Origin of the sequence: Pseudarthrobacter sp. PvP004, assembly GCF_017876035.1 — a bacterium.
GTDB lineage: Bacteria > Actinomycetota > Actinomycetes > Actinomycetales > Micrococcaceae > Arthrobacter > Arthrobacter aurescens_A.
Genome location: NZ_JAGINL010000001.1, coordinates 4,572,693 through 4,628,536, shown reverse-complemented (window position 1 = coordinate 4,628,536; position 55,844 = coordinate 4,572,693). Strand labels below are relative to the sequence as shown.

Annotated in this window: 54 protein-coding genes, 1 tRNA gene and 2 riboswitches (2 of these 57 cut by a window edge); of the genes, 31 read left to right on the top strand and 24 right to left on the bottom strand. The window is 63.0% G+C overall.

Annotation, left to right across the window (positions count from 1 at the left end; genetic code table 11):
- Positions 1-520, top strand: partial view of an aldo/keto reductase gene (locus J3A64_RS21140; RefSeq protein WP_014922917.1) — the 3' portion only. 464 nt of this gene lie to the left of the window's left edge; only the last 520 of its 984 coding nucleotides appear in the window; the start codon falls outside the window, past its left edge; the stop codon is at positions 518-520.
- A gap of 28 nt (positions 521-548) precedes the next feature.
- Here the strand turns inward: J3A64_RS21140 and J3A64_RS21135 are convergent, their stop codons facing one another.
- Positions 549-1,622, bottom strand: coding sequence for a DNA polymerase IV (locus J3A64_RS21135; RefSeq protein WP_011776256.1), 1,074 nt, complete (start codon positions 1,620-1,622; stop codon positions 549-551).
- 224 nt (positions 1,623-1,846) lie between these two features.
- Here J3A64_RS21135 and J3A64_RS21130 point away from each other — a divergent pair, with 224 nt between their 5' ends.
- The 4 genes from J3A64_RS21130 (at position 1,847) to J3A64_RS21115 (ending at position 4,530) form a co-directional block, all read left to right on the top strand.
- The gene (locus J3A64_RS21130; RefSeq protein ID WP_210065741.1) at positions 1,847-2,713 is read left to right on the top strand and encodes a hypothetical protein; all 867 of its coding nucleotides are present in this window, start codon (positions 1,847-1,849) and stop codon (positions 2,711-2,713) included.
- Positions 2,714-2,871: 158 nt separating this feature from the next.
- On the top strand, positions 2,872-3,390 hold the full coding sequence (locus tag J3A64_RS21125) for a hypothetical protein (protein ID WP_210065739.1): 519 nt from the start codon (positions 2,872-2,874) through the stop codon (positions 3,388-3,390).
- Between the two features lie 96 nt (positions 3,391-3,486).
- Positions 3,487-4,110 carry a LysE family transporter gene (locus tag J3A64_RS21120; protein WP_043471529.1) on the top strand — a complete coding sequence of 208 codons (624 nt, stop codon included), beginning with the start codon at positions 3,487-3,489 and terminating at the stop codon, positions 4,108-4,110.
- Between the two features lie 63 nt (positions 4,111-4,173).
- The gene (locus J3A64_RS21115) at positions 4,174-4,530 is read left to right on the top strand and encodes a hypothetical protein (RefSeq protein WP_011776258.1); all 357 of its coding nucleotides are present in this window, start codon (positions 4,174-4,176) and stop codon (positions 4,528-4,530) included.
- On the opposite strand, the gene J3A64_RS21110 is transcribed toward J3A64_RS21115, so the two are convergent.
- The gene (locus tag J3A64_RS21110; RefSeq protein ID WP_210065737.1) at positions 4,523-5,566 is read right to left on the bottom strand and encodes a LacI family DNA-binding transcriptional regulator; all 1,044 of its coding nucleotides are present in this window, start codon (positions 5,564-5,566) and stop codon (positions 4,523-4,525) included. The genes J3A64_RS21115 and J3A64_RS21110 overlap by 8 nt on opposite strands.
- A 189-nt stretch (positions 5,567-5,755) precedes the next feature.
- Here J3A64_RS21110 and J3A64_RS21105 point away from each other — a divergent pair, with 189 nt between their 5' ends.
- Genes J3A64_RS21105 through J3A64_RS21095 form a run of 3 tightly spaced genes read left to right on the top strand, consistent with a single transcriptional unit; the run spans position 5,756 to position 9,164 of the window.
- A complete protein-coding gene (locus tag J3A64_RS21105; protein ID WP_011776260.1) occupies positions 5,756-6,769 on the top strand; it encodes a nucleoside hydrolase in 1,014 nt (337 codons plus the stop codon).
- On the top strand, positions 6,769-8,211 hold the full coding sequence (locus tag J3A64_RS21100) for an MFS transporter (RefSeq protein ID WP_014922921.1): 1,443 nt from the start codon (positions 6,769-6,771) through the stop codon (positions 8,209-8,211). Before J3A64_RS21105 ends, J3A64_RS21100 begins: the two co-directional genes overlap by 1 nt.
- Positions 8,208-9,164, top strand: a complete 957-nt coding sequence (locus J3A64_RS21095; protein WP_210065736.1) for a ribokinase — start codon at positions 8,208-8,210, stop codon at positions 9,162-9,164. Before J3A64_RS21100 ends, J3A64_RS21095 begins: the two co-directional genes overlap by 4 nt.
- 78 nt (positions 9,165-9,242) lie before the next feature.
- Here the strand turns inward: J3A64_RS21095 and J3A64_RS21090 are convergent, their stop codons facing one another.
- Positions 9,243-9,560 carry a hypothetical protein gene (locus tag J3A64_RS21090; protein WP_043470738.1) on the bottom strand — a complete coding sequence of 106 codons (318 nt, stop codon included), beginning with the start codon at positions 9,558-9,560 and terminating at the stop codon, positions 9,243-9,245.
- Positions 9,561-9,659: 99 nt separating this feature from the next.
- On the opposite strand from J3A64_RS21090, the gene J3A64_RS21085 reads away from it, so the two are divergent.
- The 3 genes from J3A64_RS21085 to pabB all read left to right on the top strand — a co-directional run bounded on the left by J3A64_RS21085 (position 9,660) and on the right by pabB (position 12,977).
- Positions 9,660-10,265 (top strand): TetR/AcrR family transcriptional regulator, encoded by a 606-nt coding sequence (locus J3A64_RS21085; RefSeq protein ID WP_014922924.1) that lies wholly within the window; start codon positions 9,660-9,662, stop codon positions 10,263-10,265.
- A 109-nt stretch (positions 10,266-10,374) separates the two neighbouring features.
- Positions 10,375-10,935, top strand: a complete 561-nt coding sequence (locus J3A64_RS21080; protein ID WP_210065734.1) for a low molecular weight protein-tyrosine-phosphatase — start codon at positions 10,375-10,377, stop codon at positions 10,933-10,935.
- Entirely contained in the window at positions 10,932-12,977 is a 2,046-nt protein-coding gene (pabB, locus tag J3A64_RS21075; protein WP_210065733.1) for an aminodeoxychorismate synthase component I, read from the top strand. Before J3A64_RS21080 ends, pabB begins: the two co-directional genes overlap by 4 nt.
- Positions 12,978-12,981: 4 nt before the next feature.
- Here the strand turns inward: pabB and cls are convergent, their stop codons facing one another.
- Positions 12,982-14,454: a cardiolipin synthase gene (cls, locus tag J3A64_RS21070; protein WP_014922927.1), complete on the bottom strand. Its 1,473-nt coding sequence runs from the start codon at positions 14,452-14,454 to the stop codon at positions 12,982-12,984.
- Between the two features lie 87 nt (positions 14,455-14,541).
- Between cls and J3A64_RS21065 the strand changes: the two genes are divergently transcribed.
- Together J3A64_RS21065 and J3A64_RS21060 are read left to right on the top strand one after the other, a co-directional pair.
- Complete coding sequence (locus J3A64_RS21065; RefSeq protein WP_011776267.1) at positions 14,542-15,483, top strand: aminodeoxychorismate lyase; 942 nt, start codon at positions 14,542-14,544, stop codon at positions 15,481-15,483.
- A gap of 255 nt (positions 15,484-15,738) precedes the next feature.
- Positions 15,739-17,193: an amino acid permease gene (locus J3A64_RS21060; RefSeq protein ID WP_210065731.1), complete on the top strand. Its 1,455-nt coding sequence runs from the start codon at positions 15,739-15,741 to the stop codon at positions 17,191-17,193.
- Positions 17,194-17,476: 283 nt separating this feature from the next.
- On the opposite strand, the gene J3A64_RS21055 is transcribed toward J3A64_RS21060, so the two are convergent.
- The 5 genes from J3A64_RS21055 to J3A64_RS21035 form a co-directional block, all read right to left on the bottom strand.
- A complete protein-coding gene (locus J3A64_RS21055; protein ID WP_011776269.1) occupies positions 17,477-17,959 on the bottom strand; it encodes a carboxymuconolactone decarboxylase family protein in 483 nt (160 codons plus the stop codon).
- A gap of 9 nt (positions 17,960-17,968) precedes the next feature.
- Positions 17,969-18,112, bottom strand: a complete 144-nt coding sequence (locus J3A64_RS21050) for a hypothetical protein (RefSeq protein ID WP_011776270.1) — start codon at positions 18,110-18,112, stop codon at positions 17,969-17,971.
- 124 nt (positions 18,113-18,236) lie between these two features.
- A complete protein-coding gene (locus J3A64_RS21045; RefSeq protein WP_011776271.1) occupies positions 18,237-19,310 on the bottom strand; it encodes a PLP-dependent cysteine synthase family protein in 1,074 nt (357 codons plus the stop codon).
- Positions 19,304-20,872 carry an aromatic amino acid ammonia-lyase gene (locus tag J3A64_RS21040; RefSeq protein WP_014922929.1) on the bottom strand — a complete coding sequence of 523 codons (1,569 nt, stop codon included), beginning with the start codon at positions 20,870-20,872 and terminating at the stop codon, positions 19,304-19,306. The genes J3A64_RS21045 and J3A64_RS21040 overlap by 7 nt, the downstream gene beginning before the upstream one ends.
- Positions 20,872-22,200, bottom strand: a complete 1,329-nt coding sequence (locus J3A64_RS21035) for an NtaA/DmoA family FMN-dependent monooxygenase (RefSeq protein WP_210065729.1) — start codon at positions 22,198-22,200, stop codon at positions 20,872-20,874. The genes J3A64_RS21040 and J3A64_RS21035 overlap by 1 nt, the downstream gene beginning before the upstream one ends.
- 154 nt (positions 22,201-22,354) lie before the next feature.
- Here J3A64_RS21035 and J3A64_RS21030 point away from each other — a divergent pair, with 154 nt between their 5' ends.
- The 5 genes from J3A64_RS21030 to J3A64_RS21010 all read left to right on the top strand — a co-directional run bounded on the left by J3A64_RS21030 (position 22,355) and on the right by J3A64_RS21010 (position 26,771).
- A complete protein-coding gene (locus J3A64_RS21030; protein ID WP_210065727.1) occupies positions 22,355-24,055 on the top strand; it encodes a SulP family inorganic anion transporter in 1,701 nt (566 codons plus the stop codon).
- 86 nt (positions 24,056-24,141) lie between these two features.
- A riboswitch (SAM riboswitch) is annotated at positions 24,142-24,253 on the top strand.
- Between the two features lie 13 nt (positions 24,254-24,266).
- Positions 24,267-24,533 carry a DUF1737 domain-containing protein gene (locus J3A64_RS21025; RefSeq protein WP_210065725.1) on the top strand — a complete coding sequence of 89 codons (267 nt, stop codon included), beginning with the start codon at positions 24,267-24,269 and terminating at the stop codon, positions 24,531-24,533.
- Positions 24,530-24,940 (top strand): rhodanese-like domain-containing protein, encoded by a 411-nt coding sequence (locus J3A64_RS21020; RefSeq protein ID WP_011776276.1) that lies wholly within the window; start codon positions 24,530-24,532, stop codon positions 24,938-24,940. The genes J3A64_RS21025 and J3A64_RS21020 overlap by 4 nt, the downstream gene beginning before the upstream one ends.
- The gene (locus J3A64_RS21015) at positions 24,941-26,149 is read left to right on the top strand and encodes an O-succinylhomoserine sulfhydrylase (RefSeq protein ID WP_011776277.1); all 1,209 of its coding nucleotides are present in this window, start codon (positions 24,941-24,943) and stop codon (positions 26,147-26,149) included.
- A gap of 10 nt (positions 26,150-26,159) precedes the next feature.
- Positions 26,160-26,771 (top strand): hypothetical protein, encoded by a 612-nt coding sequence (locus J3A64_RS21010; RefSeq protein ID WP_011776278.1) that lies wholly within the window; start codon positions 26,160-26,162, stop codon positions 26,769-26,771.
- Here J3A64_RS21010 and J3A64_RS21005 read toward each other — a convergent pair.
- From J3A64_RS21005 to J3A64_RS20995, 3 genes are all read right to left on the bottom strand, one after another.
- On the bottom strand, positions 26,768-27,958 hold the full coding sequence (locus J3A64_RS21005; RefSeq protein WP_210065723.1) for a glutamate--cysteine ligase: 1,191 nt from the start codon (positions 27,956-27,958) through the stop codon (positions 26,768-26,770). The genes J3A64_RS21010 and J3A64_RS21005 overlap by 4 nt on opposite strands.
- 188 nt (positions 27,959-28,146) lie before the next feature.
- Positions 28,147-29,670 carry a UDP-N-acetylglucosamine 1-carboxyvinyltransferase gene (locus J3A64_RS21000; RefSeq protein ID WP_014922934.1) on the bottom strand — a complete coding sequence of 508 codons (1,524 nt, stop codon included), beginning with the start codon at positions 29,668-29,670 and terminating at the stop codon, positions 28,147-28,149.
- A 204-nt stretch (positions 29,671-29,874) separates the two neighbouring features.
- A complete protein-coding gene (locus J3A64_RS20995; RefSeq protein WP_210065721.1) occupies positions 29,875-30,609 on the bottom strand; it encodes a siderophore-interacting protein in 735 nt (244 codons plus the stop codon).
- 101 nt (positions 30,610-30,710) lie between these two features.
- Between J3A64_RS20995 and J3A64_RS20990 the strand changes: the two genes are divergently transcribed.
- Entirely contained in the window at positions 30,711-32,846 is a 2,136-nt protein-coding gene (locus J3A64_RS20990) for a penicillin acylase family protein (protein WP_210065719.1), read from the top strand.
- A 62-nt stretch (positions 32,847-32,908) separates the two neighbouring features.
- Positions 32,909-33,508, top strand: coding sequence for a GNAT family N-acetyltransferase (locus tag J3A64_RS20985; RefSeq protein WP_210065718.1), 600 nt, complete (start codon positions 32,909-32,911; stop codon positions 33,506-33,508).
- Here J3A64_RS20985 and J3A64_RS20980 read toward each other — a convergent pair.
- From J3A64_RS20980 to J3A64_RS20970, 3 genes are read right to left on the bottom strand one after another with little or no spacing between them, the layout of a single operon-like run.
- Positions 33,505-34,299 carry an energy-coupling factor transporter transmembrane protein EcfT gene (locus J3A64_RS20980; protein WP_210065716.1) on the bottom strand — a complete coding sequence of 265 codons (795 nt, stop codon included), beginning with the start codon at positions 34,297-34,299 and terminating at the stop codon, positions 33,505-33,507. The two genes, J3A64_RS20985 and J3A64_RS20980, sit on opposite strands and share 4 nt — an antisense overlap.
- Positions 34,296-35,888 carry an ABC transporter ATP-binding protein gene (locus J3A64_RS20975; RefSeq protein WP_210065714.1) on the bottom strand — a complete coding sequence of 531 codons (1,593 nt, stop codon included), beginning with the start codon at positions 35,886-35,888 and terminating at the stop codon, positions 34,296-34,298. Before J3A64_RS20975 ends, J3A64_RS20980 begins: the two co-directional genes overlap by 4 nt.
- Positions 35,888-36,508 carry an ECF transporter S component gene (locus tag J3A64_RS20970; RefSeq protein WP_011776286.1) on the bottom strand — a complete coding sequence of 207 codons (621 nt, stop codon included), beginning with the start codon at positions 36,506-36,508 and terminating at the stop codon, positions 35,888-35,890. Before J3A64_RS20970 ends, J3A64_RS20975 begins: the two co-directional genes overlap by 1 nt.
- A 77-nt stretch (positions 36,509-36,585) precedes the next feature.
- Positions 36,586-36,722: riboswitch (TPP riboswitch) on the bottom strand.
- Positions 36,723-37,162: 440 nt separating this feature from the next.
- Between J3A64_RS20970 and J3A64_RS20965 the strand changes: the two genes are divergently transcribed.
- Positions 37,163-37,852, top strand: coding sequence for an NUDIX hydrolase (locus J3A64_RS20965; RefSeq protein ID WP_011776287.1), 690 nt, complete (start codon positions 37,163-37,165; stop codon positions 37,850-37,852).
- Positions 37,853-37,882: 30 nt separating this feature from the next.
- Positions 37,883-38,143 carry a DUF4235 domain-containing protein gene (locus tag J3A64_RS20960; protein ID WP_011776288.1) on the top strand — a complete coding sequence of 87 codons (261 nt, stop codon included), beginning with the start codon at positions 37,883-37,885 and terminating at the stop codon, positions 38,141-38,143.
- A gap of 61 nt (positions 38,144-38,204) precedes the next feature.
- On the opposite strand, the gene mnhG is transcribed toward J3A64_RS20960, so the two are convergent.
- Genes mnhG through J3A64_RS20930 form a run of 6 tightly spaced genes read right to left on the bottom strand, consistent with a single transcriptional unit; the run spans position 38,205 to position 44,534 of the window.
- Positions 38,205-38,597: a monovalent cation/H(+) antiporter subunit G gene (mnhG, locus tag J3A64_RS20955; protein ID WP_011776289.1), complete on the bottom strand. Its 393-nt coding sequence runs from the start codon at positions 38,595-38,597 to the stop codon at positions 38,205-38,207.
- On the bottom strand, positions 38,587-38,865 hold the full coding sequence (locus tag J3A64_RS20950) for a monovalent cation/H+ antiporter complex subunit F (RefSeq protein WP_210065713.1): 279 nt from the start codon (positions 38,863-38,865) through the stop codon (positions 38,587-38,589). Before J3A64_RS20950 ends, mnhG begins: the two co-directional genes overlap by 11 nt.
- On the bottom strand, positions 38,862-39,428 hold the full coding sequence (locus tag J3A64_RS20945) for a Na+/H+ antiporter subunit E (protein ID WP_014922941.1): 567 nt from the start codon (positions 39,426-39,428) through the stop codon (positions 38,862-38,864). Before J3A64_RS20945 ends, J3A64_RS20950 begins: the two co-directional genes overlap by 4 nt.
- On the bottom strand, positions 39,425-41,023 hold the full coding sequence (locus tag J3A64_RS20940) for a Na+/H+ antiporter subunit D (RefSeq protein ID WP_011776292.1): 1,599 nt from the start codon (positions 41,021-41,023) through the stop codon (positions 39,425-39,427). The genes J3A64_RS20945 and J3A64_RS20940 overlap by 4 nt, the downstream gene beginning before the upstream one ends.
- Positions 41,020-41,520, bottom strand: coding sequence for a Na(+)/H(+) antiporter subunit C (locus J3A64_RS20935; protein WP_011776293.1), 501 nt, complete (start codon positions 41,518-41,520; stop codon positions 41,020-41,022). Before J3A64_RS20935 ends, J3A64_RS20940 begins: the two co-directional genes overlap by 4 nt.
- The gene (locus tag J3A64_RS20930) at positions 41,517-44,534 is read right to left on the bottom strand and encodes a Na+/H+ antiporter subunit A (RefSeq protein WP_210065712.1); all 3,018 of its coding nucleotides are present in this window, start codon (positions 44,532-44,534) and stop codon (positions 41,517-41,519) included. Before J3A64_RS20930 ends, J3A64_RS20935 begins: the two co-directional genes overlap by 4 nt.
- 202 nt (positions 44,535-44,736) lie before the next feature.
- Between J3A64_RS20930 and J3A64_RS20925 the strand changes: the two genes are divergently transcribed.
- From J3A64_RS20925 to J3A64_RS20915, 3 genes are all read left to right on the top strand, one after another.
- Positions 44,737-46,140: an MFS transporter gene (locus J3A64_RS20925; protein ID WP_011776295.1), complete on the top strand. Its 1,404-nt coding sequence runs from the start codon at positions 44,737-44,739 to the stop codon at positions 46,138-46,140.
- A 64-nt stretch (positions 46,141-46,204) separates the two neighbouring features.
- Entirely contained in the window at positions 46,205-46,687 is a 483-nt protein-coding gene (locus tag J3A64_RS20920; RefSeq protein ID WP_011776296.1) for a cation:proton antiporter regulatory subunit, read from the top strand.
- A 5-nt stretch (positions 46,688-46,692) separates the two neighbouring features.
- Positions 46,693-47,892: a cation:proton antiporter gene (locus J3A64_RS20915; protein WP_014922944.1), complete on the top strand. Its 1,200-nt coding sequence runs from the start codon at positions 46,693-46,695 to the stop codon at positions 47,890-47,892.
- Positions 47,893-48,004: 112 nt separating this feature from the next.
- Here the strand turns inward: J3A64_RS20915 and J3A64_RS20910 are convergent, their stop codons facing one another.
- Together J3A64_RS20910 and dcd are read right to left on the bottom strand one after the other, a co-directional pair.
- Positions 48,005-48,946 (bottom strand): endonuclease domain-containing protein, encoded by a 942-nt coding sequence (locus J3A64_RS20910; RefSeq protein WP_210065710.1) that lies wholly within the window; start codon positions 48,944-48,946, stop codon positions 48,005-48,007.
- A 207-nt stretch (positions 48,947-49,153) separates the two neighbouring features.
- Positions 49,154-49,729, bottom strand: a complete 576-nt coding sequence (dcd, locus tag J3A64_RS20905; RefSeq protein ID WP_011776299.1) for a dCTP deaminase — start codon at positions 49,727-49,729, stop codon at positions 49,154-49,156.
- Positions 49,730-49,847: 118 nt separating this feature from the next.
- Between dcd and J3A64_RS23840 the strand changes: the two genes are divergently transcribed.
- Complete coding sequence (locus J3A64_RS23840; protein WP_286176426.1) at positions 49,848-51,833, top strand: CAP domain-containing protein; 1,986 nt, start codon at positions 49,848-49,850, stop codon at positions 51,831-51,833.
- Positions 51,834-51,957: 124 nt separating this feature from the next.
- Here the strand turns inward: J3A64_RS23840 and J3A64_RS20895 are convergent, their stop codons facing one another.
- Positions 51,958-52,401 (bottom strand): membrane protein, encoded by a 444-nt coding sequence (locus J3A64_RS20895; protein ID WP_014922947.1) that lies wholly within the window; start codon positions 52,399-52,401, stop codon positions 51,958-51,960.
- A 214-nt stretch (positions 52,402-52,615) separates the two neighbouring features.
- On the opposite strand from J3A64_RS20895, the gene J3A64_RS20890 reads away from it, so the two are divergent.
- From J3A64_RS20890 to J3A64_RS20875, 5 genes are all read left to right on the top strand, one after another.
- On the top strand, positions 52,616-54,130 hold the full coding sequence (locus tag J3A64_RS20890) for a D-alanyl-D-alanine carboxypeptidase family protein (protein WP_210065708.1): 1,515 nt from the start codon (positions 52,616-52,618) through the stop codon (positions 54,128-54,130).
- 88 nt (positions 54,131-54,218) lie between these two features.
- Positions 54,219-54,292: transfer RNA gene (locus J3A64_RS20885), tRNA-Gly, on the top strand.
- Positions 54,293-54,442: 150 nt separating this feature from the next.
- The gene (locus J3A64_RS20880; RefSeq protein ID WP_011776303.1) at positions 54,443-54,904 is read left to right on the top strand and encodes a nuclear transport factor 2 family protein; all 462 of its coding nucleotides are present in this window, start codon (positions 54,443-54,445) and stop codon (positions 54,902-54,904) included.
- A gap of 94 nt (positions 54,905-54,998) precedes the next feature.
- The gene (locus tag J3A64_RS23835; protein WP_011776304.1) at positions 54,999-55,133 is read left to right on the top strand and encodes a hypothetical protein; all 135 of its coding nucleotides are present in this window, start codon (positions 54,999-55,001) and stop codon (positions 55,131-55,133) included.
- Positions 55,130-55,844, top strand: partial view of a N(5)-(carboxyethyl)ornithine synthase gene (locus J3A64_RS20875; protein WP_011776305.1) — the 5' portion only. Its footprint extends 443 nt past the window's final position; 715 of the gene's 1,158 nt are visible here — the first part of the coding sequence; the start codon lies at positions 55,130-55,132; the stop codon falls past the right edge of the window. Before J3A64_RS23835 ends, J3A64_RS20875 begins: the two co-directional genes overlap by 4 nt.

The window sequence follows — 55,844 nt, the reverse complement described above, 5'->3', positions numbered from 1 at the left end:
AACCGATGAGGCCCTCGAAGCCATCAAGCGCGGAAACACCGCGTCCGTGCAGATCATCCTCAACGCCTTCCGCCTGAAGCCCCTCGACGAGGTACTGCCCGCAGCGAAGGAAGCCGGAGTGGGGATCATCGCCAGGGTGCCGCTTGCCTCCGGTTTGCTGTCCGGGAAGTACACGCCGGACACCGAGTTCCCTGAGGACGACCACCGGAACTACAACCGCGACGGCTCCTCCTTCGACGTCGGCGAGACGTTCTCGGGCGTCGACTTCGCGACCGGCGTCAAAGCCGCCCAAGAGTTCAGCGAATTAGTACCCGACGGCGTCAGCACCGCCCAAGCGGCCCTCGCCTGGGTGATCGCCCAGGACGGTGTCACATCGGTCATTCCCGGTGCACGCTCGGCGTCCCAGGCGGCAGCAAACGCCGAGGCGGGTGGAATGCAGTCCGTGGGTTCCGGATTGGCTGAGGGAGTTCGGGACATTTATGACCGCCACTTCCGCGCAGCGATTCACCCGCGCTGGTAGCTGCCGGGCCGCCGTCGTGCGTTAGCTGTTACCAGCCGCCGCGCGTGGGCGTGTGTCCCTTTCGGGCGTCGTCGGGCATGGACATTTCCGCCCGCAAGCCGAGGAGCCGGATGGGACGGTCAGGCTCGATCTTTCCTGTGAGATCCAAGGCTTGCGCCAGGACTTCCCCGCGGTCGAACGACTCGGGGATCTTCCTTGCGTACGTCTTGGTGAAGAACGGCACATAACGGACTTTGAGCGTCAGCCCGATGACCGGCCGCCCCTCCGCTGCGACGTCTTCGAGGACGTGCGCTGTCAGCTCCTTCACGGCGTCCTCGATTTGTGAAGGCTCGGTGAGATCCTGCTGGTAGGTGGTCTCGCGGCTGTGCCCGCGGGCCACCCACGGGGTGTCATCCACCTCGCTGGCGCCATCACCCCGTCCCAGTTCTGCGTACCAAGGGCCCATCTTCGGGCCGAACTCCGGGACGAGATCCTGGGGATTGCTCGCTGCGAGCTCAGCCACCGTGGTGATGTGGTGCTTGGCCAGCCGCTGCGACACTTTGCTACCGACGCCCCACAACTCCTTGGTGGGCCGGCTCCCCATGACGTCCAGCCAGTTCTCTTTAGTCAGCCGGAAGATGCCTGCCGGTTTGCCGAAATCCGTGGCGTTCTTTGCACGGACCAACGTGTCGCCGATGCCCACGCTGCAGTGCAGCTGCGTTCGCTCCAGGACGGCGGCCTGGATCTGCTTGGCGTAAGCTTCGGGGTCCTCGGTTTCGATGCCGACGAAGGCCTCATCCCAGCCCAGCACCTGAACAGTGGCTCCGGGCTGTTCGCGAAGGGTGGCCATCACCATCTCCGAGGCCGCGAGATAGGCCTCCTGGTCAACGGGGAGAATGATGGCGTCGGGCACTTTGCGTGCTGCGATGCGCAAGGGCATGCCGGAACCAACTCCGAAGGCCCTGGCTTCGTAGGACGCGGTGGACACAACCGCCCGTTCTGTGGGATCTCCCCGGCCACCCACAATGACCGGTTTGCCGGCGAGTTCAGGCCGGCGGAGTACCTCGACAGCCGCAATGAACTGGTCGAGATCGACGTGGAGTACCCAGGGGATTCCGCTCACGGCACCAGTTTGCCCTAAGCCGCGGCCGTGGTTGTACCTTCACCACCTACTTTGATCTGCGAGGGCACGGGAATCAACCCATTCCGGGTGCTTTGCCGCTGGGTCGCCGGCAAAGTAGGTGGTGGCGGTACGCGTCCAGACCACCCACCGTCATGAAGCCAGGCCTTGGGGCACCGATAAGAGAAGGGATTCCCGGACTCGACCAAAGGATTTAGCAATCGTGAGTGATCGAATTGAGTGACACCGAAACCGAAATCGCAGCCATCCTGGCTATTACGTATGCATCCATACTTGCCCTCGTTGTGTTGGCAGGTTTTTTCACTGGAGCCACTCAAAGTCTAATCTTGCAAGCAGCCACGAGCCCCGATGCTTGGAAGTTCTATCCCAAGCTTGAACGGAAATGGCAGGCCATCTTCTCCGGCTTCATGCCACGTCTTCCTCCGGATAGACGACGGCTGGTTTTGGACCTAAAGACCAACAGATCATTAGCCCCAACAGTCATTGCGGGAGGCTCCGCTAGTCTCGTCGCGTTCATCTGTCTTTTGCCACTCTGTTCACAAATTGAACGACTGACGCCGTTGTGGGTCTTCGCGCTGCCCTGCTTCGGATCGCTCTACCTTGGCGTGCTGGTTTCAGGGTTCGCCTACTGGCTCCAGATGGTCTCGTCGCGCCGACGCCACTTTTTGCGGACTGCGGTGGACTTGATGCAGCAGGCACGAGACTTTGGTCCCACATCGTCCTCCAAATCAAAAGAGTATTTTGCAGCTTCCGGCAGAAGGTTCCTAAGAGCGGCGGATCGTTTGGGGATCCCTAGTGACAACAGGAATCTCAAGTCAGCCAATTCCCTCCTCACAAGGCGGTCCCCCCTTTCACCCAGAAAGGTTCGAACACAACTGATTCCAAACGTGGAGATGCTCGTACGCTCGACTTACGGCGGGGATTTTGCAACGAGCACCAGCCTGGGCCCTGCGGCGATATTTTCGAGCAAGTTGAGGGCGAGGCTGGCAACTTGGTCTTCGTCGGCCTTGGGTGTCGCTCTCCTTGCTGCTTTCGTCGCTTGGTTGCTTGGGAAAGTGCACTTCAACTTCTAGGTCTGACCGGCTCGCGATTCCTGCCCCTGTATAAAGTCGGGCTTTGCCAAATCAAACCCATTGGGGTTCATTCTGTTACCGGTGCGAGCAAACAAACTTTGTCCACATAGACCAACTGTCGAGTCCCGGAGGATGGCGCCTGATCATAGCCTCGAAGCATGATTATTCAAGCTGGCTTCGACATCCAGGTACTCGCGCGCCCCTACATAGCTCCCAACGAGAGACCGCTCAGAAGGCTTGTTGTCATCGGCCTCAATTCCGACATGTGTTTAACCAGCATCGGCATCGCCAGTTATCAGTTTGATGGTTCGCTGGAGCCACTCTTCGACGACATCTTCGAGGTCCTTACGACGGAAGGGATCAAGTACTTTGCCATCGCCTACGGCGGTTGTTGGCAAGACTTCGATTTCGAAAGCGCTGAGCCTGCGCCTGTTGAGATCGCGAAGCTGCGGAGACTAGCAATAGCACGTGGGCTACGCATGATCGGGAACTACGGTGTCGACGAGTCGCGGGCAACGGCCGTCGAGCTCCACTCCTACTTTGACCAACACGGAAGAGATCTGCCAGAAACCATGCTGCACTGGCGCCATTCGAGCCTTTCCAAGTATCCCGAATGCCACTGGCGGCAGGATTTCTTGAAGAGGTATGGACACGTATCGAATTCAAACAACAACTAAGTCAACACCCTTGGCTCATTCTGTTGTCTCGAGCGCCAAACAAGGTCAGGAAGCAACGCGTCCAGACCACCCACCTCACCGGCATAAGCTGAGGTGGTGCAGTTTTCACTTTGGCTGGCCCTGGTTGGCGCCGGCACCCTGATCAGTTTCACTCCCGGCGCCGGTGCCATCTTCACCATGAGCAACTCGCTCAATTCCGGCTTCCGACGCTCCATCTGGGGAATTCTCGGTCAACAGGTGGCCTTGGTCATCCATATTGTGATCGTCGCTCTGGGCGTGGGCGTGCTGGTCTCCAACTCGCCGGTGATCTTCAACGTCATCCGCTACGCCGGCGCCGCATACCTGGTGTACCTCGGTATTCGCCAGTTCCTGCACAAGCCGGACCTGGACAAGGAAGAGGTTGCGGACAAGAAGAACGAGTCCGCCCTTTCCATGTTCCAGCGCGGCATTTGGGTGAACTTGCTGAACCCGAAGGCGATCGTCTTTTTCCTGGCCTTCATGCCGCAATTCATCCGGCCGGACCAGCCGTTGCTCCAGCAATACGCGGTACTGACGGCTACGGTCATCATCATCGACATCATGGTGATGTGGTTCTTCTTCGCGTTTGCCGCGCGGTCGTTCCAGCGATTTACCCATGACCAAAAGGGCCAGAAGGTCCTCAATCGCGTGTTTGGCTGCTTGTTCGTCCTGGTGGGCATCCTGCTGGCGGTCATCCACTAGCCACGGATTTCAGACACTAAGCCTCGACGCGTCTCAGCAAAACGCGGTGCTACCGTCGAAGCCATGGAAGCGGACTGGATCGAACACCGACGAGCGGACGACCGTGAGCACGTGGGCTGGATGAAGCCGGTGGATGACGGATTCGTGGCCATTGACATGCTGGGACGCCCCCGCACAGCAGTTGTGGATTGGTTCACCGCCGAGGAAACTCTTGATGAACTCGGCCTCCGCTACCTCGCCGAACCTCACGAACTGCTCCTCGACGACGGTGCTTGGCTTCGCGTGCGGATCGCCGAGGTAACGCCCTCCGCTGTCCGCGTGAAAAAGGAGGACTGGGGCGACATGACCGCTCCCCAGATCTACTTCACGGTGTCGAACCCCGTATCGGAAGCGCAGCTCCGCCCGCTGTCACCTAACTAAGTGACGTAGATCCCCGCACCACCAGCGAGCTCTCGAGTGTCACATGGGGCTCCTCCAACGGCACGCCTTCCATGAGTCCCCGCAGCTGCTCCCCCGCTTTGCGCCCCAGCGGCGTAGCCGGCAGATGGACGGTGGTGAGGCTTGGGTTGCTGGTGGCCGAGTACGGCAGATCATCGAAGCCCGCCACGGCCAACTCCTCAGGGATCCGGACACCCTCCACGCGCGCTTCCTGCAGCACGCCATAGGCGTGCGTATCGGTACCGCATACGACGGCGGTGACCGCCTCGCGCTGCCACTCCGGCCAGGCGTCTGCGAACGCGGCGGCGGCAGCACCGACGTCGATCGGGGTGCCAATGACGTGCCCGTCGGCCACCGAGAGTCCACACGCAGCAGCCTCCGCCAAGAAGGCTTCGCGGCGCAGCTGGAAGGTAGTAGTACCTGTCACGCCGTCCACATAAGCGGCCCGGGTGTGCCCGGAAGCAGCGAGATGACGGGCCAGTTCCCGGGCCCCCTGGGCGACATCAAGGTTCACGGAGGGAGCAAACGATTCCAACCCCGGCGCGTCCAGCAATACCAGGGGCGCGGCTGCGGACAGGTCTTCCAGGAATTCCGCGCTGGGAGCACCTACCAGCAAGCCGGCAGGACGGAGCGCCAGCAGTTTGCGAACGTCATCGGCTTGGGGTGATTCTCCGGCGTCGGTCACGGAAAGCAGCAGCTGATACTCGGACCCCAACGATTCCCGTACCCCGGTGATGACGTTGGCAAAGAAAGGGTTGGACACGTCCGGGGTCACAAGAATGACGATCGAGCTGACGCCGCGGGCCAGGGAACTGCCAATGCTGTCCACCACATAGCCGAGCTCGGCAATCGCAGAGCGGACCCGGGAGATGTTGTCATCGGATACCCGGCCTTGGGTTTTGCCGTTCGCCACCAGTGACACGGTGGCCGTGGAAACCCCTGCACGGGCGGCCACCATCGCGGCCGTCACGCGTTGGGAGCGGGGCGCGCGGCCATGGCGCCGTTCCAGGGATTCCATGCATCGATCGTAGCGTCCATTAAGCGCCCTGACCTGCGAGAAGGCATCAAGCGCTTGACGCTTTGAGCGTTAAGCGTTTGACGTAACCCACAAAGCAGTGCCAGAATTCCCCTGAATGCTTAGCGCCCTGCCCCGGGCAAGTTCCAGGCAGGCCCCAATGACGTGGAGAGAAACGTGGATCCCAACACCATGACACCGGCACGCAAGAAGATCATTCTTGACTGCGACCCTGGCCATGACGACGCAGTGGCATTGCTGCTGGCGCACGGCAACCCGGACATCGAGCTCCTGGCCGTGACCACCGTTGTGGGCAACCAGACTCTGGAAAAGGTCACCCGGAACGCCCTCTCCGTAGCCACCATTGCCGGCATCACCGGCGTCCCCTTCGCCGCTGGCTGCGACCGTCCCTTGGTCCGCACCATCGAAACGGCCCCCAGCATCCACGGCGACTCCGGTATGGACGGCCCGGAACAGCCTGAGTCCGCCATCGAGCTGGACCCGCGCCACGCCGTCGACCTCATCATTGAAACTGTCATGGCGCATGAGCCGGGCACCGTCACTTTGGTCCCCACCGCGGGGCTCACCAACATCGCCATGGCCGCCCGCAAGGAACCCCGCATCGTGGAGCGCGTCAAGGAAGTTGTCCTCATGGGCGGTGGCTACCACGTGGGCAACTGGAGCGCCGTGGCGGAGTTCAACATCATCATCGACCCCGAAGCCGCGCACATTGTCTTCAACGAAAAGTGGCCCTTGGTGATGGTCGGTCTGGACCTCACGCACCAGGCGCTGGCCACGGACGAGGTAGTGGACCGCATCGCAAAAATTGGCACCAAGCCGGCCAAGTTCGTCATGGAACTCATGGACTTCTTCCAGAAGACCTACAAAGATGCCCAGGGCTTCGATTTCCCGCCGGTCCACGATCCGTGTGCCGTGGCCTATGTCATCGATCCCACCGTCATGACCACCCGCAAGGTCCCCGTGGACATCGAACTGCAGGGCAAGCTCACTCTCGGCATGACCGTAGCCGATTTCCGCGCACCCGCACCGGATGACTGCCACACCTCCGTTGCCGTGGACCTGGATCACAAGAAGTTCTGGGATTTGGTCACCGATGCCATTGAACGGATCGGCGAACCAGCTCACGACGGCGGCGCTGACGCCACCGCCGTAGCCGAAACGGTCCTGGCGGGAGAGTCCCACTAATGACCACGCTCACCGAAGCCAAACCCACCCGCGGCAACGTCACCGCCCTCATGGTTGCGTTGCTGGCCGCCTGCGTGGCCTTCCAGCTCAATGCGTCCATGCTCAGCCCCGCACTGGTCACCATGGGCAACGAGCTCAACACTGACCAAGCCACCATCGGCCTGTCCCAAACCTGGTTCTTCACCGCCGCAGCCCTCTTCTCCCTCTTCCTCCCGCGCCTGAGCGACATCGTGGGCCGCAAGAAGATCCTCGTCGGCATGATGCTCCTGATGGCTGTGGGCTCGGTCATCGCAGCAATGGCCCCGGACGTCACGTGGCTCTTCGTGGGCCGCATCATCCAGGGCGTCAGCGGCCCCACAGTTCCGCTCTGCCTGATCATGCTCCGTTCAGCGGTCAGCAATCCCCGCAAGTACGGCACCCTCATGGGCCTCATCACCGCGGTCAACGGCGGCGTGGCCGGCGTCGACTCATTCGTTGGTGGATACTTCGCTGAGAACTTCGGCTTCCGCAGCATCTTCTGGTTGATGGTTGCACTCGCTTTGGTAGCGACCGTCCTGATTGCTGTCCTGGCTGGTGAAAGCAAGCCCGCCGCCGGCACCACCATGGACTGGCTGGGCGTGTTCTTCATCGTCATCGCCGTTGGTGCCCTGCTGACGGCCCTGAACGAGGGCGCCAAGCTGGCCACGGCCTTCGACGCCGGCACCCTGACTCTCGCGATCGCACTCACGCTGGTCGCCGCCGTCGCGTTCTTTGCGTTCTGGACGGTTGAGAAGCGCGCCAAGCAGCCCATGGTGGAAACCGTGCACCTGCGCCAGCGCTCCACGTGGGCTCCGCTGCTGACCACCACTCTCACCATGACGGGTATCTTCGCGGTCATCAACGGGATCGTCCCCGCGTATGTGCAGGCAGCCGACCCCGGTTTCGGCGTTGGCCCCACGGAGATGTCGCTCATCATCCTTACGCCGTACGCCCTGCTTGGTTGGCTGTTCGGCCCCATCAGCGGCCGGCTTGCCCCGGTCCTCGGCTACACCAAGGTCCTGCGTATCGGCCTGCTTGGCAGCTTGGTGGCGCTGGCGATCATCGCGTTCTTGGGCCTCAACAGCCTGCCGATGATGATCGTGGGAACAGCCTTGCTGGGCATCATGTACGCCGGTACCGTCAACATCATGCTGAACGGACTCGGCGTGGTTCTCTCGCCGCAGGGCAACCCGGGCTTCCTGCCTGGCATGAACGCCGGCGCCTTCAACCTCGGTGCCGGTCTCAGCTTCCTTGTCCTGCCCGCGGTCCTCGTCGCCACAGCCTCGTTGAATGATGACAAGGCTTCATATTTGACGGTGGTTGTGGTTGGTCTGGCCATCACCCTCGCAGCCTTCGCAGCTTCACTCCTGATCCCCAAGCCGGTTGACGCAGAAGTGACCGAAACCGAGAAGGTGACCGCATGACCAGCGCACCCAAGGCGGGAATCGTCGTCGTCGGCTCCCTCAACGCCGACCTGACCATCTACTGCGACCGCCTCCCCCAACCCGGCGAGACGGTCCACGGCAACGGGTTCGCCGTAAACCCCGGCGGGAAGAGCGCCAACCAGGCGGTGGCTGCCAGTAAGCTCGGCGGTCAGGTCAGCCTGATCGGTGCCGTGGGTGACGACCCCAACGGCAGCATGCTCCTGAAGTCGACAGCCAGCGCCGGAGTGGACGTTTCGCGCGTCCGACGCTCCGACGTCGCCACAGGCGTCGCGGTCATTTCCGTGGACGCCGGCGGCGAGAACAGCATCATCATCTCGGCCGGCGCCAATGGCACCCTCAGGCCTTCGGATGTTACGCCGGACGCCTTCCGGGATGCGGCTGTGGTGTGCCTCTGCCTGGAGGTGGGGATCGATACTGTGATTGCCGCCGCCCAAGCAGGGCACGACGCCGGTGCGACAGTTCTGCTCAACCTCTCGCCTTACGCCGAGGTGCCGGAGCGCTTGGCCGGGTTGAGCGATGTGCTGCTGGTGAACGCGCACGAGGCCTCATTATTCCTTGGTGCAGAGGCCGACGTTCCGGACGCCGACGCAGAGGCTGAAGCATGGGAGCCGGTCCGGAGCCAGTTCGCGGACCGTGGTCTGCAGCGGGTTCTGGTGACCCTCGGCTCACGGGGTTCCGTAGTACTGGATTCGCTGGCCCGTGGTACCGAGGATCAGATCACCCGGATCGCCCCAACACGCGTTTCTGCGGTGGACACCACGGGTGCCGGTGATGCCTTCACTGGTGCTGTCGCTGCGCGCCTGGCCGCTGGCGAATCCCTTGCGGATGCCGCGTCCTTCGCCTCGGTGGCTGCGGCCTTGGCTGCCACCAAGAAGGGCACGCAGGCTGCGTACCCGGGCATCGCCGACGTCGAGCGGCTGCGGGGCGCTTAGTCCCGGCGCCGCACCCGACTGGGTCGCAGTTCAGGCCGTTTTGAGCGCTCAAACGGCCTGATCTGCGACCTACTTGGGTTAAGCGGACTTGCGGGCCGCGCGCTGTGCTGCGCGCTCTACTGCTTTGCGGCTCAGGGCTCCGTGGCCGGCCATGAGCCGGGGAACCACAACGTACACCGCGGCGGGAACCACCAGCGCCGTCAGCAGGAGGGCCCGCAGGACGGGGTGCCACGGTTCCATGATCGGGCCGAGGAGCAGCATGCCGATGGACACCAGCGGGAAGATGGCCAGCCAGGTGATGAGTGCCCGCATGTGAACGGACGGCGCTTTCGGACGGGCAGGGGCGGCCGGGGACGTGGACTCAGCGGTGACTTGGGACGTTGCTTGGGCTGTCATGGCGTTCTCCAACTAAACGGTTGCTTTTGGCTTGGAATCACCATAACCCCGCTCGCAAACAATTACAACCAGCTGGTTGGAAAATGGTAATATGACTGCATGGCATGGGACACAGAGCGAACCAAGGGACTGCTGCTTCAGGCAGCCACGTCCGAGTTCTGCACGCGTGGACTGGCCGGCGCCCGCATTGACCGCATAGCAGCGGAGGCCGGCGTCAACAAAGAGCGGATCTACCAATACTTCGGCAATAAGAATGCCCTGTTCGATGCCGTCATCGTGTCCGCGCTCAGTACGCTCATGGACGAAGTTCCCATCGAGGGCAGCGGACCCGAGGCCATGGCAGACTACGCCGGCCGACTCTTCGACCACCACCAGAAGGATGCCACCGCGCCACGCCTCCTGTTCTGGGAAGGGCTGGAACGTGGCGCGGAGGTTGTCGGGCTGCCGAAGCGGATGGCCAACTGCGCATCGAAAGTCAACAGCACCATCGCCGCCCTCCCCGGCATCTCCAGGGAAGACGCCGGGGATCTCCTCATCACCATCGTGAGCTTGTGCGACGCCGCTCCCGTGCTCCCTGCGCTCGACGGACTCATGGCCGGCAACGACCCCGGCCGGGCAGACAGGCGGCGCGCCGCCGTCGTACGTACCGTTTACCTGGCCGCCGCAGCGCTGGCCGCCGAAGCTCCAACCACCGCCCCCGCCTAAACGCAACCTGCTTGCCCGTAGCAGCCGCGTGACAGCTTTGACAGGAAAAGTGACTCACTTGTGAAGTTGCCCCTAGCCAAGAGGGGGCGCCATCAATCATGCTTGCTGCATGTACTCAACGACGAGCCCATACCGCATCATCACGGTCTGCACTGGAAACATCTGCCGCTCGCCCATGGCAGCGCTCATGCTCACCGAAGCCTTCGACGCGGAAGGGCTCGGCGAGCTTGTAGTGGTGGACTCTGCGGGCACCACAGGGTACGAGGTAGGGCACCCCATCGACCCCCGCGCCGCACGAGTCCTGACGGCCCAACACCTCGCTTCGGAGAACCACGTTGCCCGCGAATGGCGGCGTGAATGGTACGCCCAACGGGACCTGATCCTCGCCCTGGACGTTGATCACTTCGGCTGGCTCCAGGAAGGCGCCCCGGATCACGGTTCCCTCAAAAAAGTTCGGATGCTCCGCAGCTTCGATCCCCACATGAGAGGCCGCAGCTCCTTGGACCTCGGCATCGAGGACCCCTGGTATGGCGGCCACACAGACTTCGACAACACCTGGACGCTCATCAAAGCCGCGATCCCAGGGATAGTGCAACACACCAAGGCAGCAATCGCCTCCGCGGACGGAGCCTCAGGCCACGAGCACCAACAGGTAACCTCTATGACATGACCCCTGCACCCGTGATCATCGCTGTTGACGGCAGGTCCGGCGCAGGAAAAACCACCCTGGCCGTTGAACTGGCGGCCCGGTTGCGGCAGCACCACAAGGTTTCGCTGTTCCACCTGGAAGACATCTACCCCGGCTGGAACGGCCTCATGCCCGGCATTGAGCGCTATGTGGCCACAGTCCTCGCGCCGCTGAGCGACGGCCTGGCCGCGGAGTGGACCAGCTGGGACTGGGAAAAGCATTACGACGGCGGCCTGAACGTTACGCTGCCCGCCGAGATCGTCATCGTGGAAGGCGTGGGCGCTGCGGCGGACGCTGCCCGACCCATGCTGGATGCCGTGGTGTGGGTGGAAGCCTCCGGCGACGAGCGCCGGCGTCGAGCTTTGACTCGTGACGGAAGCACCTACGAACCGTACTGGGACAGCTGGGCGGCCCAGGAGGATGAGTGGCTTTCCACCGATCAGGTGATCAGCGCGGCCGACATCCACGTGAAGAACCTTGCCGACGGCAACGCCCCTGACGATGTCCTGCGAACCCTGATGTACCTGCCTTCGGTTGCTTCGATTTTGTCGCCGGAACTCAGTGCGCGGCGGGGACTTCAGTTGCGGTCCGAGCGCCTGGAGGCAGCGCCCGATGCGGCGCTCCTGTTCGAGACACTCTACGGCCGGTCCACCAACGCGGTATGGCTGGATTCTTCCAACGCTTCAGCCGTCGCCGGCCGATCCCAAGCGGCCGCCCGCAGCCGCTTCAGCATCCTGGCTGACGACGGCGGCACGTTCGGCCAGTCGGTCATGCACCGCTCCGGCGCTACCCAAGTGACGGCGGGGTCTGCCTCCGTGACCACCTCCGGGCCGTTCTTCCGCTGGCTCGATTCCGTCTGGGGCCGCCGCGCCGTCCGAGCACCCCGCGGTTACGACGGCCAGTTCACGCTGGGCTGGCTCGGGTACCTCGGCTACGAACTCAAGCGCGAAACCGGCGGCAACGATGTCCCCGCCGACACGCCCGATGCGGCGCTGCTCTTCGCCGGGCGTGCTGTGGTGATGGATCATCGCGAACAAACTGTCTGGCTGCTGGCCCTGGACGCACCCGACGCCGGGGAATGGATGCGCGAGGCTCGCACCGCCGTCGAGGCTGCCGCGGCCGGTCCGGTCTCTTCCGTCGCGGGCTCATTGAGTGCGGAGCCTGCCGGCGGCCCTGAGTTCGTCAGCCGGGACTCCGCGACGGATTACAAGCGCAAAATCGCGGACTCCCAGCATGAGATCAGCGAAGGCAACTCCTACGAGATCTGCCTGACCACCACCTTGGAAGCCGCCGCCGGGAACCTGGATCCATGGAGCAGCTATCTGGCACTGCGACGCCGGAACCCGGCACCGTTCGCCAGCTACCTCCGCTTCGGCGAGCTGGTGGTCGCCAGCACGTCGCCCGAGCGCTTCCTCCGCATACTGTCCGACGGCGGCATGCGCGCCGAACCGATCAAGGGGACCCGGCGCCGATCATCCGATGCCTCCGAAGATGCTGCGTTGCGGCAGGATCTTGAGACGTCGCTGAAGGACCGAGCAGAGAACATCATGATCGTGGACCTTCTGCGCAACGACCTCAGTCATTTCGCTATCCCGGGTTCTGTGACGGTCAGCCGGCTGTGCGCCATCGAGAGCTACGCCACGGTCCACCAAATGGTGAGCACCATTGACGCGCATCTTCGTCCGGGTGCTCCGCGGGCGGAAGCCCTGGCCGCAGCCTTCCCGGCCGGGTCCATGACAGGTGCGCCGAAAATCAGCACCATGGACATCCTGGACCAACTCGAATCCGGGCCGCGGGGAATCTACTCGGGCGCCATCGGCTACTTCTCGCTGAACGCGGCCACGGACCTCGCAGTGGTGATCCGCACGCTGGTGGTAAACCCTGACGGCGCAGGCGGGCGAACCCTGTCACTGGGCGTGGGAGGGGCCATCACCGCCGATTCCGTGGCCGACGACGAGTACGAGGAAATCCGGACCAAGGCGTACGGCGTGCTGTCCACGCTGGGCGCTGACTTCCCCGGCTGAGTCTTTACTGGAGCGTCGCCGTCAATCTGGCCACGTTATCCACATACTTGGCCAACGGGGGTCTATCCATCCAGTCGTCCAACATAAGCTCACGGGACACCTCTCGATACGTGGACTCCACGGCCCGCATGAGGTTCACGGTTTCGGCGCCGAGGAGCATCACCGAGACCTCCATGTTCAGTGAGAAGGAGCGCATGTCCATGTTGCTGGAACCAAGAACAGCCACCTCGTCATCAATGGTGAAGTGCTTGGCGTGGAGGACGTACGGCGCCCGGTACAGGTAGATCCGCACTCCGGCGTCCAGCAAGGCCTCGTAGTAGGAGCGCTGGGCGTGGTGAACCAGGAATTGATCGCCCTTCTCGGACACGAAGAGTTCCACGTCAACGCCTCGCTGCGCGGCGGTGGTGATGGCGTAGAGCAAGGAGTCATCAGGGACAAAGTACGGACTGCAGATGGAGATTCTGTGCTGTGCGGAGTAGATCAGGGTATTGAACAAGCGAAGGTTGTTTTCGGTAGCGAACCCTGGACCACTAGGTACTACTTGGGCAGTGACACGGCCTGGAGCCGGCTGGGTCGGCAGGCGCAACTGGTCCTCAAGGGATTCGTCCGTTTCGCTGAGCCAGTCCGTGGCGAACACGACGTTGAGGGTAGCCACGATAGGCCCCTCGAGGCGGGACATGAGCTCAACCCATTTGCGGCCAATCTTGTGGTGCTTGGGATTGTTGTAAGAGGGCTCGATCAGGTTCTGCGAGCCGGTGAAGGCAATCTCGCCGTCGATCACCATGATCTTGCGGTGATTCCTGAGGTCCGGGCGCCGCCATTGACCATGGATGGGCAGCAGCGGAAGCATCCGCTTCCACTGGATCTTGCCTGCTTTGAGGCGGCGGATCAGGCGACGGTACCCCTTGACGCGCAGCGTTCCAATGTGGTCGAAGAGCAGCCTGACGGTGACACCCCGCTCAGCCGCCTTCTCGAGCTCGGTGAGCAGTTCGTCCGTCACGGAGTCACTGCTCATGATGTAGAACTCGGCGTTGATGTAGCTCTTGGCGCCCTTGACCGCTTCGGCCATGGCTTTGATGGATTCCTGGTACCCGGGAATCAGCTCAACCTTGTTGCCATCAACCATGGGCAGCGATCCGAGCCGATGGTTCAGCTCACCCGCCGACTTCACCCACTCCGGACCCGAGTAAACGCTCACCGGATCCGCAAGATCGGACGTTACGGCCCGAACGCGGCGATTTACTTCTTCCTGCTGCTCACGCCTGCGCTTGGACAACTTGAAATTGCCGAAAAGAAGGAACAGGACGAAGCCTACGGATGGGATGAGGAACACAGCCAAGAGCCAAGCCATGGCGGTGGTGGGACGGCGGTTGCCGGGAATGATGCCCAGAAGGACGATGCGCATGACCACTTCCGCAATGGCCCACGCGCCCAGCAACCAGGTCCACTCCTGGCCAAACGGAAAAGGAAAGAGCACGCGACAAACCCCCACGGTCCAAGAACAACAGTGACCACAGCCTATCCGGCAAAGTCATCCGCCACGGCCCAGCACTAAGCTGGGACCATGACTTCACCTGCTCCCACGGTCTTGGTCTTCCTTGACCCTGCCTTCGAAAACGGACGCATTGCCGACTCCAGCCAGCCCCAACTCATGGCTACGGACCTTGGCGCAACCCGAGGCGACGGCGTGTTCGAATCACTCCTGGCTGTTCAAGGACGCCCCCGCAAGGTCCAGGCCCACCTGAACCGGCTGAGCAGTTCCGCCGCAGCCCTGGACCTGGTTCTTCCGGAGCAGGATGCCTGGCGCAAGGCGATCGACACCGCCATCAACGAGTTCCGTGACGCGCACCCCTCCCCTACTCCGGAGGAGGACGAGGTTGTGGTCAAGCTGATCGTGACCCGCGGCGTTGAAGGCGCAGCCAGCCCCACATGCTGGGTGCAGGCTTCGCCCTCACCCGCGGGCAGCCGCCGGCAGCGCGAGACGGGCATCGACGTCGTACTTTTGGACCGTGGCTTCGACACCGAAGCCGGCGAGCGGGCACCGTGGCTGCTGCTGGGCGCCAAGACGCTGTCCTATGCGGTCAATATGGCGGCGCTGCGCTTCGCGCATAAGCAAGGCGCAGACGACGCGATCTTCACCTCCACGGACGGCCGCGTGCTGGAGGGCCCGACGTCCACCGTGTTGCTGGCGCACCTTGAAACAGTGGACGACGGCGAGGGTTCCGTTAAGACGGTTCGCCGCCTCATTACGCCGCAACATGACAGCGGAATTCTGCCGGGCACGTCTCAGGGGGCTCTGTTCGCAGCGGCGAAAGCTGCCGGGTGGGAGCTCGGCTATGGGCCGCTCGTACCGCAGGACCTGTTTGATGCCGACGCCGTATGGCTCATCTCAAGCATCCGTTTGATCGCTCCTGTGAATCACATCAACGGCAAGGAAATCGGCACACCGGCTGTTCGGAAGCAGCTCACCGCGGAACTCAACGAACTGTTTGCGGGGATCGAGTAAATCAGAGGGCTTCGGAGGCTGCTCGCCTACGAAGCCCCGCTAGGAACCTAGCAGGTCGCAAGTAGAGTAATTGCTCGCATGACTCAATGATTAGGAACTCTTAGTCTCGCCCATGAGCGTTCAGCGCGTTCAATCGCGTTTCTTATCCTCCTTGAAATGGTCATTCGTCATGTGATGAATCTTGTTCTCGTGTTAGTTGGATCACGTCCGACTGGTACTACTTCAGACTTTGCTGGCTAACTTCCCGGAGGGAATATGGGACTCAGCTCCCCCACAGAAGCCGAAGCATCGGCAACCGAGGCACAGCCCCAGACTGGCGCCTCACAAACAGGACTTCGCCGGTCCATGGAGGCCCGGCACCTGGTGATGATCGCCATGGGCGGCGTCATCGGCTCTGGACTGTTCGTTAGTTCCGGATACACCATCGCCACCGCCGGCCCGTTGGGTGCCGTGATTGCCTACCTCATTGGCGCCGTGGTGGTCTATTTGGTGATGGCATGCCTCGGGGAGCTCGCTGTTGCGTTCCCCGTCTCGGGTGCCTTCCACATTTATGCAGCCCGGACCATCGGCCCGGCCACCGGCTTTGCCACTGCCTGGCTCTACTGGCTCTGCTGGGCCGTGGCTCTAGGTTCCGAGTTCACCGCGGCGGGCCTCCTCATGCAACGCTGGTTCCCTGGCGTCGACGTCTGGATCTGGTGCTTCGTCTTCGCCACGGTCCTGTTCACCCTGAATGCCATTTCATCGCGTGTCTTTGGTGAATCGGAGTTCTGGTTCGCGCTCATCAAGGTCGCCGCCGTCGTCGGCCTGATCATCCTGGGCGGTGCCGCGCTTGCCGGATTCCACCCGCTCGCAGCTGGCGGATACCCCTCATTTGGCGAGAACTTCAGCACGCCGGACGGGCTCTTCCCGAATGGCTTCACCGGCGTCTTCGTCACCTGCCTGGCGGTCTTCTACGCTTTCTCGGGCTCCGAGCTGATCGGCGTTGCCGCCGGCGAAACGGCGAACCCCGGCGCGAACATCCCCAAGGCCATGCGCACCACGGTCATCCGACTCATGATCTTCTTTGTTGGTGCGATCGTGGTCATCGCGGCAACCATTCCGTACGAGAAAGTCAGTGTGGACGAGAGCCCGTTTGTCACGGTCTTCTCCATGCTAGGCATCCCATACGCTGCGGACATCATGAACTTCGTGATCATCACGGCACTGCTTTCCGCCGGCAACTGCGGGCTTTTCTCCTGTGCACGCATGCTTTTCTCGCTGGCCGACGAAGGCCACGCCCCCAAGGCCTTCCGTAAACTGACCAAGCGCGGGATCCCCATGGCGGCCCTCTGCGTCAGTATGCTGGGCGGCCTGGCTTCGCTGATCAGCAGCGTTGTTGCCCCGGCCACCGTCTACTTGGTGCTCGTTTCAGTTGCCGGTTTCGCCACCGTTGGTGTGTGGATGTCCATCGTCGCTTCACACTTCATCTACCGCCGGACGTTCATCAAGAACGGTGGCGACCTGAGCACACTCCCCTACCGGGCTCCCCTGTTCCCGCTGGTTCCGATCCTCGCGTTCGCACTGTGCGTGGTGTCGCTGATCGGCATCGCGTTCGACCCCAACCAGGTGGCTGCACTCTTGTTTGGCGTCCCGTTTGTGGGCGCGTGCTACGCCATCTTCTACTTCAAGTACGGACGACGCCGGTCGCTCAAGAAGGCGATTGACGCTTAGGTGCTTGTGTAGCGCGCTGCGGTCCCTCACCACCCACATTGAACCCGCGGCACCCCGACACACCGTGCAAGTGGAGTGGTGGGCAGCTTTTATGCCCAAAGTAGGTGGTGGCGGCCCGCGGTTTTGGAGGACTCACGACGGCGGCACACGCCTCGCCTGCCAACGCTTACGGCGGCGGCTTCCTGACCTTGTTGAGAAGCACATCAGCCCTTGGGCAACCTGTTGTGGTTGCCCAAGGGCTGATCTGGTGTGAAAGAGGGTCAGGACGCCGTGGGCTGCGGAACTACTTCTTGGCGACCCGCACGGGGTGCTCGCTCAAGATTGAAAGGCGATTGAAGGCATTGATCCCGATAGCCGCCATGCAAAGCACGCTGATCTGCTCGTCGCTGTAGTGCTGCCGTGCTTGCTCGAAAAGCTCAGGGCTTGGCCGCGAGGTACTCATACGGGTGATCTGCTCGGCGATCTCCATGGCCACCACTTCCGCGGGCTCGAAGAGTTGCACTTCTTTATAGACAGCAACCAAGGACAGCCGCTGCTCCGTTTCCCCATATTTCAGGGCACGACGATGGTGGAGGTCCAGGCAAAAGGCACAGCCGTTGATCTGCGAGCACAGGTAGTTGATGAGCTCAAGAGTGCGGCGCGGGATGCCAAGTCGGTCAGCTTCATCTACGAGCTGCTGGGAATAGTGGCTCAAAGTTGCGTAAAGATCCGGCTGTTGCTTGTCCAGGTAGCCGGCCAGACGGGGTTTTGTTTCCTGTTCGGGCATATTTGGAGCCTAGCGCAACGGGGGTTCCTGTCCCCGCTTCAGTTCCCGAATACGGAGGCGCAAGAAAATGATGGCGAGCACCAAGGCGTAAATCACCAAAGCGGCGACGGCCACCGTCACCACGGAGTAGAGAATCCCAACAAAAGAAAACAAAAAACCCCCAATTTCGCTACGGCAGGTGCCGTTCGGAACTTCAGATGCTAGCAGCCCACATGGAAGAAACCCGAGGGACGTGAGAGAGGGTGCACCCCAAACCCGAGGGACATGAGAGAGGGTTCTACTCGCGGGCGTCGCGGGCGGCCGGTGTGTCCGCGGCGAGCCGGATGCCGTGCTCCGCCAGCCACACCGGGTTGAAAGCCTTGCTCAGGTAGTTGGTGCCGGCGTCGGGCGCTATGGCAACCACCAGCGAACCGTGGGGTGCGGCCCGCGCCACCCGGACGGCCGCGGCCACAGCGAGCCCGGAGGACGGACCCAGCGCGAGCCCTTCTTCATCGAGCAGCCGGTGGACGGTGGTGTAGACCTCGTCGTTGGGAATGCGCAGGAAGCGGTCCACGATGGTGCGGTCGAAGGCCTTGGGCCATTCAGCCTCGGGCCAGGAGTTGCCCACGCCGTCCACCAGGATCTCGCCGGGATGGCCGCCGCTGTAGGCAGAACCGTAGGGGTCGGCGCCAACAACTTCCACGTGCCCGCCGGGCCGCGCGGCTGCCACGCGTTCCTTCAAGAACCGGCCGTTCCCGCTGATGGTCCCGCCGGTACCGATGCCCGCTACGAAGTGGGTCACCAGGCCACCTGTCTGTTCCCAAATTTCCGGGCCGGTGGTTTGGTAGTGCGCGGCGGGATTGGCTGGATTGTCGAACTGCATGGGCCGCCACGCGCCGGGTGTCTCAGCGGTTATCCGCGCAGCTACTGCGCGGGCGTTCTCAGGCGACTCGGATGGCGCGTTCCAGTCGGTCAAGATCACGCGGGCACCATAGTTGTGCAGCGCGGCGAGCTTCTCCTCGGAGATGGTGTCGCCTGTTACCACCACCACTGGGTGGCCTGTCAGGTGCCCAATGAGGGCCAGCCCAATCCCGGTATTGCCAGACGTACTTTCCACAATTGTGGCGCCGGGCTTCAGTTCCCCGGATTTCTCAGCCGCCCGAACCATGCTCAGAGCTGTCCGGTCCTTGATGGAGCCGCCGGGGTTTTCGGACTCGAGCTTGATGTGGATGGTGCTGCCCAGCCCACGGCTCAGCGACTCCAACTTAACCAGTGGCGTGTTTCCGACCCTCTCCAGGACCGAATCGTCCAATCCGTCCGGAGGCCCGGAAGCCGCGTGAACACCATGTTTGCGAATCGCTGTACTCACCACGTCTTCTCTCCTTCCTCAGAAAATTCCCGGCCAACGGCATCCCGCAGCTCAGTCCGCGCCCGTTCAACCAAGTCGGGCGCCGATGGCCGGTCGGCCAGCACGTCAGCCAAGCGGCCCACGACGGCGCCGGTACCCTTCCCGAGCGGTTGCGCGGCTCCCGCTTCGAGCAGCAGGTACGACGCCGTCAGCGCTTCGATCACCAAGAGCTTCTCCGCTGCGTCCAACGATTTTTCGAGTTGCTGCAACGCGAGCGGTGCCAGCGTTGAATGGTCTTCGACGTCGGCCGAGAGGGTTGGTGCGCCGAGCGTCGCCGGGGCAGCAAGGGCCTTGAGCTCGGCCAGCAGTCCGGCGGCGGAGTACCAGAGCAGCCCGGGAAGTTCCTCCTGTGCAAGGTCCGATTCCCCGGAGGCCGCAGCCTGCAAGTGGCGTGCCCGAATAGCTCGTTGCGGCGGATACAACTTGGCGATGCGCCGTTCACTGGAAATGCCGACGTGCGCTAAGGCCAGCCGCAGCCCCTCAAAGGCGAGGGCCAGCTGCATGGGCTGGAAGTTCCCGCCGGACACCATGTGCCCGGATTCGACATCAACCAGGGGATTATCCCCACGGCCGTTCAGCTCCACGTCCAAGGCCGAAGCAAGCTGCCCAACAAGCGATCGGAAGGCCCCGTGCGTCTGCGGTGCGGCCCGGAACGACAACGCGTCCTGCACCGACACCTCCGGACGAACATCTTCCAACCACCCGCCGCTCAGCAGGCGACGCACAGCAGCAGCCGAGTCCCGCTGCCCGTCCACCGCCTTGGCCGCCTGGATTGCCGGCGAAAACGGGCTGAGGTTCCCGCCGCCGTCGTACCTTGCGATCGTCTCCAGCGAGAGGGAAAGCGCGACGTCGGCCAGCTCGGCCAAGTGCTGCAGCCGCAGCAATGCGAGGGTTCCAACGCCCACCGAATACGCGTTGGCACTCACCAAGGCCAGGGCCTCCCCCGGGGCGAGGACAAGGGGCTGGAGGCCGGCGTCGGCGAGCGCCTTGGCGCCGGGGACCAGCGTGCCGTCCGCGTCGAATGCTTCACCTTCACCGATGGCAACGGCGGCGACGGCGGCAAGCTGGGTCAGGTCCGATGAACCCACCGAGCCTTCGCGCGGGATGGCGGGAAAGACGCCGCGGTTGAGCAGTTCCGCATAGAACACTGCAGTTTCCGGTCGCACACCTGAACCGCCGCGGCTGAATCCGATAAGCCGGGTGAGGATCACGGCGCGGGCAGCGGCGCGGTCCAAAGACGAACCCACTCCGCTGTTGTGGTACCTGACCACCTGGACTTGATAGGCCAGAAGCGACTTCTCCTCCACAGCGGTGTCGCGGCCGGAACCGAGCAAGGTGTTAAGTCCATAGACCCGCTGGCCGGAGGCGGCGGTCGACTCCACGATTTCCCGCGAGCGGCCTATCAAGGACAACGCATCTGGGTTGAGTTTCACATGAAACGTCGGATCTTCAGCCGCCAGCGCCACGTCCGCGGGGCGCACCGGAGCCGTTCCGATCAGGAGGGTTGGCGTTTCATGGGAGACCATCAGAAGTCCAGGAGGTTCTGCCGGAATCCACCGTTGCCGTAACTCTTCCTCAACAGGCCGCGCCGCCGCAGTTCCGGGGTGAGCTTGTCCAGTACACCGTGCACGGTCACTGGGTCCACAAAGCCGGAGAAAAGAAATCCGTCGCCACCTACGGCCGAGCCTGTTTCCTCTAGATAGTCAGCGATTTCGCCTACCGTGCCGATGATCGAGTCGCCTGCTCCGCCGCTGCGTGCCTGGAGGATTTGGCGCAGCGTGGAACCCGGAGGGGCTGCCTTGGCGAAGTGTTCCAGCGTGCCTTGGTTGCTGTTGGTGCTCAGCTCGGGAAGCGGGGCGTCGAGGTCGAACTGCTTGAAGTCGATGACGGAGAGGTAGGAAATTGAGTTGAGCTGGCTGTCGATGTCTCGCTGGGTGAGTTCCCGCCGCTGCGCCCGCAGCTCCTCTGCCTCGGCTCTGGAACCAACAACCGTGGGTTTCAGGACGAAAAGTACCTTGACGTCGTCGGGGTTCCTCCCCGCCTTGGCGGCTTCGGCGCGGATCGAATCCCGGTAGGACTTCATCCCGTCAACGCCCCGCGCCAGGGCAATGGCCACGTCAGCATGGCCGCCTGCGAATGCCTTGCCCCGGGGAGAGGCACCGGCCTGCACCAGCACGGGTTCTTCCGGCAAGGGCGCCGTGTTCAGCGGTCCCCGGACCTTGAAGAAGTCGCCCTCATGGTTGATCGGGTGCACTTTGCTGTGGTCTGCGAACACTCCCGCCTCAACATCCTCAAGCACAGCAGCAGGTTCCCAACTGCGCCAAAGCCGCCTGACGACGTCAACGAATTCCTCCGCTTTCTCGTAGCGGAGGTCGTGTTCGATCTGCTGATCCAGCCCGTAATTCTGCGCTGCGAGATCACTGCCGGAGGTAACCACGTTCCAGCCAAGCTGGCCTTCCGAGAAGTGCTGCAGCGTGGCCAGAAGCCTGGCGGCGGTGAAGGGAGGGTAGAAGGAAGCGCTGACCGTGGGCACGATCCCCAGGTGCTCCGTGGCGGAGAGAAGGTACGGAACCAGCGCCAACGGATCATGCTTGGGCGCGAAAGACGCGTGGGCCAATGAGACCTCAGCCGTACCGCCATACGTGTCCGGAACAGTGAGGGAATCCTCGATGATGAACAGGTCCAGCCCGGATCGCTCAAAAGCGCGCACGGCTTCCTGGTACAGGGCGGGTTTCTTCCAGTCGTAGCCCAAGCCGTAACCAGGAGTGCCCCAGCCTTGGACTCCGAAACCGTGGCCCACAAACCATCCAAAGTGCAGCATGGGCTTGAGTGTAGAACTGCTCTGTCCGTTCACCGCGACCTGATTTCATGCGAAGTTACAGGGGGTCGTACTGCGTCAATTATGCTCCCGGGGCGTCACATTTGGGTGGGACTCATGAGCGTTCGAATTTTCCACATACGGCGGGCTCCTTGTTCCGCAAACAGCATGGGTCGGGAATGATCGCTGTATGAGTTCACCCACCCGCACCTCCGCCAAGGACCGGCTTTCGGGCGTCTGGGCGCTCAAGGGATACAAGCGCGAATGGCTGCGGCATGACATCGTGGCGGGCGCTGCGTTGTTCGCCTTACTGGTGCCAGCCGGCATGGCCTATGCGCAGGCGGCCGGCCTTCCTCCCGTCACCGGACTGTACGCAACGGTGGTCCCGTTGCTGGTTTACGCCATTGTGGGGCCTTCCCGCATCCTGGTCCTCGGACCCGACTCAGCCCTAGCCCCCATGATCGCCGCCGCCATTGTGCCGCTGGCAGCTGGCAGCAGCGAAAAATCGGTGGCATTGGCCGGGCTGTTGGCTGTGCTGATCGGGGTGATCATGCTGGCCGGTTCTGCCCTGAAACTGGGAACCATTACCGGCCTGCTGTCCAAACCCATCCGGCTCGGATACCTGAACGGAATTGCGTTACTGGTGCTGTTGTCGCAGCTACCGGCGTTCTTCGGGATAGAGGCCGACGGCGACATCTGGGAGAAGCTCGCGAAGGTCACCACCGGGGTGCTCGGCGGTGGCGTCAATGTCACCGCCCTGCTGCTGGGTAGCGGTTCCCTTGCCCTCATTTGGATCCCGCGGCTGCTGAAGTGGAAGGTACCCGGCGTCCTGCTGGCGGTGGTCGGCTCTTGCGTTGTTACGGCGGTTTGGGGCCTGAACGACGACGTGAAGGTCACCGGAGTCCTGCCGCAGGGCCTCCCGATGCCCGCACTCGGGGGCATCGGCTGGGCTGATGCTCTCACGCTGCTTCCCGCTGCGGCAGGGATCGCCCTCATGGCCTTCGCGGACACCGGCGTCCTATCCCAAACATTGGCGGCCAAGGAAGGGAAGAAGGTCTCGGGAAACAGGGAAATGGCGGCGCTCGGGGCAGCCAACGCGGCCACCGGACTGCTGGGCGGATTCCCGATCTCCGGCAGTACCTCCAGAACCCCGGTGGCCGTGGATGCTGGTGCCAAATCCCAGATGACCGGCGTGGTGGGTTCCGTGCTGGTGCTGGCCTTCATGCTGCTGGCTCCCGGAGTGACCGAGTACCTGCCCTCCGCAACGTTGGCCGCCGTCGTCATCGCCGCAGCCATTGCCCTCGCGGACCCGGCCGGCGTGAAGCGGCTCCTCAGCCTGAGCCGCAGCGAATCTGTGGTGATGCTGGCCGCGTTCCTGGGCGTCCTCACCGTTGGGGTACTGCAGGGAATCGTGGTGGCCATTGCGTTGGCGCTTTTGGACTTCGTGCGGAGGGCCTGGGATCCGTACCGGACAGAACTCGGTGCTGAAGAAGGGCTCCCTGGCTATCACGACCTTGAGCGGCACCCCGATGGTGAACGCATCCCGGGACTTCTCATCCTCCGCTTCGATGCGCCGCTGTTCTTCGGTAATGGGCAGGTACTGGCGGCCTTTGTCCGGGAGCAACTTGACGAGGCACCGGATGAGACAACAGATGCCATTACCCACGTCATCCTCGCCGCGGAGCCCATCACCGGGATCGACACTACGGCGCTGGACGACCTCGTCACTTTGGATGAATGGCTGGCAAGCAAAGGCGTGGACCTGGTGTTCGCCGAACTGAAGGGACCTGTGAAAGACAAGTTGATCCATTTGGGCACAGCGGCCCGCTTTACGCCCGACCACTTCTTCCCAACGGTGGGCGCGGCAGTGCGTGCGCTGAAAAACGAATAAGGGATGAGCCGCCGATTACGCAACATGACGGCCCCGCAACAGCCCGCAAGTGCGGCCCGATGCCCGTGGATGTTACGTTTTTCTTGAGTAATGAGCACCAGCGCAAAGCCCTGACTTGCTGGTCGGCAACCCTCTCTCCGGCGGGGTGCCTCAGGTGACTACTCGGCGTATCGACAACTCGTACTGCAAGCGTGACTGAGGAGCACCAGCAATGCCTGAACCCACTGAAGAAAAACTCTCCTACCGCCTGATTACAGGCCCGGATACCCGTGATTTTTGCGAGCGCATCCACAACTCGCTCGCAGAAGGTTACGTGCTCCATGGCAGCCCGGCCGCCACGTTCAACGGCACCGACGTGATCGTTGCCCAAGCCGTTGTCCTCCCTGCCGCGATCGCCAGTGCGGATGCTGCGGTAGCCAACGCCGTCGATCAGCTGGAAAACTACGACGACGAAGCAGCATTTGAGGGCCACGCATGAGCTACGCAGGTGATCTGACCCCGCAGGACGCGTGGGCCAAGCTTCAAGAGGGCGCCATCCTGGTGGACGTCCGCACCGAGGGCGAATGGGCCCACATCGGCATCCCCGATACCAAAGCCACCGAGAACGACCCCCTGTTCATCCAGTGGAATTTGGCCGGCGGCATTCCCAACTCCCGTTTCATCGAGGATCTGCAGCAGCAGGCACCCGAAGACGACGGCGTTGAGCTGGTGTTCCTGTGCCGTTCCGGCCAGCGCTCCATCTCGGCCGCAATCGCCGCAACCCAGGCCGGCTTCACTGCCTACAACGTCCTTGAGGGCTTTGAAGGCGAACCGGACCGCTACGGCGAACGCACCGTTAACGGGTGGAAGAACCGTGGCCTGCCGACGAATTTGGGGACCGAGTAAGTGACTTTCAATCCCGACGCCGCTGGCTGGAGCCCTGACACCCAAGCCGTCCGCGGTGGCCTTGACCGTACCAATTTCCAGGAAACGTCCGAGCCCGTTTTCCTGAACTCCGGGTTCGTTTACGAGTCCGCAGCCGCCGCAGAGCGAGCCTTCACCGGTGAGGACGAACGCTTCGTCTACTCCCGCTACGGCAACCCCTCCGTGGCCACGTTCCAGGAGCGGCTGCGGCTGCTTGAAGGAACCGAAGCGTGCTTTGCGACGGCGTCCGGCATGTCCGCTGTCTTCACCGCTTTGGGTGCCCTGCTGGCTGCCGGCGACCGCGTGGTTGCCGCCCGCTCCCTGTTTGGCTCCTGCTTCGTGATCCTCAATGAGATCCTGCCGCGCTGGGGCGTGGAGACGGTATTCGTGGACGGCCCGGATCTGGAGCAGTGGCGTGAAGCCCTCTCCGAACCCACCACCGCGGTGTTCTTCGAGTCGCCGTCCAACCCGATGCAGGAGATCGTCGATATCGCTGCAGTCAGCGAACTGGCGCATGCCGCCGGGGCGACTGTCGTGGTCGACAATGTCTTTGCCACTCCGCTGCTGCAACGCTGCGGTGAGCTGGGCGCCGACGTGATCGTCTATTCCGGCACCAAACACATCGACGGCCAAGGGCGCGTCCTTGGCGGCGCAATCCTGGGCACCAAGGAATTCATCGACGGCCCGGTCAAGCAGCTTATGCGGCACACCGGTCCTTCGCTGTCCGCGTTCAACGCCTGGGTGTTGACCAAGGGCTTGGAGACCATCGGGCTGCGCGTGAACCACAGCTCCGCGTCCGCTTTGAAGATCGCCGAGTGGTTGGAGCAGCAGCCTGCCATCAGCTGGGTCAAGTACCCGCTGCTGAAGTCGCACCCCCAGTACCAGCTCGCCGCGAAGCAGATGAAGGCCGGCGGTACGGTGCTGACGTTTGAACTCTCGCCTTCAGCCGGTCGTTCAGCCAAGGAGGCAGCCTTTGCGTTGCTTGATGGCCTCAGCGTGATCGACATTTCCAACAACCTGGGCGACTCCAAGTCCCTCATCACGCATCCGGCAACCACCACCCACCGGGCCATGGGGCCGGAGGGCCGCGCGGCCATCGGGCTTTCTGATGGTGTGGTGCGACTGTCCGTGGGACTTGAAGATGTGGGCGACCTTATCTTGGATCTGGAGAAGGCCCTCAAACAGGTCTAACCTTGCTGCCATGAGCGGGAACCATCCGTATCGCCGTGCCGGAGCAGTAATTGTTGCCGGCACGGTGGTGTGGTTCGTCGGAATCTCGCCGGTCTCACGCGTCTACATCACCCCAGACGACGCCGAGCGCCTCCGCATGCTGCAAGCCGGCCAACGCGGCTGGATCACGGGGCAGCACCTTACCGCGGCAGGAACAGTTGCAGTGCCTGTGGGATTCGCAGCCTTCGCCCGTTCCATTCCGGACTCGGGCACCTCACACAGGAAGGCGAAGAAATGGGCTTATGGCGCTGCAGCCGCACTGCTTGCCGGCGCCCCGCTCTTCGTTTCCAGTCTTGCCCGGCGGGCTTCCGATATTGAGGGCTTCGCCTACCGCCGTGGATCCAACGCGCCGTTCCTGGCCTATTCCGGGCTGCATGTTGTGGCGTTGGCCGCGCTCGGCGGGAGCCTTCTATCCTTGCCTGTCAAACGATGGATCGGGGTTACGGCTGCGGCCTCCGCGCCCATCTACGGCGCCATCCTCGTGGCCAAGAAGGACATTCCGCCGTTCGCTTTCTACCTGGTTGAGGGACTCGCGGGCGCTTACCTGATCGCGTGGGAGCAGCCGGAAGAACGCGAGGCCTAAGGTCGCCTGACCCGGGTCAGCATGGGCGCCGGATCCTTATGAGCATCGGCGGCAGCACCGCGCACAGTCACCTTCGCAGCATGCCCGACGACGGCGGCCAAGGCTTCGTTGGTGGGCGGACTCCCCGGCTGGGTTTGACCGTCGTGCTGCCTTTTGTTGTAGCGCACCGCGGTTTCCCGTTGCTCGTGGGCGCCGTTGCCCCGGTCCAGTACGTCCGAAATCCCTGCTTTGACGAGCTCCAACTCACCTTGGTCGTCCAGTACGGGGCTCAGATAGTCAACCAGCGCCCACACGACATCCGCTGCTGGTTGCGGTAGGAAGTCTCCGAAGTCCAGGAGGTCTCCGCGCAAACCCGAATTGCTGGCCTGCCAGCTCGCCATTCGCAGGAGGGCCGTTGGCACCGCGGTGGGTTCGACGCCGTCGAGCATTTCCAAGGAAGCAGTCTCTACCAAAGCCCGCACCAGCACGGCCATCAGTGCGGCGTCCTCGGCCCGGAGGCAGACATCGGCGACGCGGACCTCCACGGTGGGGTGGTTACGGGAGATGCGTGCGTCGAAGTAGATCATGCCTTCGTCCATGATCACGCGCGTTTCCAAAAGACGCTTCACGATGCGTCGATAGGCAGTCAGCGAACCAAATACGGATGAAGGGCCGGATGTGGGCCAGCGGTTCCAGGCCTGGGTGCGGTAGCTGTCGAAACCCGTGGGAAGCCCCCGCCAGTAAGGCGAATTGGCGGTGAGGGCCGTCAGGACTGCGAGCTTGTCCCGGATGTGGTCCAGCACCACCACCCCTTCCTCGGGCGACTCCACCGAGGTGTGCACGTGGAATCCGCACGTCAGCTGCTCTGTGGCAATGATGCCGAAGCGATCCAACATCGCGGCATACCGGGGGTCCGGGGTGGTGTGGGTGTTGGAGGCCAGTGGAGACGTGGCGATCGCAGCTACCCGTGCTCCGTGCTGACGGGCGGCCTGGTTGGCCATGGCCCGTCCGCGGCGGATCTGCTGCAGGAGCTCCCCGTAGCTGTGGCACGGGCGGGTTTGGGTTTCGATCTGCTCCAGCTTGAGTTCGTGGCTGAGGCCAGACGTGGGTTCATCCTGGCCTGCCAGCAACGCGTCCGCGAGGGCGAGGGGCTCGCCCGTCACAGGATCGACGATGAGCAGCTCTTCCTCAACCCCGAAAGTCCGCATGCTCCATTCTGCGTCAGGAGGCCGAACGAAGACAGGGCTGCGGTGCTGTCCTCGACGATTCGCACCCCTTCCCGCCATCTGCACCAGAGTTACCTGGCGCGGATGGCGGAAACGGGTGCGCCGAAAAGCACCTAAGGGCGCGTCCGGCGCGAAAGGGTGCGCAAGAGATCCCGCACGAGGCGCAATCGTCAGTCCTGGAAGTACTCGATCTTCGCGCCGATGGTGTTCAGGCGCTCGGCGAGGTCCTCATAGCCGCGCTCGATCACGTAGATGTTGCGGAGCTCGGAGGTTCCCCGGGCAGCCAACATTGCCAGGAGCAGGCAGGCCGCGGGACGCAGGGCGGGCGGGCAGCCGATTTCCGCAGCACGCCACTTGGTGGGCCCGTTGACGTAGATCCGGTGCGGATCCAGCAGCTGCACCTGGGCGCCCAGCTTGTTGAGCTCCGTCAAGTAAATGGCACGGTTCTCATAGACCCAGTCGTGGATCATGGTCTGGCCCTCGGCGTTGCCTGCAATCACTGCAAAGAAGGGCAGGTTGTCGATGTTCAGGCCCGGGAACGGCATCGGGTGGATCTTGTCCTGCGGGGCACGCAGCTCGGATGGCTTGGTTGTTACGTCCACCAGCCGGGTACGTCCGTTGCGTGCCATGTATTCGCCGGAAATCTCGAGGTTCTGGCCCATCTGTTCCAGGGTGGCGAGTTCAATTTCCATGAACTCGATGGGAACCCTGCGGATGGTGACCTCGGAGTTGGTCACGATTCCCGCAGTGATGAGGCTCATCGCCTCGATGGGGTCTTCGGACGGGAAGTACTCGATGTCAACATCAATGGCTGAGCGTCCGGTGATCTTCAGCGTGGTGGTTCCGACGCCGTCAATGTCCACGCCCAGGCCCTGCAGGTAGAAGCAGAGATCCTGCACCATGTAATTGGGGCTGGCATTGCGGATGATGGTGGTGCCTTCACGGTGAGCAGCGGCCATGATGGCATTCTCAGTGACGGTGTCGCCGCGTTCGGTCAGGACGAAGGACCGGTCGTGCCCATCAGCGGGAGGCGCAGTCACGGAGTAGAAGCCGGACTTCGCCTCCACTTCAAGGCCGAACTGGCGAAGAGCCTGCATGTGCGGCTCCACCGTGCGCGTTCCGAGATCGCAGCCACCCGCGTAGGGCAGCAGGTATTCGCTGGTTTCGTCCAAGAGCGGCCCGAGCAGCATGATGACGCTGCGGGTACGCCGGGCGGCGTCCACGTCCATGGACTCGAGATCCAGGACGTCCGGGCGGCGCAGACGGAGGTCGCTTCCGTTGAGCCACGTGCATTCCATGCCAATGGACGTCAGGACCTCAACGATCCTGTTGACTTCCTCAATCCGTGCAAGTCGGCGCAGCGTGGTGGTTCCACGGTTGATCAGGCTCGCACACAGGAGCGCGACACCGGCGTTCTTGCTGCTGTTGACATCAACTTCGCCGGAGAGGGTCCGGCCGCCCTCCACGCGGAGGTGTGTCATTTGGGGCTTACCGACCTTGACTATTGAGCGGCCGAAAATGGCTTCGAGGCGCTCGATCATCCGGAGGCTCAGGTTTTGTTTGCCCTGTTCCATCCGGGCGATTGCGCTCTGGCTGGTGCCGAGCTCAGTAGCCAACTGCCCCTGCGTCCAGCCTTTTTCGCCGCGGGCGTCGCGGAGCAGGAGGCCTACATGTTCTGCGGTCGGTTGCGTCATAAGCAAAAAATATCACAAATGAGTTAGAAATGAAGGGCAAAACGCAGAATCAGCGGCATACATCACACGGTACCCATTCTGTGCGATATATCCCACTGCGGCGGCTCATCGTGGGTGAACGCTTTCCCTCAGTATTTTCGCGGGTTACGCGCCCCGCGAGCAATTCCACGACTAACCCGTGGGCGGCCAGGGCGCGCCGAAAGGTTAGACCCGCCAGTACCCCAACGCGTCAATCCGGTTCTTGTCCACGCCGAGTTCTTTCCGCAGGTACTTGACGATTGCGCGGGTACTTGACGCTTCGCTCGCGACCCAGAAGAAGTCGTCGGCTACCGAGACAGTGTTGGCCGTGAGCGCACCGCAGACTTCCTCAACCAGAGCGGCACCGTCGCGTTTGCGCGGAATCCAGGTGACGACGTCGGAATCGGCCGTCCGCACCTCAATCGAGGGGTCGGCGTCGTGCTGGTATTCAAGCCAGGCGGTCACTGGGGCGGCGCCCGCAGCAACACGCTGCCGCTCGTCCAGCAGCGAATTGATGGCAGGGATGGACGCGGGATCGCCCACCACCCAGATCCGGCGCGGAGCGGGTTCCGGGAAAGTGAAGGAACTCCCTTGGACGGTGGCACCGATGCTCTCGCCCGGCTGCGCAGAGCGGGCCCAACGGGCAGCAACGCCGTGATGCATCGCGAAATCCATGCTGAACGTCCCGGCCGCCGGGTCGGGGTTCACCAACGTGTAGGCGCGCTGGTGGGCCTTGCCGGAATCGTTGAACCACAGCCGGATCCACATGGTGGGATGGATGCCGCTGCGCTCCAGGAGTCCGCCGTCACGCACATGAACGCGCAGGAAGTCCGGGGTGATCTCTTCACTGCCCGTAACCTCCAAAGTGAAGTCCTTGGCGCCCATGACTTTGAGGACGACGCCTTCCCAATTGCGTTTCAAGCAACACTCCTTCACGAAGGTCCACGATTTGTGAACGGGACCAAAGCCATTTATCTTGAGCTTAAGTAAGCCTAACCTAAGCTCGAAAGCGGCCAGAGATTATGACGCCTGCCCCCACCCCCCAATCCGCCCCGGCAGGCGGCCGCGGAACGTACCGCGATGAATGGGGCATCCCGCATTTGTGGGCTGATACCGCTGATGAACTCGCCTTTCTCCAAGGCATGAATGCCGCGACGGACCGTTCCTGGCAGATCGAGCTGGAAAGGTGGCGTTCGGAAGGCCGTACCGCCGAAATTTTGGGCGCCGATGCTGTGGTCTGGGACCGGTTCGCCCGTCAAGCCCGGCTGGATGACACCGCGCGCCGCTGCTATGAGAACCTCGACGCCGACACTCAACGTTGGTGCGCGCAGTACGTGGCCGGCGTCAACCAGGCGTTGGCGGACGGTCTCCGGGGTGGGCCGGAGTTTCAAGAATCCGGCAGCGAAGCCGAGCCATGGAATCCATGGACCCCGCTCGGCGTCTTTCTGGTGCATCACATCCTCTTCTCAACCTTCCCCAACAAGTTGTTCCGTGCCCACGTCGCGCGGACACTCGGCGACGACGCCGTGAGCTTGTTCAGCATCGAAGCACCCGTCTGGTCAGGCAGCAACGCTTGGGCCGCCCACGGAGCGACGACTACCAGCGGCCTGCCGCTCATAGCCGGCGACCCCCACCGCCTCATGGAGCTGCCCGGCGTCTACCAGCAGATACGGCTCGCATGCCCGGAGTTCGACGCAATCGGATTCGCGTTCCCCGGTGTTCCCGGACTCCCCCATTTCGCCCACACGGGCAACACAGCCTGGGCCATCACCAACGCCATGGCCGACTACCAGGACCTTTTCGTCGAAGAGCTGCGCCGGGTCAGCGACTTCGCCGGTGAGCGCATCGAGGCGCGGGGAGCGGAGGGCTGGGAGCCCGTCGACGTGAGTTCCGAAACCATCCGCGTCCGCGGTGGTGAATCGGCGTCCGTTGAGATTATTGAGACCAGCCGGGGTCCGGTCATCTCGGAAACGCCCGACGGCGGCGCCTTGAGTCTGCGCTTCCCGGCCCGGGTTGAGGGACGGTTGGGGTTCGAAGCCCTCCTGCCGCTGTTGCGCAGCCGGAACGTCTCCGAGGTGGAAACCGCCTTCGATGCGTGGGTGGAGCCCGTCAACAGCGTGGTGGCCGGGGACGTGTCCGGATCTGTGCGGCACTTTGTTGCCGGGCTGGTCCCGCAGCGTAACCCCGCCAATCGGCGCTTACCCGCTCCGGCTTTCTCGGCCCGCCATGACTGGGAGGGGCAGTACGTGATCCTGCCCCGCACCGAGATCCAACAATTCGCAGTGAGCGCGAACGACCGCGCCGCCGGAGGCGGCGATGCCGTGGCCATGGAGTTCGCGCCCGCGCATCGGGCCCTGCGCATCCGGCAGCTGCTGGAGTCGGCCGCCGAGCCGTTATCCGTGGATGCCATGCAGGCCATCCACACGGACACCTTGCTGGGTCCATGGCCGTTGTTCCGGTCAATGCTCACCGGCCTGAACGCCGACGACCTGTCCCTCGAAGCCAAGGAGCTAAGGGCTCTCTTGGTGGAATGGGATGGCTCGATGGATGCAAGCAGCCATCACGCCGCCGTTTTCGCTGCGTGGCGTGGTGCGTTAGTCCAGCGACTGGCACGGCATCCCGCGCTTACGGCGTTGAATGAATCCACAGGCTACTCGCCGCTGTTCGGGCCGTGGTTGTCGGTGACGTCCCGCATTGGTTTTGCGCTGGAGACCCTGCTGGCTCGCGGCTCCGAATTCGGCATCAACGGTGGAGTGGAAGCTGCGGCAGCGCTCGAGGTTGCTGCACTGGAAGAAGCCCTCCTGGACGGTGCTGTCTGGGGTGAGCGGCACAAGCTTCTGGCCGTGCATGTCCTCCCGGGCACGCTCGCGGCATCGGCACCCGTTGCTGACCTAAGCGGGGACACCGGGTGCGTCCTCTGCACCGAGAGCCTCCCCGGTGTAGATGACCGAAGCTTCCGCGGACCCGTAGCCCGTTACGTCTGGGATCTGGCCGATCGGCGCAATAGCCGTTGGATCGTTCCCTTCGGAGCGTCGGGCAGGCCGGGCCACCAGCACTTTGCCGATCAGCTCCCGCTCTGGACTGCCGGGGAACTCGCTCCAGTGGTCACTGACTGGTCCGTTCTGACCAAAGACACCCCTGAGCAAACACCCGCCTGACTCAAGACCCGCCTGCCCATTCCCGTCCCCTACATCAGCCTGCATCAGCCCCGAAGGAAGCCATGACCACCACCACGCAGGACTTCTCCGTCCGCACCACCGTCTACGCCGAGGACCTCGAAGGATGGGGTGCGCTCCGGATTGTTCCGCTGATTCCCCGCGAGGACATCGATCTCATCTTCGAATGGGTTACCCAGCCCCGCGCCAAGTTCTGGGGAATGACGGAGAACTCCCGCGAGGAGGTCCTGGGGATCTACGAGTTCCTTGACTCGCTGGATACCCACCACGCGTTCCTGGCCACCTTGGACGGGGAGCCGTTGGCCCTCTTCCAGACGTACGAGCCCCTGCATGATCCCGTGGGCGAGGCCTACCCCGCCCGAGAGGAAGACATCGGCATGCACCTGCTGCTGGCCCCTGCCACGCGGCCCATTCCTCACTTCACCCCGCGCCTGGGCACGTCCTTGATCAAGTACATGTTCTCCCTGCCGGGCAAGGACCGGATTGTGGTGGAGCCGGACTCCCGCAACGCCAAGGCCCTGCGCCGCTTGGAAGCGACGTGCTTTGAGCTGGGACCCATCATCCAGCTTGCCGAGAAGGAAGCCCAGTTGGGTTTCCTGACGCGGGCAGGCTTCGATGAAATCCAGCAGCGTCCCGCGCGCTAGCGCCAGACGAAGCTCCAGGTTCCCGCGCCCACTGCCGTCAGGACCGCACCGGCTGAGATAACCAGTCCTCCAAGGACTACCCACGCATCCAGGAGGGAATAGGTGGATTCCCGCGCCCACGTCCTTTGACCACCGCCGAAGCCGCGCGCTTCCATGGTCACCGCCAACCGCGACGCCCGCCGAACAGCCTGAACCAGCAACCCGAAACTCTGGCCGAGCGTGGCCTTCAAACGCTGAAAAGGGCTGCCTTGGGAACCGACTCCGCGGGCACGGCGGGCCATTCCGATGGTTTGCCACTCCTCTGCCATGAGGCCCACCAGCCTCATGGCAGCGAGGGATCCGAGGACGAAGCGGTGCGGCAGCCTGGCCTTCTGCGCCAGCGCGTCGGCCAGGTCTGTGGGATCGGTGCACGTCATCAGCAAGATCGCTGGCAACGCAATCGCCAAACCGCGGAGCATGAAACCAAGCCCCAGCTCAAGGGAGCCTTCGCTGATGGACCAGAGCCCGACGTCGAGCAGTACAGCGCCGCTGTCCGCCGCCACGATCGCGGTGCTCCAGCCGCCGATCGCGGCCGCGATGATCAGGGGCCAGGCCCGCTGCCATAAAAGCCTGAAAGTGAGGCCGGCCAACGGGAAGAGCGCCAGTTCAGCAATGAGTGCCGTTGAGGCCGAGACCCAGTCAATGGACAGTGCCAGCGCAAGGGATATGAGGAAGACCGCTACGAACTTGGCCAGAGGGTTGGCACGGGTCAGCAGGGAGTGGTTTCCGCGAATATTCAGTGCGTCCCTCATGCTGCGCCGGCTTCCTGATGGGTGGCTCGGCCCTCCGTGATCGGGCCTAGCCGCAGTTCTGTGCCGCCGAGTACGGCACTGAATTCCTGATCGTGGGTCACGGAGACCACCGCGGTTCCAGCGTCCAGCAACTCGGAAAGGAACGACGCCAATTCTGCCCACGTGTTGGCGTCCTGGCCGAACGTGGGCTCGTCCAAGACAAGAACCTTCGGATGTGCCGCGAGCACCGTGGCCACCGAAAGCCGCCGCTTCTCCCCGCCGGACAACGTGTACGGGTTGGCGTCCACAAGATGCGTCAGCCGCAACCGCTCCAACAGTTCATCCACGCGTTCCTCGCCATGGCCCAGATGCTTCGGACCGAACATGAGTTCATCCAGGACCTTGCCCGTGACGAACTGGTGCTCAGGCTCTTGGAACACCGTCCCGATCCGAGAGATCAAACGGTCCGCTTTCCACTTGAACGGGTCAATGCCCGCGCCTTCGGAAAGCTCGACGGCGGCACTCACCTTGCCGTCCACAGGCGCCAAAAGGCCAGCCAACGTGAGCGCGAACGTGGACTTGCCCGCACCGTTTGGGCCCGTAATGGTCAGTGCCTGGCCAGCTCTTACCTGCGCACGGATGCCCGTTTGCACCGGCATGGGCGGGATGGTTTTGAACCCTTTGCGCCGTGGCTTTTCACGGGAAACAGAAAGGTCCTGGGCTGCGAGGAGAAGCTGCGCGGTGTCGGGCTCATTGTGCCGCCCCCGGGTTGCCGGGACGTACCCGGGCACCCAGACGCCTGCCGACATGAGCATGGTGCGGGCCTCGGAAAGGACCTGGTCCGGAGGGCCGTCCAAGAGGACGCCGCCCGTGACCCGCCCGGCCCCTGCGGCCGCGCTGGACCCTGCGGCCGATCCCGGCTGCAGGACCACGATCCGGTCCACCAGGTCTTTCCACACAGAGACGCGGTGTTCCACCACAACCAGCGTGGCACCTGTCTTGTCCAGGCAGCGCCCAACAGCATCCCGGACCTCCAGCACACCTGCCGGGTCCAGGTTGGCTGTTGGTTCGTCCAGAAGGATCAGGCCGGGGCGCATGGCCAAAATGCCCGCAAGCGCGAGGCGCTGCTTCTGGCCCCCGGAGAGTGCCGCCGTCGGGTGATCCAACGCCAGGCCGCCACCCGCGGCGGTACGCAACCCGACGTCGTCGAGCGCTTCATGGACGCGGGACCAGATTTCGTCCCGCGGAACTGCAAGGTTCTCCGCGCCGAAGGCGACGTCGTCGCCAACCCGCGACAAGACCACCTGCGTTTCCGGATCCTGCTGCATCAGTCCGGCACGGCCACGCTGCTCGCGGGGCGCGACGCCGTCGATCAGCAGGGAGCCGGTCTCATCCGAGTCGTCTTCCTCATCCCCCAGCACCCCGGCGAGGGCGTGCAGGAGGGTCGACTTGCCGGCGCCCGAAGGGCCCAGCAGCAGAACCCGTTCCCCCGGTTCGATCCGAAGGTCCAGGCCTTGAATGGCAGGCTGGGCCCGGCCGGCATGCCGCCATCCCCAGCCCTCGGCGGAGATGGCGGCAGGCCGGACCGTGCCGCTTTGCGTGGCGGACATCAGTTGAAGACTGGCTCCGAAGCGGCCTTGCGCGAGGCGAAGGAGCTCAGCACCCCGGTCTTGGCGAGGCCGCGCGTCGCAACCCAGGAGAGGGCGCCGGCGATGATGGCACCGGAGATCGTGGTGAAGGTGATGTAGGCCAGCTTGTCGATGGCCTCGTAGGCGATGTTCCAACCCCATGGCAGGAAGGAGTCGTTCAGGCCGCAGAAGAGGCCCGCGCCGGCGCCCGCAAGGAGCGCGGTGGGCAGGTTGAACTTCTTGTACCTGAAGGCGGCGAAGATGAGCTCGGCGCCCAGGCCCTGCAAAACGCCGGATATCAGCACCGTGGTGCCGTACTGCGAGCCCATGATGAGCTCACCGGTGGCGGCGACGGCTTCGCAGAACAGCGCAGCACCGGGCTTGCGGATAATGAGCATTCCCAGGACCGCGGGAATCATCCAGCCACCGGCAATCAAGCCTGTGAGCGGCGGATACGTCGCGTTCATGGGGATGGATACCAGTGCCGCGCCCTGGGACCATGCCCAGAAGATCACGCCGCCGGCGATGGCGATAAGAGCCGCCACAACGATGTCTACAACGCGCCAGTTATAACTGGCCTTCTTCACGTTTACCGTGGTCATTTTCTGCCTCCTGAGGTTACAGGAGGGGAAAGTGCTCCCCGGATCCCGGGTCCGGCTCGCGCCGTCCGCATCCGGACACTCTGAGAAGCTCGACTCCCTTGCGCCGGTACTAACCGGATCAGGTTCGAGGGTCTGCGGCTGTCCGCACTCTCAGCGCCCTCGCGTCTCCTGCATCTCTGCAGAGTCCGACGGCGGCGCTCCCCTGTCGTTATCAAATCTGCCCTGATGGGCTGGTTCAGTTTACACCTGAGTCCGTGGCGGGCGCTGCGGTCCAGTCACAATCGCCTTCCCGTCCTTGAGGTGCCCGCTGCCAAGCGCGTTGCGAGGCCCGCTCTACACCTTTCCCGCACGCCATTCCCTGCACACCAGGCCTAACAACGAGACGGGGGTGCGTTGCGAGGCCCGCTCTACACCCCTCCCCCACGCCATTCCCTGCACACCAGGCCTAACAACGAGACGGGGGTGCGTTGCGAGGCCCGCTCTACACCCCTCCCCCACGCCATTCCCTGCACACCAGGCCTAACAACGAGACGGGGGTGCGTTGCGAGGCCCGCTCTGCACCTTTCCCGCACGCCATTCCCTGCACACCAGGCCCCACAACAGGACCTGAGAGAATGAATCAGCAGACTTCACCGCGGCAAAGGGGCACATTTCATGACGGACATCTCCGGCTCGGGACTTACAGACACCAACGCCGTGGCGGAACCCCGCCTGGCAGCGAGCGTCATCCTGCTCCGCGACGCCTCGGACGGCCTCGAAGCCTTCGTCCAACACAGGGTGAGCACCATGGACTTTGCCGCCGGAATGGTGGTCTTCCCTGGCGGACGCGTCGATGCCGCCGATCAGAGCGGGTGGGACTACCCGGCGGAGCTGCTTCAACGCCACGCAGCCGACTGGAACCAGAGCTCCCTGAGCGCGGATCCGGGAGCAGCAGCGAAGAACGCCGGGACGGTACTCGCTGCCGCCATCCGCGAGGTTCAGGAGGAGGCCGGACTCACCATCGATGCCTCCGACCTCCGCCCGTGGGCCAACTGGATCACCCCCACGGACATGCCCAAACGCTTCGACACGTTCTTCTACGTTGCCAAGCCCTCTCCGGGAGCCACGCCGCAGCACCAAACCACGGAAGCCTGGCAATCACTGTGGATGCCGGTGGCGGACATTCTTGAAGCGGAAGCCGCAGGCACGTTGAAACTGATGCCGCCCACCTATTACCTGCTCAAAGAAATCGCCGGACTCGGAACCGTGGACGCTGTCTGGTCGGCCGAACACCCAGTCGTTCCAGTACTTGCGCCGGTTGGTTCATTGGCGGCGTTCCTCAAGGAACGGGAAAGCCGCCGCTAACGGTGTGGCCTTTAGAGCTAGGCTGGGGGCATGAACCTCTTCTTCAAGCTGATCGGTGCCGGAGTAAGCCTCGGAGCAGGATTCGTAGGCACCAAACTCGTCAATAAAGGGTGGGAAAAGGCCACTGGCAACAAACCACCCATGGGCAACGACGATATGGAAACCAGTCTGCGTTCGGCGCTGACATTCGCACTGATTTCGGCTTTTGTGAGCACGCTCATCCAGGTCCTGGCAAGCCGGGGCACGCAGCGCGCCATCGCGCGCTTCGCGAAGACCCACGACATCGTCTAGGCACCCGAACCACGAACGCCGGGATCACCTGCAGGTGACCCGGCGTTCGTTGTGGCTGCTGCTAGCGGTCGCTCCCCGGTTCCTGACCGGCGGCCGCCCTTTGGACCACGGCTTCCAACTCATCCTTGGTGAGCTTTTCGCGGTGTCCGTGCTTGGTGCGGTACGCCGAGCGGCCCACCATGTGGGCAGAGACGGGCGCCGTGAGGAGCTGGAAAATCCAGGCCACCACCAAGACAGGCCACACCCACCAGGTGCGCATCTGGAGTCCGATTGCGGCAAGCATAAGGAACAACCCCAGGACCTGCGGTTTGGTGGCTGCGTGCATGCGGCTCATGAGGTCCGGGAAGCGGAGCAAGCCGATGGCCGCGCCCAGTGACATCAGGGCACCCACCACCAGGAATACGGCGGTGACAACATCAATCACAGCGTCAAGGCCGGTGGCATCAGGACTCATTGCTTTGCTCCCTGCGTTCGGCCACGAACCTTGCAACTGTCACAGAGCCGATGAAACCGATCACTGCGAGCGCTACCAGCAGCATCAGATTGTTCAGATGCTTGTTCAACGCCATATCGATCGCCAGGGCAGCGCCCAGGATTGCCAGCAAAACGTCTGATGCCAGAACGCGATCCAGGAGGGACGGGCCGATGGCGATGCGGATAATTGCCCCAGCGGCGGCCAAGCTGAGGATCACGGCCGTAGCTACGAGAACCGCTTCTTTCATAACGCTGCTCCTTCCATCCCGGGACGCTGTTCGGCTTTGAGGGCCTCGACTTCTTCGCGTGTACCCATGATCCGGATCAGTCCTGCTTCGATGTCTTGGGTTTCCTGACGAATCTTGTCGATGTCCGCCTCTTCGTAAATGTTGAGCGCGTGCAGATAAAGCGTGGACGTGGAGCGGTCCACCTCCACCACCAGGGATCCGGGGATCAGCGAGATAACGTGCCCGGTGGCCGTCACCATGAGGTCGGAATGGCTCCGCAAAGGAACGGCGACGACGGCGCTGCGAACCTTGGGTCCCTTGGCTACAGCCAGGTACAGCACCAGGAAGCTCGCTGCCACCACTTTGGCGAGGAACAGGAGGGCGAAAGGAATGGCGCGCAGGATGTTGAACCTGCCGCTGAGCTCCACCGGGGGGAGGTAGAAGAACTTGGCCACCAGCACGGCGATCAGTGCGCCGAACAGGAGGTTGCCCGGGCTGAAGTCCCGCCACAGCGCACCCCACACGATCACCAACCAGATGAGCAACGGCAGTTCAGTGCGGAACGAGATCGGTTTGCGGCTCATTTCGCATCACCCGTCTGTACTTCATCAGTGTGCGTTTCATCCGTCTGCGCAAGCGGCGGCACCACAACGGAATCTCCCAACACGGAGTGAATATAGGCGGAGCGGTCCAACATGATTCCAGCGGAGCCGTCAGCAACCTTGAACAACGGACCTGCGAAGACCGTCAATGCCACGCCGAACACCACCAGCCCAGCTGTTGACCCCACCATGGTCCGTGGGAGCACTCCGACGTTCCCGGGGGTTTTCAGCACGGGGTCCGGGTACTCGGCGTCCTCAGGCTTCCTCCAGAACGCCCTGTTCCACACGCGGGCGATCGCCAGCAGGGTCAGCAGGCTGGTCACCACGCCACCTACCACCAGCACGATGGCCAGCGGCGTTCCGAGTTCAACACCGGCCTGCAACAGCCCCAGTTTTCCAAGGAAGCCGGAGAACGGTGGGATGCCTGCCAGATTCATCGCAGGAACAAAGAACAGCAAGGCCAGCAGCGGTGAGAGCTTCGCCAAGCCACCCAAGCGGTCCATGGATGAGCTGCCGCCACGCCGCTCAATAAGACCCGTGACCAGGAACAAACTGGTCTGCACTGTGATGTGGTGGGCAACGTAGAAGACCGCAGCCCCGAGTCCGGCCACGGAGCTCATCGCCAGGCCAAACACCATGTAGCCGATGTGGCTCACCAAGGTAAAGGACAGGAGACGTTTGATGTCACTCTGGGCCAAGGCGCCCAGAATTCCGACAATCATGGTCAGTAGCGCCACCACCATCAGTGGAACGTTGAGGGTGTCCCCGGGGAACAGGAGCGTTTCCGTGCGGACCATCGCGTAGACGCCCACTTTTGTCAGCAAGCCTGCGAACACGGCGGTGACCGGGGCGGGAGCAGTTGGATAGGAGTCCGGGAGCCAGAAGGACAGTGGGAAGACTGCTGCCTTGATCCCGAAGGCCACCAACAACATCACGTGCAGGAGGTTTTGCGTGCCTTGGTCCAGTTCGGCCAGCTTGATGGCCAAATCCGCCATGGTGATGGTTCCGGTGGCTCCGTAGATCATGGCGATGGCGATGAGGAACAGAACGGACGACACCACGGAGACCACAACGTACGTCACGCCCGCGCGGATACGTGGCCCTGTCCCGCCCAACGTCATGAGCACGTAACTTGCGGTCAGCAGGATCTCGAAGCCGACGTAAAGGTTGAAAAGGTCACCGGTGAGAAAGGCATTGGACACGCCCGCGACCAGAATCAGGTACGTGGGGTGGAAGATCGAAACCGGCGCTTCCTGGTCGCCGTCGGCCATGCCCTGCCCCGTAGCGTAGATCAACACCGCGAGGCTCACCACGGTGGAGACCACCAGCATGAGCGAGGAGAACTGGTCCACTACCAGGACCACACCCCACGGGGGCAGCCATCCGCCCAACGTGACCGATGTGGTGCCGCCGTCCCACACCGAGATCAGGAGGAGGCATTCGAGCAGGAGGGTTGCGCTGAGGATGCCAATGCTCACCGCACGCTGGGCGCTGTGGTGGCGGATCAGCAGGAACGCCAGGGCAGCACCCAGAATTGGTAGGAGGACAGCTAGCGGCGACAGGTTCGCGAGATTCACGCGCTGCCTCCTTCCTGGGTTGTTGCCGTGTTGGGGGTCTCTGTGGCATCCGGCTTTTCGCGATCCGCCGGGCTTGCGGGGGTGATCGCGAACTCCGAGGTTTCCAGCGGAACAATGGCGTCGTCCTCGGCGTCGAAGCTCGGAGTCTTGGCCACGCGCACGTCTTCGAGGTCATCCTGGATCTCGTCCTGACGAGCCAGAACCCATGTGCGGTAAATGATGCCCAACATGAAAGCCGTCACGGCGAAGGAAATGACGATCGACGTGAGGATCAGCGCCTGGGGCAAAGGATCGTTGTAGGTGTCCGGGTTCGTTTCCTTGTTGAACAGCGGTGCAAGGCCGGCGTACCCTCCCGTGCTCAGGATCAGGATGTTGGTGGCGTTGGCCAACAGCATCAAACCCAACAGCACGCGGGTGAGGCTGCGTTCCAGGATCAAGTAGATGCCGCAGGCGTACAGCACGCCCATGACGATCAGCAAGGTCAGGTTGATGCTCATGCGTTACCCTTCCCGAGCGCGGCGGATTCAGCGGCTTCGTGGGCAAGCTCAGGATGCTCGGCAGCGTCTTCCTCTGCAAGGGGCATGCTTTTGCCTTCAAAGTGTTCGTCGATTTCGGCGCCGAGGCTGCGGAGGACGTCCAGCGCCAACCCCACAACCACGATGTACACGCCGATATCGAAAATCGTTGACGTGACGAACTTGACGTCACCGAAGACGGGCAGCCAGAACTCGATGATCGCGCTCTGGAATACCTGGCCGCCAAGGAACAGTGGGACCACACCCGAGGCTGCCGCCGTCGCAAGTCCCGTCCCCAGAAGCGTGCCGGCGCTGATGGTCGCTGCCTCACTCAACTCGAAACGCCCACCGGCCAGATAGCGGATGGTGAGGGCGAGGCCTGCGGTGAGGCCGCCTGCGAAGCCGCCGCCCGGCAGGTTATGTCCGGCGAGGAGGAGGTAGATGGAGAAGATGATCATTGAGTGGAAGATCAGCCTGGTCACCACTTCGAAGATGATCGAGCGTCGTTCCGGCGCCAGCGTGCGTCCTGCAACCAGCCAAGCGTCGCGGGTAACGTCAGTGAACTTCCTGGCGACGGCCAGCGTGGCACCGTCGCGTGAATCGCGGTCGACGCCGGTGCGGCGCCCCACGCTGCCTGCCGGCACGGCCTCCGAGGTCTTGATCCTGTCGCCGCGGCTACGGACGAAGATCAGGCTGGCAACACCCGTGGCGGCAATGGCCAACACGGAAATCTCACCAAAGGTGTCCCACGCCCGGATGTCGACGAGGGTCACGTTGACCACGTTCAGTCCGCCGCCGCCTTCATAAGCCAGGCGCGGGAATTCAAGGGAGATGGGAGTGGCTACACGGGCGCCCATGGCGTAGATGGCCACGAAAATCATGGTGATGCCGAACGCTGCCCCGATGATCACGCGGATCACCCGGAGCCTGCCGCCGGTCCTGTCCCTCAGCTCGGCAGGCAGGCTGCGCATGGCCAGCACGAACGCCACCAGCACAATGGTTTCCACCAGCATCTGAGTCAGGGCGAGGTCCGGCGCGCCCTGCAAGGCAAACATCAGCGCGATGCCGTAGCCCGTGACGGAGACCATGAGAACGGCGAGGAAGCGCTTGTTGGCGCGGACTGCTGCCAGCGCACCCACCACGATTCCCGCCCCGGCCACCAACTGCAGTGGGGAGTTCGGGTCGATGAAATAGATGCCGCCCGGCAAGGGCTTGTTGGCCACAATCAAGGCGGTGGCCGGCACAGCGAAGGCGACAGTCAGGATAACTGCCAGGTAGAAGTACAGCGAACCACGCTGCGTGCGGCCCGTTACCCACACTGCGATGTCGTCCAAGGCACCGATGGTGTGCTGGTAGGCGCGATCACCGTCAACCCAGTCCGGAACCAAGCTTTGCGCCCGGGAGACGAGGTTGCGTCCGTAGAACATTGCAGCACCAGCCGCGAAAGTTATCGCTGTCAGCCCCAACGCAGGGGTGATGCCATGCCACAAAGCCAAGTGTCCGGCGTCGACCGCGTCCGGGCCGTCAGCGAACAGCGCTGCGTAAGGCTGAATCCAGGTGTCCACGGGTGCCGGCCACACACCGTAGGCGATGGTCAGCAGGCTCAAAATTGCGGGCGCGGCCAGGAAGGCGGGCTTGATGGGCTTGAAAGGCGTGGGCTCCACGCCGGGCTTGACGGCAAACGCGCCCCACATGAACCGGGCGCTGTAGGCGAACGTCAGGATGGAGCCGATGACCAGGCCAATCAGGATCCAGACGCCCCAAACCGGCGCGTCGTCGCCGGTGCCGTAGTGGACAAAGGCCTCGAAGACCGACTCCTTGGCTACGAAGCCAGCCAACGGAGGCACGCCGGCCATGGACGCCGCCGCAATACCGGCCACCACTCCGAGGGCACGTGAAGAACGGAAAACCCCGGAAAGCTTGCGGATATCGCGTGTTCCGGATTGATGGTCGATGATGCCGACCACCAGGAACAGGGCCGCTTTGAACAGGCCGTGCGCCAGGAGCAGCCCGAGTCCTGCAAGGGCAGCATCAGGCCTGCCCAGACCAACCACCATGGTGAGGAAGCCGAGCTGGCTGACAGTGCCGTAGGCGAGGATGAGCTTGATGTCGGTTTGGCGAAGTGCGCGGTACCCACCCACCAGCATGGTGGCCAGGCCCAGCCCCAGAACCACGGGAAGCCAAAATTCCGACGTCGAAAACCCGGGAGCAAGGCGCGCGACGATGTAGATGCCGGCCTTCACCATGGCAGCCGCATGCAAGTAGGCGCTCACCGGTGTGGGAGCAGCCATGGCGCCCGGCAGCCAGAAGTGGAACGGGACAAGGGCCGATTTGGTCACCGCACCGGCAAGGATAAGTACGACGGCGGCAGTCACCGCTCCCTGCATCGGTCCGCTCATGAGCGTCCCGGCCTGGTCCAAAATCGCCGAAATCCGGTAGGTGCCGGCAGCTTGGCCCACGATGATGAGGCCCACGAGCATCGCCAGGCCACCAGCCGTGGTGACCATGAGTGCCTGCAGCGCCGAGCGGCGTGCTGCCAAACGGGTGCGCGCATAGCCGATCAGCAGGTAGGACAGGATAGTGGTGAGTTCCCAGAAGATGAACAACATCAGGAGGTCATCGGAGGTCACCAAGCCGAACATTGCGCCGGCAAAGGCCAGAAGTTGTGCCCCGAATCCGCCGAGGTCCGCATCCTTGTTCTTGAAGTACCGGGCGCAATAAACCAACACCAAGGATCCAACGCCGAGGATCAGCAGCGACATAACCCAAGCCAAGGGATCCATGCGGAAAGCGAGTTCCAACTTCAGGCTGGGGATCCACGGGAGGATCTCTTCTATGCCTCCGCCGGAATATACGGCTTCGTACTGGAAGATCAGCCAAATGAAAGCGCCCGCGGGGACTGCTGCGAGGGAGTAGAACGCGTTCCTGCCGAGCTTGCTGAAGATCAAGGGCGCCACAGTTGCCGCTACAAAGGTGATGGCGAGAACTGTGATCACTGTTATCTCCGCAAAGTCAGGAACGAATTGTCAAAAGTTGGAGCAGGCGGTCATACGTTGGGTTCGGTTGGTCCAGTTTATCAAGGGCGTCCGACAGTTTTGGGCTAAGTGACCGGGCTGCGCGGAAGGCTTAAACAAGCGTTGTCCACAACGCGGTCTGTCATGTGCCCGCCGTTATCCCGGCCGCTATAGCATTCAAGCTATGAACGCGGCCGCAGTCCCCGAAGCCTCCCACCCGACATCCGAGCTTGCCTCAGGATCCGTCGCCTCAAAAAAGGGACAAATCCTTGCATGGGCGTCCTGGGACTGGGGTTCGGCTGCCTTCCAAGCGGTCATGACCACCTTCGTTTTCACCGTTTACCTCACATCCAATGCTTTCGGCGGAGAGGACGCCGCGTCGGCCGCCCTGGGTGCCGCCCTGGCCATTGCCGGCCTCGCCATTGCGCTCCTGGCTCCCGTAACGGGCCAGCGTTCGGACGCCGGTGGACGCCGCAAGCTCTGGCTCGGCGTCAACACCGCCGCCACGGCCGTCCTTACCGCGCTGTGCTTCTTCGTGTTCCCGCAACCGGAGTTCCTGCTCCTCGGCGTCTGCCTGATCGCACTCGGCAACATCTTCTTTGAGTTCGCCGGCGTGAACTACAACGCCATGCTGGCCCAAATCTCAACACCGCGGAACATCGGCAGGGTCAGTGGCTTCGGGTGGGCCATGGGCTATCTCGGAGGGATCGTGGCCCTCCTCCTGGTCCTGCAGTTGTTCGTTCAGCCTTCCTTTGACTGGTTCGGCGCCTCCACGCAGGACTCCCTCAACATCCGGCTCGTAGCCGTCTTCTCGGCGCTATGGTTCTTCATCTTTGCGCTTCCCGTGATGTTCGCCGTCCCTGAGGTCTCCGTCAAGAAGGCCGCTGCATCTCTGGGATTCCTGGCCTCATACAAACTGTTGTTCCGCCGCATCGGGGCGATCTACCGGACCAGCCCGCACACGATCTACTTCTTGCTGTCCAGCGCCATTTTCCGCGACGGTCTCGCGGCCGTGTTCACGTTCGGCGGCGTCATCGCCGCCGGCACGTTCGGCTTCGAACTCAAGGACGTCATCTTCTTCGCCATCTTCGGCAACGTAGTCGCGGCCGTCGGCGCCATTATGGGAGGCTTCCTGGATGACAGGATCGGGCCCAAAGCCGTCATCGTCCTTTCCCTGGTTGGCCTCCTCATCGCAGGCACAGCCATTCTGGTTCTCGGCAACGGCGACTACGTCTTCTTCGGCAATGAATGGCCTGGGTCCACAACATTCTGGGTCTTCGGCCTTCTGCTCTGCCTGTTCGTGGGACCGGCCCAATCATCTTCGCGGGCCTACTTGGCAAGGCTCGCCCCCGCTGGCGAATCGGGCGAATTGTTTGGGCTCTACGCCACAACCGGGCGGGCCGTCAGCTTCCTCGCCCCCACACTTTTCACCCTGTGCATCACCATCGCCTCGCCGCTTGTAGCAGAAGGCGAAGCCCAACGCTGGGGCATCCTCGGGATCATGGTGGTGCTCCTTGCAGGACTTCTGGTGATCCTCCCGGTGAAACCACCGGCCAAGGTGGAAATAGCCGTGGTGCCTGAGCGTTAACTACATAGGACTGGCTGAGCGCAAACGCCGTACCAGACCCGTACAACAGAGTTAGGGTGGAGCTATGAACGTGGATGAGACTGAACTCCCGGGCCTCGGGATCCGCAAGGATTTCGTCACGGCATCGGGCCGTCGCATCGGTGTCGTGGAACTTCGTGAGGGTGAGACCGAACTTTTCGTTTCTACCTGGGATGATCCTGACACGTGCCAGGCGTCCATCCCGTTGACGGCCGATGAAGCATCGACACTCGGCAACCTCCTGAGCGGCCAGCACATTGCCATGCGCCTGGCAGAGGAACATCGCGAGATCCCGGGCATCGTCACCCGCCAGTTCTCCATCACCCCCGATTCACCCTTCGTCAACCAACCCATGGGCAAGGCACAAATCCGCACCCGCAGCGGTGTCTCCATCGTGGCGATCATGCGCGAAGGCGAGGTGGTCCCATCGCCGGCGCCCGACGTCGTACTTCACACCGGCGATTTACTCGTAGCGGTCGGCACGCAGGAAGGTCTTGACTCGGCAGCCGATATCCTCCGCAACGGCTGACCGGAATGGATCCGCTCGCATTAGCCCTCGTTGAACTGGGGGCCGTCGTCTTTTGCCTCGGTCTCCTTGCTCGATTAGCGGGCCGGATAGGCATGTCTCCCATCCCCCTCTATTTGGTGGGTGGGCTGGCCTTCGGAGCTGGCGGGTTCGTCAAACTGGATGGCATGCACGAGTTCGCCCATCTCTCCGGCGAAATCGGGGTCATCCTCCTGCTGCTTATGCTCGGATTGGAATATACGGCGTCGGAGCTGGTCACCGGACTTCGGCGATCCTGGCAGGCCGGTGTCATGGATTTCATCCTCAACTTCATTCCGGGCGCGGGATTGGCCGTACTTCTGGGCTGGGGACTTGTGGGCGCCATCGTCATGGGTGGCGTTACCTATATCTCGTCGTCAGGCATCGCGGCCAAGGTGATCACTGACCTCGGCCGTATCGGTAACCGCGAGACTCCCGTGGTGCTTTCCATCCTGGTTTTCGAAGACCTTGCCATGGCCATCTACCTGCCCATCCTCACCGCCATCCTTGCCGGCGTCGGGTTCCTGGGCGGATTACAAACTGTGGGAATTGCTCTTGCAGTGGTCACGGTGGTGCTGGTCATCGCCCTCAAGCACGGGCACCGGGTATCTCAAGCGGTGCACAGCGAGAACTCCGAGGTCTTTCTGCTGAACGTGCTCGGCCTGGCACTTCTCGTGGCAGGCATCGCCTCTGCCCTCCAGGTGTCGGCCGCAGTGGGTGCCTTCATGTTGGGTATCGCTATCTCCGGCGCGACCGCCCACAATGCCACGCGGATCCTCGAACCGCTTCGGGATCTTTTCGCTGCGATCTTCTTCGTGGCCTTCGGGCTCAACACGGACCCGACCTCCATTCCACCGGTCCTTGGCTGGGCTCTGGTGCTGGCCGTCATCACTGCTGCTACCAAGATGCTCACGGGCTTTTGGGCTGCCAAGCGCGCAGGCATCGCTGTACCGGGCCGCTTCCGCGCAGGGGCTGCCTTGATCGCCCGTGGTGAGTTCTCCATCGTCATCGCTGGCCTGGCTGTTGCTTCAGGCGCCGTGCCAGACGAACTTGCCGCCCTCGCCACGGCCTACGTACTCATCATGGCTATCCTCGGCCCGCTGGCTGCCCGCTTTGTGGAGCCAGTGGTCAAGGCCATCCGAAAGACACCTGGAGCCCCACCCCGTACCCCGGAGCCAGCCCCCGCCTAGCGTGCCATCTCCGCCCCTTCGTTCCACACGCGCCGAGGGGCGACATCTCAACCCAAACCCCTCCACCGAGGGGCGACATCTCAACCCAAAGAGCCCTCCAAAGCCCCGAGATCTAACCCCTCGGCGACCACCCACCCCGGATGAGGGCCTCCCTTATGCGACGAACTACTCCGTCGTAGCCACACTCCCGCACCTGCTCCACCGTGATCACTACGGAGATCCAGCCGTTTGCCGCGAGTGAAGCCTCGCGTCGGATGTCGGATTCTTTTTGTGCGGCACTGAGGTGATGGCCGCCGTCGTAATTGATCGCAACCTTGAAGTCCGGAAAGGCGAGATCCGGCCACACCAACTCGCGGCCCGCCGGGTCGCACACCACGTAGCTCAGCACAGGTTCCGGCAAGAAATCGCGACCAATCGCCAGTCGCAGCCTTGTCTCAGGCACGGAATCCGCCCCAACACGTGCCAAGTCCAGCGCAGCCCGAGCCTTCCGAATGCCACGCGCGCCGGCATGTCGTTCGACCTGTGCCTTGAGATCGTCTACCGAACAGAGCGGCACCCTGTTATGCCCGAAGCTTCGGGTTTGGCTGCAGATGAAATGATCGGCCGCTGCGACGAGGTCTTCGAATGGAAGTACTCCGGCGAGGTCCAACCAGGTTCGGGCAGGCGTCGTGACAGGAATGCCGTCGATGGCGCTTACGTCCGAGTCCATAAGGACCATTCGGTGCCCTCGAACTCCCCTGCGTTGCGGCCGAAAAGTACCGTCCGCCCGAGTGAGGTGGACCAGGAAGTCGTGCTGCGCATCCCACGGCAAGGGGCATCCCCACAGCATGGCCGCGGTTTCGCGGCAGCACACCGCCCCGCCGCTCACGGCTGTGAGGAGCCGGGCGGTGTGCACGGGGTCCTGTTCCTTGCCCCACGGAACTCGGATTCCCCTGCTGGCAACGCGGAGATCGCTATTCCATGCACGATGGTCCGGCAGGCCTGCAGCTTGGTGTTCGGCAAGCGTGAATGAACGGCCTTGGAGCTCAATCGGAAGGGGCGCGGTAATCCTCATCAGCCATTGTTGGCATGCTCCAAGGACCTCTGGGAGGTTACCCACAGTGTGGAGGACTAGTGGGCCCCATCAGCACTCACCGAGGGGCGAGATCTCAACCGAAAGACCAACCCAAAGTGCCGAGAGCTAACCCCTCGGCGCGAGAGGTGAGCAAGAGGAGCGCGAGAGCTAACCCCTCGACGCATCAAGCATCAAGCATCAAAAGAGCTAGATGGACGTCCGGTGGAAATTCTGGTGGCTGCGGCTTGCAGTTGGTCCGCGCTGGCCCTGGTAGCGGTTACCGTACTCGCCGGAACCGTAGGGGTGCTCCGCCGAGGACGTCAGGCGGAAGAAGCACAGCTGGCCGATCTTCATGCCCGGCCACAGTTTGATGGGCAAGGTTGCCACGTTGGAGAGCTCCAAGGTCACGTGACCCGAGAAACCGGGATCGATGAAGCCAGCCGTCGAGTGTGTCAGCAGCCCCAGGCGTCCAAGGGATGATTTCCCCTCAAGACGCGCAGCGATGTCGTCGGCCAGGCTGACAGTTTCATAAGTAGATCCGAGCACAAACTCACCGGGGTGCAGGATAAAGGGCTCGTCGCCTTCCACTTCCACCAGCCGGGTCAGTTCGGGCTGTTCCTCTGCGGGGTCGATGTGGGCGTATTTATGGTTGTCGAAGAGCCGGAAAAACCGGTCAATCCGCACGTCCACGGAGGACGGCTGAACCATCGCGGGGTCGTACGGTTCAAGAACAATCCGTTGGGAGTCTATTTCGGCACGAATATCGCGGTCAGAGATCAGCACAGCATCAAAAATACCCCATGCATTGTCCGCGCCGCCCCATGGGACTATAGTTCCCGGACATGTAGAACCGCGCCCGTACCTGGGGGCAACGAGCATTCGCGGGGTAAAAGTGAGAAAAATGGCAGCGCCTGCCGCTATCGTGCTGGCCTGCGCGCTGGCGCTGGGGGTGGCCGCATCCAGCCAAATTCTCCCGTCCACCCAGACGGTCCCCGGCCCCACTGCCAGCCCGTCGTCCGGCGTTCCGTCAGGACTGACGGCACCGAAAGAAACCACGACGGCGGACCCCGCACCTTCAGCGCCGCTCCCGGCGGCCGGTACCGCGTCCAATCCCGCCACTGTGCCCGCCCCTGCCCCCGCGACACCGGAGCCTGCACCAAGCGCCGGAACGGAAACCGACTCGGACAGCGGACCCGTCGCGGTGGATCCCGTGTTTGAAACGCCACCTCCTGTGCCCAACATCGGGCCATCCTGGGGGCCGGACAACCCCTCGGAGACGGGTGCCACCGATCCACCGGCAACGGAGCCGGCTCCACAGGAGACCGCTACTACTGTCCCGGCCGAACCCACGCCGACGGCCCCGGCCGTCGGGCCCAGCCCGGCTGCGTCTCCCACGCCAACAGCGCCAACGGAAACGGCGTCCGCGACTCCCTCCCCAACAGAAACGGCATCCTCCACAGAACCAGCACCAACAGAGACGTCGGCCCCAACACAACCGGCCCCCACAGAAACCACCTCACCCGCGCCAACACCCACACCCGAAACGACCACAACACCAACCACCACCCCCTTCCCGGGCAAGGCCCCCAGCGGCGAGGCAGATCCGGGAAACGGTGCGCTTGCCCTCCTCCCGGACAGCAACACAGCTGCGATCCTGACGGTCTTCAACGCGATCAACAGCTACCGCGCATCGCTTGGTCTGGCACCGGTGAAGTATCACGCGACGGTGGCGAGCCTGGCCCAGGACTGGTCCAACAACATCGCGACGCGTGAGGTGATCCAGCACCGCGCCAACTTCTGGACGGATCCTCGGGCGCTCAATCCGAACAATGGCGCGGGTGAAGTCATCGCTGTCCGCTGGGACCGTGACGCGGCCCAGCTTGTGGAGTGGTGGAAGGGTTCGCCGGGTCACGATGCTCTTCTCCGTGATCCCCGGTTCAACGTCATGGGCATAGGTATCACGTACACGGATGGCAATTGGCAGACCACCCCTAACCGTTACACGCTGTGGGGTGTGGTGAATTTCTTCGGCTACACAACGTTGCCGGCTGGGACCACAACGAGCCCCGGCGGTACTGTTCCGCCTCCAACTGACCCTGTGGGTGTCTGCGAACCTGGCAGCAAGCACCAGCCACCCACCCTCAACTTGAGCGCGGCATCGATCAGCAGCGCAGCCGACCTCGTGTCGATCGCCGGCGACGGCTCCGTGGTTGCGTACCCATCATGGGGCGGCGGCCGGTACGGAGGCGGCAAGAGGATCGGCGTGGGGTTCACCGGACTCAAGGACCTCTTCATTGTGGACTGGGACCGGGATGGTGTGTTTGACCTGATCTCCCAAAGACTCGACGGCGCGCTCTTGGTGTATCCCGGTCTTCAGGCAGGTGGGTTCAAGGATCCTGTTGCGCTTGGCCAGGGCTGGGGGACGCTGAACATCGCTGTGGGCACTTGGTGCGCCAACAACCGGCTTCCCCAGATAGTTGCCATGGATTCGGGCGGTAACCTGTACCTCTATAAGAATGCGGGCCTGGCCTATATTCGTGCGCAGGCGGCGATTGGAACGGGCTTCCCTGCAATCAGGCTGAGCATGGTGGATTACAACGCCGACGGATTCCAGGATCTGCTCACAACCGAGGCAAACGGCACCCTCCGGCTGTATCGCGGCAGCGGGCTGGGCACGCCCAAGCAGGAATCCCGTCCGGTAGTGGGTGCAGAATGGACCGACTACATAGGGCTGCGGGCGCTGCGCGGGGTGACGGGTCCCGACTCGACGGGTATTGCCGGACTGGACCGCAATGGTGTTGTTGAGTATTGGGATCTCAACACCGGACGCCTGACTACGCCTGTGACCATCGGTATCGGCTGGGGCGGGCTGAAGTTCGCCCAATAAAGCGGAAACCGACGCACCCAACCGGCGGACCGCCGTCGTACGCCAACCGCGGCGTCCCGGACAAAACCAACCGCGGCGTCCCGGACAAAACCAACCGCGGCTAAACGGACGAGTCCAACCGCGGCTAAACGGACGAGTCGGCTTCGATCGCAACCTTGAGTTGTTCCAGCTGCGCCACTTCGCCCTCAAGGGTTTTTTGGATCATGCCGTTCATGAGCTTCCGCAGGCCCTTGGGGTGGTATTCGAGCGCGAAGCGAAGTCGAGTGGTGTTGCCTTCGGTACTGAGGTAGTAGCCTCCGGTTGGCCGGGCGGGTCCTGCCACTACGGCATAGCGGACTTCGGCGCCGGGACGGGCGTCTGTGATCTTGAAGTCGGCGGCTACGGGGCGGCCGCCTGGCCCGGAAACGGTCTGCTGGTAGAGGGCGCCCTTCTGCCCGCGTATCCCGGAGCGAAGCGAAATGCTCCGTATCCCAGTTCGCCACAGGGAGTTGTTCATTCCGTCCATGAGGAATCCGTACACGGTCATGGCGTCCCTGCTGATCACCACTTCATTAGCTGCGAATGCCACGGAACCCTCTTTCGGCGTACGGTCGAATGTCGTAGCCCGGTTCCCCATACACAGCAGCTAACATCTTCAGAATAGTCAGCGGCGGGCGCCTGCGACACACGACTGCCGAGCCTTGACCGAATGGTTACCTGCCAATTTTCCGGGGCACTGCTGACAGGCGTCCCCAGGCCCGGTAGAGTGCCGTGCGGCTGGCAACAAGCAAATTGGGGGCGTTATGCGAAGTCACATCCGTTCGGGTTCCATGGGGAACGCACGACGACGGCTGGCGGCTTGCGCTGCTGTCTTCAGCCTGGCGGTGGCTGGCGGCGTCGTGGCTGCAGCGCCTGCCACGGCTGCGCCGACTCAAGCTGTCACCACCACAGCACCGGCCGCCGTCGCCCAAACAGCGGTCCCCACCACAGCGAATCCGCTGCCGAGCGTCGATCCTGTGGGCGATCCCGCGAACCTCTCTGTCTTGGTCAATAAGTCCCGGCCACTGAACCCGGTGAGCTACGCTCCTGGCGACCTGGTCAACGCCCGCGGTTCCGGACAGTATCTGCGGGCCGAGGCTGCGGCATGGCTCAATGGTTTGTTCCAAGGTGCGGCCGATGCCGGCACAGGCGGGCTGGCGGTAGTGAGCGGTTACCGCTCCTACGCTCAGCAGCAGCAGGTCTACTCCTATTACGTCAGCATCTACGGCCAGGCCCAGGCTGACCTCATTTCGGCGCGTCCCGGGCACAGCGAACACCAGACGGGACTCGCCGTGGACGTCGGAAACGCCAACGGTTCCTGCGGCCTCAGCACCTGTTTCGGGGACACTGCCGCAGGTATCTGGGTGGCGGCGAATGCCCACAGGTACGGCTTCATAGTCCGGTACCCCAACGGCTACACCAATGTCACGGGGTACAGCTACGAGCCGTGGCATTTGCGCTACGTCGGGGTGGATCTGGCCACCGACATGAAGCGCCGCGGCTTCCCCACCATGGAGCAATACTTCGCCGGCAACCCCACCGCATATGCAAGCATCACCTCCGGCGCTGACCTGGTTGCTGCGGACTCCTCGGGCCGGCTCCTTCGCTACCCTGCACACGGCGGTGGCGGCTACGGCATTCCTTCTGTGATCGGCTCCAACTGGCATGGTGTGAAGCAGGCCTTCGTGGTGGACTGGGACGCTGATGGCGTCTACGACATCCTTGCGCAGTGGGACAACGGCACGTTGGGCTTGTTCAAGGGTTGGCCTGGCGGTGCTTTTTCCACTCAGATCGTGGTGGGAACGGGTGATTGGGACAAGATGACCATCACCGTGGGCAAATGGTCCGCCGCGCAGGGGTACCCGGGCATTGTGGGGTATTTCCCGGATGGCGGTCTCCGGTACTACCCCAATACTTCGGGCAGGGCTTTGAGCTACCGGGTGGATATCGGGAGTGGTTGGGCAGGCATGGGCCTGACCATGGCCGACTGGAATGCCGACGGCGCCAACGACGTCCTGGCAATCACCACCTCCGGGCATTTGCTCAGCTACCCGGGCAACGGCGGGGGTGGTTTCGCGGGCCTTCCCGCCACTGTTGGTTCCGGTTGGGGCACCATGAAGGCCCTGGTTCCGAGCTTCGGTTTGTCCGGTCCGGGTACGCGCAGCATCACTGCGCAAACCGTGGACGGTTACCTCGTGGACTACGCGCTGGGCGTAGGTGTGTGGGGTGCTCAGCGCCAAGTGGGCAACGGCTGGAACGGCATGAAGCTGTTTAGATAAGGGGATGGTCGCCCATCGGTGCGCCGGTCATGAGGAGCCCTGTAACTGCGCTAAGCTAGGACTCGCTCAGGGGATTCTCCCGGGCAACGCGGGCGTAGCTCAATGGTAGAGCGCTAGCTTCCCAAGCTCGATACGCGGGTTCGATTCCCGTCGCCCGCTCCAAGAAAACCCCGGATCCAACGATCCGGGGTTTCTTTGTTCCCAAGACATGCTCGACGACGACACTCACCAAAGAGGGCCGTTTACCCGTCGACCGGGAGGCCTCGCGAGCCTAAACTCTTACGTACATCCACCTATCCGGGAGGTCCTCCAATGACTCTCGCCGACGATGCTGGGGCGGGTCCGCTCGCCGTCATCAACCGCCTGCTGGAAGCTACGAACAAGCACGATCTTGAAGCCTTGGCTGAGTGTTTCGCGCCGGGCTACGTCAACGAAACACCGGCCCACCCCACCCGGGGATTCACGGGACGGGACACTATCCGCAGCAATTGGGAGCAACTCTTCACAGGTGTACCGGACATCGCAGCCCGCATGCTGTCCCACAGCGTGAGCGGCGGAAGTGTGTGGACAGAGTTGCATTTGAAGGGTGCCCGTCGTGACGGCACCCCGCATGAGATGACCGGCGTCATTATTTTCGGCGTGGACCAGGGCATCATCAGCAGCGCCCGTTTCTACCTTGAACCCGTGGAGCAGGTTGTGACCGTGGACGATACCGCGGAACGCGTCACTCACCGCGTGACGCATGGCCGACCGGCGGTTCAGCCCACCCAATAGGCAGAGGGCCGCGTGACTCCGACCACAGCACTATCCGGGGAGGTGTATCGTCAGGAGTCAGGAGCCATTTCGGCTCCGCTCTAAGGGAGCCATCATGGGCGACAAATCACCGCGCCAAACTGCATCGAAGAAATCCAGCAAATCCATCAAGGAAAAACGCGCGGATAAGCGGGCTTCCGAGTCCTCCGCCACCGAGGCGGCAAAGCCTTCTACCGGCAACAAGAAGTGACCGCGCCAACCGGCCAGCTGAGCATAGGCGTCCTGGCTTCCTCGCTGAAGCCCAATGAGCGCCGCCTGCCGATCCACCCGCAGCATCTGGAGCGCATTGCACCGGAAGTCCGGCAACAGCTCCGCTTTGAACATGGCTACGGCGAGCGGTTCGGTGTCCCGGACAGCAAGCTTGAGTCGCTGGTGGGCGGGCTTGGTACACGTCAGGAGTTGATCGCCACTAACGATGTCATCCTCCTGCCCAAGCCGCAGGCCCAGGACTTGGCGGAGCTCCGTGACGGCCAAACTTTGTGGGGCTGGCCGCACTGCGTGCAGGACCGGGCGATCACCCAGTTGGCGATCGACAAGAAGCTCACGCTCATTGCTTTTGAGGCGATGAACCACTGGGCGGGCGACGGTGGCTTCGGCCTCCACGTCTTCCACAAGAACAACGAGCTCGCCGGGTACTGCTCCGTGCTGCACGCCCTGGCCCTGACGGGTTCCACCGGCGACTACGGCCGCCGGCTCAGCGCCGTCGTGATTGGTTTCGGAGCCACCGCCCGCGGTGCCGTCACCGCGCTCAATGCCCATGGCGTCCATGACGTCCAGGTCCTTACCAACCGTGGCGTTGCCGCCGTCGGATCTCCGATCCATTCAGTGCGGATCGTGCAGTTCGACCACGACAGCAAGGCGCCGTTCCTCAGCGAAGTCATCACGGACAAGGGGCGCAAGC

What these genes read in the sequence shown, in the direction of transcription:
- J3A64_RS21125 (WP_210065739.1), top strand. Translation starts at nt 2,872, where the DNA reads ATGATTATTCAAGCTGGCTTCGACATCCAGGTACTCGCGCGCCCCTAC.
- J3A64_RS21115 (WP_011776258.1), top strand. Translation starts at nt 4,174, where the DNA reads ATGGAAGCGGACTGGATCGAACACCGACGAGCGGACGACCGTGAGCAC.
- J3A64_RS21110 (WP_210065737.1), bottom strand. Translation starts at nt 5,566, where the DNA reads ATGGAATCCCTGGAACGGCGCCATGGCCGCGCGCCCCGCTCCCAACGC.
- J3A64_RS21105 (WP_011776260.1), top strand. Translation starts at nt 5,756, where the DNA reads ATGACACCGGCACGCAAGAAGATCATTCTTGACTGCGACCCTGGCCAT.
- J3A64_RS21100 (WP_014922921.1), top strand. Translation starts at nt 6,769, where the DNA reads ATGACCACGCTCACCGAAGCCAAACCCACCCGCGGCAACGTCACCGCC.
- J3A64_RS21095 (WP_210065736.1), top strand. Translation starts at nt 8,208, where the DNA reads ATGACCAGCGCACCCAAGGCGGGAATCGTCGTCGTCGGCTCCCTCAAC.
- J3A64_RS21090 (WP_043470738.1), bottom strand. Translation starts at nt 9,560, where the DNA reads ATGACAGCCCAAGCAACGTCCCAAGTCACCGCTGAGTCCACGTCCCCG.
- J3A64_RS21085 (WP_014922924.1), top strand. Translation starts at nt 9,660, where the DNA reads ATGGCATGGGACACAGAGCGAACCAAGGGACTGCTGCTTCAGGCAGCC.
- J3A64_RS21080 (WP_210065734.1), top strand. Translation starts at nt 10,375, where the DNA reads ATGTACTCAACGACGAGCCCATACCGCATCATCACGGTCTGCACTGGA.
- pabB (WP_210065733.1), top strand. Translation starts at nt 10,932, where the DNA reads ATGACCCCTGCACCCGTGATCATCGCTGTTGACGGCAGGTCCGGCGCA.
- J3A64_RS21065 (WP_011776267.1), top strand. Translation starts at nt 14,542, where the DNA reads ATGACTTCACCTGCTCCCACGGTCTTGGTCTTCCTTGACCCTGCCTTC.
- J3A64_RS21060 (WP_210065731.1), top strand. Translation starts at nt 15,739, where the DNA reads ATGGGACTCAGCTCCCCCACAGAAGCCGAAGCATCGGCAACCGAGGCA.
- J3A64_RS21055 (WP_011776269.1), bottom strand. Translation starts at nt 17,959, where the DNA reads ATGCCCGAACAGGAAACAAAACCCCGTCTGGCCGGCTACCTGGACAAG.
- J3A64_RS21040 (WP_014922929.1), bottom strand. Translation starts at nt 20,872, where the DNA reads ATGGTCTCCCATGAAACGCCAACCCTCCTGATCGGAACGGCTCCGGTG.
- J3A64_RS21030 (WP_210065727.1), top strand. Translation starts at nt 22,355, where the DNA reads ATGAGTTCACCCACCCGCACCTCCGCCAAGGACCGGCTTTCGGGCGTC.
- J3A64_RS21025 (WP_210065725.1), top strand. Translation starts at nt 24,267, where the DNA reads ATGCCTGAACCCACTGAAGAAAAACTCTCCTACCGCCTGATTACAGGC.
- J3A64_RS21020 (WP_011776276.1), top strand. Translation starts at nt 24,530, where the DNA reads ATGAGCTACGCAGGTGATCTGACCCCGCAGGACGCGTGGGCCAAGCTT.
- J3A64_RS21010 (WP_011776278.1), top strand. Translation starts at nt 26,160, where the DNA reads ATGAGCGGGAACCATCCGTATCGCCGTGCCGGAGCAGTAATTGTTGCC.
- J3A64_RS21005 (WP_210065723.1), bottom strand. Translation starts at nt 27,958, where the DNA reads ATGCGGACTTTCGGGGTTGAGGAAGAGCTGCTCATCGTCGATCCTGTG.
- J3A64_RS21000 (WP_014922934.1), bottom strand. Translation starts at nt 29,670, where the DNA reads ATGACGCAACCGACCGCAGAACATGTAGGCCTCCTGCTCCGCGACGCC.
- J3A64_RS20990 (WP_210065719.1), top strand. Translation starts at nt 30,711, where the DNA reads ATGACGCCTGCCCCCACCCCCCAATCCGCCCCGGCAGGCGGCCGCGGA.
- J3A64_RS20985 (WP_210065718.1), top strand. Translation starts at nt 32,909, where the DNA reads ATGACCACCACCACGCAGGACTTCTCCGTCCGCACCACCGTCTACGCC.
- J3A64_RS20980 (WP_210065716.1), bottom strand. Translation starts at nt 34,299, where the DNA reads ATGAGGGACGCACTGAATATTCGCGGAAACCACTCCCTGCTGACCCGT.
- J3A64_RS20975 (WP_210065714.1), bottom strand. Translation starts at nt 35,888, where the DNA reads ATGTCCGCCACGCAAAGCGGCACGGTCCGGCCTGCCGCCATCTCCGCC.
- J3A64_RS20970 (WP_011776286.1), bottom strand. Translation starts at nt 36,508, where the DNA reads ATGACCACGGTAAACGTGAAGAAGGCCAGTTATAACTGGCGCGTTGTA.
- J3A64_RS20965 (WP_011776287.1), top strand. Translation starts at nt 37,163, where the DNA reads ATGACGGACATCTCCGGCTCGGGACTTACAGACACCAACGCCGTGGCG.
- J3A64_RS20960 (WP_011776288.1), top strand. Translation starts at nt 37,883, where the DNA reads ATGAACCTCTTCTTCAAGCTGATCGGTGCCGGAGTAAGCCTCGGAGCA.
- mnhG (WP_011776289.1), bottom strand. Translation starts at nt 38,597, where the DNA reads ATGAGTCCTGATGCCACCGGCCTTGACGCTGTGATTGATGTTGTCACC.
- J3A64_RS20950 (WP_210065713.1), bottom strand. Translation starts at nt 38,865, where the DNA reads ATGAAAGAAGCGGTTCTCGTAGCTACGGCCGTGATCCTCAGCTTGGCC.
- J3A64_RS20945 (WP_014922941.1), bottom strand. Translation starts at nt 39,428, where the DNA reads ATGAGCCGCAAACCGATCTCGTTCCGCACTGAACTGCCGTTGCTCATC.
- J3A64_RS20935 (WP_011776293.1), bottom strand. Translation starts at nt 41,520, where the DNA reads ATGAGCATCAACCTGACCTTGCTGATCGTCATGGGCGTGCTGTACGCC.
- J3A64_RS20925 (WP_011776295.1), top strand. Translation starts at nt 44,737, where the DNA reads ATGAACGCGGCCGCAGTCCCCGAAGCCTCCCACCCGACATCCGAGCTT.
- J3A64_RS20920 (WP_011776296.1), top strand. Translation starts at nt 46,205, where the DNA reads ATGAACGTGGATGAGACTGAACTCCCGGGCCTCGGGATCCGCAAGGAT.
- J3A64_RS20915 (WP_014922944.1), top strand. Translation starts at nt 46,693, where the DNA reads ATGGATCCGCTCGCATTAGCCCTCGTTGAACTGGGGGCCGTCGTCTTT.
- J3A64_RS20910 (WP_210065710.1), bottom strand. Translation starts at nt 48,946, where the DNA reads ATGAGGATTACCGCGCCCCTTCCGATTGAGCTCCAAGGCCGTTCATTC.
- J3A64_RS23840 (WP_286176426.1), top strand. Translation starts at nt 49,848, where the DNA reads ATGGCAGCGCCTGCCGCTATCGTGCTGGCCTGCGCGCTGGCGCTGGGG.
- J3A64_RS20890 (WP_210065708.1), top strand. Translation starts at nt 52,616, where the DNA reads ATGCGAAGTCACATCCGTTCGGGTTCCATGGGGAACGCACGACGACGG.
- J3A64_RS20880 (WP_011776303.1), top strand. Translation starts at nt 54,443, where the DNA reads ATGACTCTCGCCGACGATGCTGGGGCGGGTCCGCTCGCCGTCATCAAC.
- J3A64_RS23835 (WP_011776304.1), top strand. Translation starts at nt 54,999, where the DNA reads ATGGGCGACAAATCACCGCGCCAAACTGCATCGAAGAAATCCAGCAAA.